Origin of the sequence: Kitasatospora purpeofusca, assembly GCF_034043715.1 — a bacterium.
GTDB lineage: Bacteria > Actinomycetota > Actinomycetes > Streptomycetales > Streptomycetaceae > Kitasatospora > Kitasatospora purpeofusca_A.
This window is the reverse complement of sequence record NZ_JAXCLC010000063.1, coordinates 1-54,631: the sequence shown is the minus strand read 5'-3', so window position 1 is coordinate 54,631 and position 54,631 is coordinate 1. Positions and strand designations below refer to the sequence as shown.

Genomic DNA, 54,631 nt, shown 5'->3' with positions numbered 1-54,631 from the left:
GCGACCTCTGGGTTATGAGCCCAGCGAGCTACCGAGCTGCTCCACCCCGCGTCGGTGAACACGACCTTACGCACTCGGCCGGTGGAAAGCGAATCGGTTGTTCCCGCACGTCTGGGTTCCACGGCTGCGTCAGCACTGTCGGTCGATCTCCAGCAACTGGTCAGCAACCTTCCGGGCCGCGTTGGCAACGCCTGCGGTCGATCATGATCAGCCCCTGGATCTTCTCGAGCATCCGGTCTCGTGGGCGGGGCGGTACCAGTGGTGATGGACGAGGGGCTCGACGGAAAGCATTGCTGCGCCCGCCACTGCGCCGACCAGGAGGGAGGCCCAGCCGCCACCGTTGAGGAGCGCGCCGAGGCATGCGGCGGCGATGGCCAAGGGGCGTAGGAGGGTGAGCGGGCCGAGTCCGATGACCATGGCGAGGGTGCTGGCGCGGAACGGCAGGAGAAAGTAGGCGGCGAGCGAGAGGAGGACCGCGGTGGCGTAGAGGGTGAGCGGGAGCAGGTAGCCCAAGCCGCCGGCGGTCAGCGCGGCGTAGGCGCGCTGCGGGTCGGCGGCGGTGAGCAGCTGGAGGACGGCGGTCACTGCGGGGCCGAGCAACAGGACGGTCCCGACGGCCAGTCCGCGCAGGGCGGCGCGCGTGTTGGCCCGATGCTTGCGGATGCGGGCGTCGTAGCCGGCATAGGCGCGGAAACCGCTGAATGCCGCGTCGACTGCGCCGAGTACCGCCAGTGGCAGGGCGGGCGTCATGGGGCGGCCGGTGCGAGCTGCTCGGGGCCCAGGAGCCGGCGGGAGGAGCGGCCAAGGGCCTGGCGCAGGGGTGCTTCCAGGTGCGGGCGCAGGCCGAGGACCGGGCGCAGGGTGGTGCAGAAGGGGTTGGCGACGCGTCGGGGCTCGTAGAGCAGTGGCCGCATGCCCGAGGCTGCGGCGGTCCGCAGCAGGGTCTCGTCGCTGTGGGCCCGCCGGGCGGAGGCGACGCCGTCGTGTCGGCCCAGCGGGTGGCGCATCCGGGCGCGGTGGAACATCCACGCGCCGATGGGGGCGAGGCCGGTCGCGGCGATGTCGTAGTGACAGAACGCCAGGGCAGGGGAGGCTCCCTGGGCTGCGAAGAAGTCCGTCAGCGCCGGCTCGGGGAAGTGGTGCAGCACACCAGTGGACACGTACACGGTGGCGGCCTCCGGCAGCGCGAAGGCGTCGCCGTGGACGAAGCGGCAGCGCAGTTCCTCGTCCCGGGCCAAACGCCCTGCCTCGCCGACCAGCGCCGCGTCGAGGTCGACCCCCAGCAGCTCGACGTCCGGAGCAAGGGCGCCGGTGGCCGCCAGCCAACGGACCAGGTAGCCCAGCCCGCAACCGATGTCGACCAGGCGATACGGCCCCGGCACACCTGAGGCCCGGATCGCGGTGAACAGCGGGCGGAGCAGGTGGACGAGGCGCTCGCCGATGCGCAGTTCCTCGCTCAGGCGCTGCAGCTCGGTGTGCACGCTGATCAGCAGCCGGTCCACGGCGACCCCGTCCAGTACTCCGTCCTGGTCGGCGGGCAGCTCCGCCACGATCCTGGCGGCCCGCCGGTCGCCGTGCGCGTGCAGCCGTTCGACGACCTCGGCACGCCGAACCGGCAGCCGTCGTCCGGTGGCCGGGTCGACTGCGGTGATCAGGTCAGAGATCTCAAGCGGAGGCACACGGAGCACTCTACGGCGCTGCTACGGGGCTCTCTTTCCCACCGAGCCCGGCCGCCGTGCCAAGCAGCGGCCTCCTCTCAACGCCCCTCCACGGACACGTTTCGAGTGGTGCACGCCGCTCTGTACCCTGCGGAGCAGTTTCCGGAGTACGCCGACAGTCCCACCGCAGATCAGCCACGGTCCCGTCCTGTTTCAGGTTCCGGGAATGACGAAGGCCCGGAGGACGGATCCTCCGGGCCTTCGTTGCTACTGAGTAGCGGGGACAGGATTTGAACCTGCGACCTCTGGGTTATGAGCCCAGCGAGCTACCGAGCTGCTCCACCCCGCGTCGGTAAACACGACCTTACGCACTCGGCCGGTGGAAAGCGAATCGGTTGTTCCCGCACGGTCCGCCCCGGCGGCGCTCGTCCCTCTGCGTGCGGGCAGGACCGGCGGGCCGAGTGGGGCGGGCGGGTCCGCGCCGGCCGCCCCACTCGGTACGAATCCGGTGTGGAATTCGGCGCGCAACTCCCGGGGAGAATCTCCCGATTGTCCGATCCGGCCGCTGTGATCACGTGATGATCACCTGTCCGCCGATGCCCCGACGCCCGCCGTACCGCACGGTCCAGTCCAATTTCCCTCCGTACACAGCCGGTGTGCCCAGCCGGCCGGCCCCCGCGTACGGAAGGCAGTCCAGTCCATGGCCCGCACAGACCAGCAGCCCTCGCCCGACCGGCGGTTGACCGAGGCCGCCGCCCGGCTCGGCCTCGGCCGTCGCCGTTTCCTGACGGTCGCCTCGGCGGCCGCCGCGCTCGCGTTCACCACCGAACTGCCGAGCGCCCACGCCGCCGACGCCGAACTCGCGCCCCGCACCCTGACCGAGAACCCGTTCACCCTCGGCGTCGCCTCCGGTGACGCGCTCGGCGACGCGGTGGTGCTCTGGACCCGCCTCGCGCCCCGCCCGCTGGAGCCCGGCAGCGGCCTGCCGCCGGCCGGACTGGTCAGGGTGGACTGGGAGGTCGCCCGGGACGAGCGCTTCCGCAAGGTCGCCCGGCGCGGCACCGCCAGGGCCCACGCCGAGTTCGACTGGTCGGTGCACGTGGACGTCGACGGCCTCGACCAGGACCGGGTGTACTGGTACCGCTTCCGGGCGGGCGCCTGGACCAGCCCGGTCGGCCGGACCCGCACCGCCCCGGCCCGCAACCGCCACATCGACCGGGTCCGCTTCGGCCTGGTCTCCTGCCAGGCCTACGAGGACGGCTACTTCACCGCGTACAAGCACCTCGCGGAGGAGGACCTCGACGCCGTCTTCCATGTCGGCGACTACATCTACGAGTACGGGATCGACGCCGCCGGCGGCGACCGCAAGTACACCGACCGCACCCTGCCGTCGCTGTTCGCCCACGAGACCACCACCCTGGCGGACTACCGCCTGCGCTACTCCCTCTACAAGAACGACCCCGACCTCCAGGCCGCGCACGCCGCCTTCCCCTGGTACGTCACCTGGGACGACCACGAGGTGGAGAACAACTACGCGGCCGGCATCCCCGAGAAGGGCCAGTCCCCGGAGGCCTTCGTCGCCCGCCGTGCCGCCGCCACCCGGGCGTACTGGGAGAACATGCCGCTGCGGATGCCGCAGCCGAACGCCACCGAACTCAAGCTGTACCGCCGCCACCACTACGGCCGGCTGGCGCAGTTCGACATCCTCGACACCCGCCAGTACCGCTCCGACCAGGCCAACGGCGACGGCTGGCAGTTCCCCACCGCGGAGTCGGCGGACCCGCGCCGCACCCTGATGGGCGCCACCCAGGAGCGCTGGCTGCTGGACGGCTTCCGCAGCTCCCGCGCGGTGTGGAACGTGGTGCCGCAGCAGGTGGTGCTCTCCCGACGCAAGAACACCACCGCCGAGGTCTCCAAGCTGTCCATGGACGCCTGGGACGGCTACCCGGCCGCCCGCGAACGGCTGTTGGCCGGAGTGGAGGACATCGGCGTCGAGAACCTCGTCGTCCTCACCGGGGACGTGCACGTCGCCTACGCGATGGACGTCAAGCGCGACTTCGACGACCCGGACTCGCGGACCGTCGGCGTGGAGATCGTCGGCACCTCGATCGCCAGCGACGGGGACGGCGCGGAGCACCCGGGCAACTGGGCCACCCTGACCGCCGCCAACCCGCACCTGAAGTTCTACGACGGGCGGCGCGGCTACACCGCGATCACGCTCGACGAGGAACACGCCCGCGCCGACTACCGGGTGGTCTCGCACATCACCCGCCCCGGCGGCACGGTGTCCACCGCCGCCTCCTTCGTCAGCGAGGCGTACAACCCGGGTCTCCAGCGCGCCTGACGCCTTCCGGTCCCGTCCCGTCCTGCTCCGCTCCGCCCCGAGCCACCGGCCCGGTCGTACCGTTCCCCGATGCGGTACGCCCGGGCCGGTCCCGTTCCGCCGTCCTTCTTCGACCATCCCGCCCCGTGCGGCCGCTCCCGCCCCGTGCGGCCGCTCCCGCCCCGAGTGGCCGCTCCCGCGCCGAACCGCCACATCTCCGGAGGGTTCGTGGGCGATGCGGAGGTGTCGTGAACCTGTGGTGATCGGCCGTTGATCGGTCGTAGAGCCGGGCCGTGGACCATCGGCGCCAGGGGATAGCCGGTCCGACGGTCACCACCGTCCGGCGCCGCCCTCGGGCCCCGCCTCGCGGGGGGCGCGGGCCCCTGGTCCCCGGTACTTGGCCAACCCACGGAAGGCGGACGGAGCATGGACGGCGGTCACACCCTGCAGTCGACGGCGGGCTTCGGCGAGCTGCTCAGGATCCGGCGCGAGCGCATCGGCCTCACCCAGCAGGTGCTCGCCGACCACGCGACACTGAGCGTCCGGGCGATCCGCGACATGGAGAGCGGGCGGGTCCAGCGCCCCCGGCAGGAGACGGTCCGGCTGCTCGCCGACGCGCTGCGGCTGGAGGGCCGCAGCCGCTCGGTGTTCGAGGCGGCCGCGCGCCGCCAGGCGCTCGCCGAGGAGCCGCGCGAGGAGCCGACCGCGCCGCCGGTCGCGCGGGGTGCGATCGTCGGCCGCGAGCCGGAGATCGACGTGCTCACCGAGGCCCTCGCCGTGCACGGCGACCGGCTGGTGACGGTGGCCGGCCTCGGCGGGGTCGGCAAGACCCGACTGGTGCTGGAGGTGGCCCGCCGGCTGCACCTGACCGCCCGCTGGTCGGTGCGCTGGATCGACTGGGCCCGCCAGCCCGGGATGGGCCCCGAGCGCCGGGCCGACCTGGTCGGGGCGATCGGCGCCCGCCCGACCCTGCTGGTCCTGGACGGCGCCGACGCCGGGGTGGAGGCCGCCCTGCTGGACGAGCTGTTCCAGCGCTGCCCCGGTCTCAGTGTGCTGATCACCGCCCGGGTCGCGCAGCCGCTGCCCGGCGGGCAGGTGGTCCCGCTCGCCCCGCTGCCCACCCCCGGACCTGAACTCGACCACGACCCGGCCGCGCTGGCCGAGGTGGGCGCCGTCCGGCTGCTGCTGTCGCACCTGCGGCGGCTGCGCCCCGGGTACCGGCTGGAACCGGAGGAGGCGCCCGCGGTGGCCGCGCTCTGCCGGCAGTTGGACGGCCTGCCCGGCGCCCTGGAGCTGGCCGCCGGCTGGTCGACGGTGCTCTCGCCGCGCCAGCTGGTGGCGCGGATGGCGGACGGGCCGTTCCACCTGGGGCCGCCGCCGGCCGGCTTCGGCGGGCGCGGGGGCGTGGGCGAGGCGTTGGACGCGGCGGTGGACCGGTTGACGCTGGGCCAGCGCGACCTGCTGGAGCGGCTGGCGGCCGAGCCGGGGGACTGGTCCGGGGAGGACGCCGTCGAGCTGAGCGGACGGCCGCCGCAGGAGTCGCTGGCCGCCGTGCACGAACTGCTGGCCAGCGGGCTGATCCGCAGCGTGCCGGCCCGGGACGGCGTCCGCTTTACCGTGCTGAACCTCTGCCGCCGGCTGTTCGGCGGCGCCGGGGCGTACCCGGTGCTGGCCGCGGCGGGCTGAACCGCCGGGCGGCCGGGCACCGCCGAGTGGCGAGGCGCCGCCCGGTCCCGATACTGCCCGTCACTTGCCGGACGAGCTGCCGGTCCGCCCGCCGGATCCTGCCTAGCGTTCTGCTCAGGCCGGGCGAGCCGGTCGCCGGCGCCGCCCGGCCGGGACTCCCACCACCCACCGACTACAGAGGGTTTGCGCCGTGAACCAGTTGGAGCCGCAGCGCGGAGAGGCCGAACCGGCCGGTCTGGACGTCGTCGTGACGACCATGGCCTCGGACTCGCACACCTGGAACCTGGTCTTCCTGCAGCTGCTGCTGGAGGAGCTCGGCCACCGGGTCACCAACCTCGGTGCCTGTGTGCCGGACGAGCTGCTGGTCTCCGAGTGCCGCCGGACCGGGCCCGACCTGATCGTGCTGAGCAGCGTCAACGGTCACGGCTACCACGATGGCCTGCGGGTGATCCCGGCGCTCCGCGCCTGCCCCGAACTGGCCGCCACCCCGGTGGTGATCGGCGGCAAGCTCGGCATCGCCGGCTCCGGCGACCCGGACCGGCAGCGGTCGCTGCTCGCGGCCGGGTACGACGGGGTGTTCGAGGAGGGGCGCTCGGTCGCCGACTTCCGCTCCTTCCTGGGCGCACTGCCCGCCCCCGCCGGGCGGGTACTGCGCGCCGACCGTGCGCTGCCCACCGCCCCCAGGACCCTGCCCGCCGCCGCCGCCCCCAGAACCCTGCCCGCCGCCACCGCCTCCGGGGTGCTGCGATGAGCGGCCTCGCCACCGCGCCGCGCGGGGACGCCCCCGCCACCCCCGGCTTCGGCGCCTTCGTCGCCCGCGCCCGGGCCGCCGGGACCCTGGTGGTCCAGCCCCGGATGGGCATGGCCGACCCGCTGCGGATGCGCGACGGCCTGCTCGCCACCCGGGGCGCCGCCGCCACCACGGTCGGCACCATCACCCTGGACAGCTACACCCGCACCGGGGACCTCGCCGCCGCCCGGAGCGCGCTCACCGAGGGCGTCGGCCTCAACGGCTACCCGATCGCCAGCCACCCGGCGGACGTCACCCGGGCGGTGCTGCGCGGGATCGCGGACGCCCGCTTCCCGGTGCAGGTCCGGCACGGTTCGGCGATGCCCGAGCACATCATCAGGGCGCTGCTCGCGGTCGGCCTGGACGCGACCGAGGGCGGCCCGGTCTCCTACTGCCTGCCGTACAGCCGCACCCCGCTGAGCGAGGCGGTGGCCTGCTGGCGGCGCAGCTGCGAACTCCTCGCCGCTCTGAGGGAGTTCGGCGCCGAGCCGCATCTGGAGACCTTCGGCGGCTGTCTGATGGGGCAGCTCTGCCCGCCCAGTCTGCTGATCGCGGTCAGCGTGCTGGAGGCGCTGTTCTTCCGCCAGCACGGGCTGCGCAGCATCTCGCTCAGCTACGCCCAGCAGCCGGACCGGGGGCAGGACGAGGAGGCGCTCACGGTGCTCGGCCGGCTCGCGGACGAGCTGCTGCCCGACGTCGACCGGCACCTCGTCCTCTACGCCTACATGGGCGTGTTCCCGCGCACCCCCGGCGGGGCCCGGCTGCTGCTGGAGGACGCGGCCCGGCTGGCGGTGCGCACCGGCGCGGCCCGGCTGATCGTGAAGACGACGGCCGAGGCGCACCGGATCCCGACCGTCGGCGAGAACGTGACGGCGCTGGAGACGGCCGCCGCTGCCGCCGCCGCGGAGCGCCTGCGCCCGCCGCTCACCGCCGTCCCGGACACCGGCATCGAGGCCGAGGCACGGGCGCTGATCGGCGCGGTGCTGGAGCTGGACACCGACATCGGCCGGGCCCTGGTCCGCGCCTTCGCGGCCGGCTACCTGGACGTGCCCTACTGCCTGCACCCCGACAACGCGGGCCGGGCCCGCAGCTCGCTCGGGCCGGACGGGCGGCTGCACTGGTCGAACGTCGGCTCGATGCCGATCGCCGGCCTGTCCGGCGGCCCGCGACCGCCGATTCTCGGCTCCGCCGACCTGCTCGGCGCGCTCTCCCACGTCCAGTGGAGCTACGACAGTCGCGCCGCCGAGACCCCGGACCTCGACCGATCACCCGCCGCACCACGAGAGTTGGGACACACCACGCCATGACCACCGACGGGCCCACCCCCGCGACCGGCGCCACGACGCTCCCCGAGCCCGGCCGCCACCTGACCTCCCCGACCACCCGGGCCGCCCTGCGGATCCAGCACCAGCTGCTGTTCGCCGCCCGCGAGTTCCTGCGCGGCCGGGGCTTCACCGAGCTGCTCCCGCCGGTCATCGGCCCGGTCACCGACCCGGGCTCGCGCGGCTCCAAGCAGGTCGACATCGACTTCTACGGCCACCGCTACAAGCTGATGACCAGCGCGATCCTCTACAAGCAGGCTTCGCTGCTGGCCTTCGACAAGATCTTCTGCATCGCGCCGAACGTCCGGCTGGAGCCGCTGGAGACCGCTGGGACCAACCGCCACCTGGTGGAGTTCCACCAGCTGGACGTGGAGGTGGCGGGTGCCACCCGGGACGACGTGGTGCGGCTGCTGGAGGAGCTGGTGGCGCACGTCGTCGGCAGCGCGGTCCGCGAGCTGCCCAAGGAGTTCGCCGAACTCGGCCGCGACACCGACGCGTTCGCCGAGCTGCTGAAGGGCTCCTTCGGCCGGATGCGGCACGCCGAGGCGGTGGCGGAGCTCCAGGGCCTCGGCCACCCGCAGAGCCCGGACGCCGAACTCGACTGGGCCGGTGAGGCGCTGCTCTCCGCCCGGCGCGACCGGCCGTTCTTCGTCACCGACTACCCCAAGGGCTCGCGCGGCTTCTACGACCGGGAGAACCCGGAGGACCCGGGCCTGCTGCGGAACTTCGACCTGATCGCGGCCGAGGGCTTCGGCGAGCTGTGCAGCGGCAGCCAGCGCACCAACGACTACGCCGAGATCATCACCCGGATGCGCGAGACCGGCGAGAACCCGCAGAAGTACCGCTGGTACCTGGACCTGGTCCGCGAGGGTGTGCCCGCCAGTGCCGGCTTCGGCATCGGGGTGGAGCGGCTGACCCGCTACGTCGCCGGGCTGGACGCGGTCTGGCAGGCCAGCGCCTTCCCGAAGCTGGCGGGAGTGGTGTCGCCGTGAGCGGACGCAGCGGTCGGAGTGGCCGGACGGGGGCGGGCGCATGAGCGACCTCTCGGCACCCGGCTTCCCGGAGGAGCAGGTCCGGCACCGGGCCAGGGCCGGGACGGCCGCCGCCTTCCCGCCGCCCGGCAGCTACGGGCAGGTGCTGCTCGGCGCCGAGCGGCCGCCGGCCGGACAACTGGGCCCGGACACTGGGGACGCGCTCGACGCCCTGCGGATCGTGCCGCCGGTGTTCGTGCCGCAGCGCCTCGCCCGGCTGATCGACCTGGGCCGCGAACCGGACTACCGGGACGTCGAACTCAACACCACGATAGGCGGGTTCAGCTCCGCCCTGCCGGTGTACGTGTCCGCGACCGGCTCCACCCGGGCGGCCGGTGGCGACATCGGCCTGGCGCTGAGCCGGCAGGCGGGCGCGCTCGGTCTGCCGATGGTGATCGGCGAGAACGTCGTCCCGGTGAACGGCTACGGCCGGCTCGGCGAGGCCGCCGACCGGGCCCTGCTCGGCCGGCTGCGCGCCTACGCCGCGGAACTCCCGGACGGGCTGGGCGGGGTGGCCGTCCAGCAGTCCACCGAGGATGCCGACGCCGAGGTGTGGAACCTCGTCCACAGCGACCCGGCGGCCCTGCCGCTGCTCGAATCCGGGCGCCTGGCCTTCGAGTTGAAGGTCGGCCAGGGCGCCAAGCCGGGGCTCGGCGGGATGACGGTGCTGGACGCCGCGGACGCCGAACGGCTCGGCGACCGCTACGGCATCGACCCGGTCTTCGGCGACGACGGCCGGGTGCTGCGCGCCAGTACGCCCGGCACCTTCACGGCCGAGATCCTGCGCCAGCAGGTCCGGCTGATGCGCAACAACTTCCCCCGGGCCCGGATCTGGGTGAAGCTGCACCCCGGCCGGGACGTCGCCGAGGCCGCCCGGGTGGCCGCCGAGGCGGGGGCGGACGCCGTCACCGTGGACGGCGCGGAGGGCGGCACCGGCTGGGCGCCGGGCGTCTTCCCGGCCCAGGTCGGCCTGCCGCTGGCGGAGTGCCTGCGCCGGCTGGCCGCCGCCGGGCCGCCGCCCTGCCTGCTGGTCTCGGGGCGGATGTGGGAGGGCGGCCGGGCGGTCAAGAGCCTGGCGCTGGGTGCCCGCGCGGTCGGCCTGGGCCGGGCGGCCCTGCTCGCCGTCGCCGAGGACCCGGAGGACGGGCTGATCCGCTTCGCCGACTGCCTGGCCCTGGAGCTGCGGCTGCTGATCAGCGCGCTCGGGAAGTACACGCCGGGCGCGCTGGAGCGCGCGGACGTGTGGTCCCCGGAATTCCCGTAGGAATTCCCGCCCCCCTTTCCTCCGCTTCGCCCCCACCTCGAACTCGCCTCGCCCTCGCCTCACCGACAATCGCAGACCGTATTCCCGCGAGCCCGTCGCGGCGCCTCCGTGCGCCCCGACGGGCCGTCTGCGTCTGCGGCAACTCCGGCCCAGCAAGCGGCAGTTCAAACTGCCGATGGTCTTCCGGGGATTCTGCCGATCGGCCCCGGAAGGCGCGCCTATCGTCGAGACCACTGCCCGCAGCGTCGTTAAATTCATCGGGGTTGGATGATGGAATCTCGCGGTTTCCCCTTCATATCCGTCGCGCGCCGGTTCCCGGACCGACCGGCCGTCCGGCTCGGCGGGCGGACCGTCCGCTACCGGGAGCTGGACGAGCTGAGCGGTGCCCTCGCCGCCCGGATCGCCCCCGGCCGCACGGTCGCCGTCACCGGCCGCGACCGGCTCGACCACCTGGTCGGCCTGCTCGCCGCGCTCCGCGCCGGTGCCACCTACCTGCCGCTGGACCGGGAGGCCCCGGAGGAGCGCAACCGCTGGATCCGCGAGGACGCCGGCGCCACCCTCGCCCTCACCGACGGCGAGCTGACCGACGAGCTGACCGGAGAACCGGTAGGAAAGCTGACCGGAGAGCTGATCGGCGAGCCGGCCGGCCCACGCACGGCTGACCTGCCCGACGAGCCGCCCGCCACCGCCGGCTACCTCGTCTACACCTCCGGCACCACCGGCCGCCCCAAGGGCGTGCACGTCCCGCTCGCCGCCCTCACCGGCCACCTGGCCGCCGCCGTCGAGCGCTTCGGCCTCACCCACGAGGACGTGGTGCTGCACCTCGCCCGCCCCACCGTCGACGTCGCCGTGGAACAGGTGCTCACCGCTCTCTCCGTAGGCGCCTGCCTGGTCGTCCCGGAGCGGCAACTGCTCGCCCCCGACGCCCTGCTGGACCTGCTGGACACCGAGGGCGTCACCGTCGCCAACCTGCCCGCCGGCTACTTCCAGGAGGTCGTACCGGCCGTGCGCGACCGGGGCCGCGAGCGGGCGCCCCGCACCCTGCGGCTGATGGTCTCCGGCAGCGACCGGCTCCACCCCGACGCCGCCGCCACCTGGTGGGACGCCACCGGGGTGCCGCTGCTCAACGCCTACGGCCCGACCGAGACGGTCGTCACCGCCACCACCCACCGGCTGGCCGGTCCCACCGAGCAGGGCGCCGGGTCCGTCCCGATCGGCACCCCGCTCGGTGACCGCCGCGCCTATCTGCTGGACGACCGGCTGCGGCCCGTCACCGCTCCCGGTGCGGCAGGCGAGCTCTACCTCGGCGGCCCGCTGCTCGCCTCCGGCTACCACGGCCGACCCGGCCAGACGGCCGGCCGCTTCGTCGCCGACCCCTTCGCGCCCGAGCCGGGCGCCCGGATGTACCGCACCGGCGACGTCGTCCGGCGCGCGGCCCCGGACGCCCCGCTGGAGTTCGTCGGCCGCGCCGACCACCAGGTGAAGATCCGCGGCTTCCGGGTCGAGCCCGGCGAGATCGAACAGGTCCTGGCCGCCCACCCGGACGTGGTCGGCGCCGTGGTGGTCGCCCACGAGGGCCGGCTCGCCGCCTACGTCACCGGCGCGGCGCCGGACCAGGGCGCGCTCCGCGCCCACCTGGCCCAGCGGCTGCCCGAGCACATGGTCCCGGCCACCGTCACCGTGCTGGACGCCTTCCCGCTGACCGCCGGCGGCAAGGTCGACCGCGCCGCCCTGCCCGAGCCGCAGGCCGAGCAGCCCGCCGCCGCCCCCGCCGGGCGCCCGCTGCGCACCCCCGCCGAACAACTGATCGCCGCCGTCTGGGCGGACGTCCTGGGGGTGCCCGAGGTCGGCGCCGAGGACAACTTCTTCCACCTGGGCGGTGATTCGCTCACCGCCGTACGGGTGGTCGGCCGGGTCTTCGACGCCTTCGGCATGATCTCCCCGTACGCCATCTTCGACGCCCCGACGCTGGCCGGGTTCGCCGCCGCCGTCACCGCCTCCGCCGCCGCCTCCGCGGGCGGCGAGCGCCCGCCGCTGACCCGGGCCGGCGCCACCTCGGCGCCGCTGTCCAAGTACCAGCGCGGGCTGTGGTTCCTCGACCGGATGAACCCCGACGCGCCGACCTACAACGTGCCCTGGGTGTTCCGCTTCGCCGGCCCGGTCGACCCGGAGCGGCTGCACCGGGCGCTGGCGGGCGTGGTGGCCCGGCACGAGGCGCTGCGCACCACCTTCGAGCTGACCGAGGACGGCCCCCGGCAGGTGGTCCGCCCCGCCGCCGAGGTGCCGTTCACCGTCACCGACACCGAGGCCGGACGGGTGGACGCGCTGGTCGCCGAGGCCGCGCTCGTCCCCTTCGACCTGGAGACCGGCCCGCTGCTGCGCGCCCACCTCTACCGCACCGGCGACACCGCCACCCTGCTGCTGCTCTGCCACCACATCGTCTGGGACGAGGGGTCGCTGCCCGTGCTGGAGGGCGAACTCGCCGCCCTGTACGAGGAGTCGGCCACCGGCCGTCCGGCCGCCCTGCCCGAGCCGGCGGTCCAGTACGCCGACCACAGTGCCTGGCAGTACCGGGACCAGGAGACCGCCGAGCGCCAACTCGCCCACTGGCGCGAGCACCTGGCCGGCGCCCCGACGGAGCCGGTGCTGCCGACCGACCACCCCCGGCCCGAGGTCCAGGAGTTCCGCGGCGACTTCCACCGCTTCGCCATGCCGCGCCCGGTCGCCGAGGCCGTCCGCGCGCTGGCCCGCAGCGAGGACGCCACCCCGTTCATGGTGCTGGTGGCCGCCCTCGCGCTGACCCTGCACCGCCGGACCGGACAGCGCGACCTCGTCCTCGGCTCCCCGGTCAGCGTCCGGGGCCGGTCCGAACTCGACGCCCTGATCGGCTACTTCGTCAACCTGCTGCCGCTGCGGGTACGGCTCGACGAGGGCGTGGACTTCCGCGGGCTGGTCCGGCACGTCCGCGAGGTGGCGATCGCCGGCTACCGCCACCAGGAGGCGCCGTTCGACGACATCGCGGCGAGCGTCCTGGAGGAGCGCCCGGACGACCGGGCCGAGAACCGCAACCCGCTCTGCCAGGTGCTGCTGGAGCTGCACCCGCTGGACTCCCGCCCGCTGACCGTCGGCGGCATCGAGGTGACCCGGGAGCTGTACTCCAACCCGGTCTCCCGGTTCGACCTGTCGATCTCCGTCGACGACCGGGGCACCGACTTCACCGGCCGGTTCGAGTACGACTCCGACCTGTTCGACGCCGCCACCATGGCGGAGCTGTGCGACGCCTGGCTGGGCACCCTCGCCACCGCCGTGGGGACGCCCGTGCACGCCCTGGTCGAGGCCCGGGCCGCCGACGCCCCGCAGGCCCTCGCCCTGGTCTCCGGCGAGCAGCGGCTCTCCTACGGCGAGCTGAACACCCGGGCCAACCGGCTCGCCCACCACCTGGCCGAGTCCGGCACCGGCCGCGGCGACACCGTCGCCGTCCTGGTCGAGCGCGGCCCGGACCTGGTGGTGGCGCTGCTGGCCGCGCTCAAGACCGGCGCCGCCTACACCCTGCTCGACCCGGACTTCCCGGCCGAGCGGCTGGCCGGGGCGGTCGCCGACAGCGCCGCCGCGCTGCTGGTCACCCACCGGCACGCGAGCCCGCCGTTCCCGGTCGGGCGCCACCTCGACCTGGACGCGCAGGCCGCCGCGATCGCCGCCCGCCCCGATCACGACCCGGGCGTGCCGGTCGGCGGCGAGGACCTCGCCTGCGTGATGTTCACCTCCGGCTCCACCGGCCGCCCCAAGGGCGTCGCCGTGCCGCACCGCGCGCTCACCGCCACCTACCTCGGCCAGGACTACGCCCGCTTCGGCCCCGACGAGGTGTGGCTGCAGTGCTCCCCGGTGTCCTGGGACGCCTTCGCCCTGGAGCTGTACGGCGCCCTGGCCTTCGGCGGGGTGTGCGTGCTCCAGCCCGGCCAGCGGCCCGACCCGCAGGCGATCGCCGAGCTCACCCGCCGCCACGGCGTCACCCAGCTCCAGCTGTCCGCCAGCCTGTTCAACTTCCTGCTGGAGGAGTTCCCGGCGACGTACGACGACCTCAAGGTGGCCTTCACGGCCGGTGAGCGGGCCTCGGTCACCCATGTCGGCAAGGCGCTCGACCAGTATCCGGGGCTGGTGGTCGCCAACGGCTACGGCCCGGTGGAGAGCCTCGGCCTGACCACCTGCCACCGCGCCACCGCCGAGGACGCCGCCGGCGCCGCGATCCCGATCGGCCGCCCGCTGCACGGCAAGGCGGTGCACATCCTGGACGAGCGGCTCGAACCCGTCCCCGACGGCACCACCGGCGAGCTGTACGCGGCCGGCGGCGGCCTCGCCCACGGCTACCTCGGCCGCCCGGCCCTGACCGCCGAACGCTTCGTCGCCGCCCCCTTCGGCGCCCCCGGCGAACGCCTCTACCGCACCGGCGACCTCGGCCACCGGCGGCCGGACGGGCTGCTGGAGATCACCGGCCGGATCGACGACCAGGTGAAGATCCGCGGCTTCCGGGTCGAGCCCGGGGAGATCGAGGATGCGCTGACCCGCCACCCCGCCGTCCGGGAGGCCGCCGTCACCGTGCACGAGCCCACCCCGGGCGACCACCGGCTCGCCGCCTACGTCACCCTCGACCCCGAGGCCGGCCCGACCGGACCAACCGGGCAGACCGGACGGACCGGACCGACCGGCCCGACCGGCCCGGAGGCACTGCTCGACCACCTGGCGGCGCTGCTGCCCGAGCACATGGTGCCCGCGACCGTCGACGTGCTGGACGCGCTGCCGCTCAACCCCAACGGCAAGGTCGACCGCAAGGCGCTGCCCGCGCCCGCCGAGCGCCGCGCCGAAGCCCCGGCCGACCCGCTCACCCCCGGCCAGCGGCTGGTGGCCGACGCCGTGCGGGCCGTCCTGGAACTGCCGGGCGACCTCGGCCCGGACGACAACTTCTTCCGGATCGGCGGCAATTCGCTGGCCGCCGTGCGGGTCGCCATGCGGCTCTCGCAGGAGACCGGCACCAAGGTCCCGCCGCACGTGGTGTTCCGCGGCCGCACCGTGGGCGCCATCGCCGAACGGCTGGCCTCGTGATGACGGGCCGCCCCGACACCGCTCGCACCGAAGGGAACGAGGCCGTGCACCCGTCCGACACCCCGGCCGCCGACACCGCCGCCACTGCCGACGCCGTGAGGACCGCGCCCGCCTCCGGCCTCCAGCGCGGCCTCTGGTTCCTCGACCGCCTCGACCCCGGCGCCGTCACCTACACCACCCCCTGGACGTACGAGGTCACCGGCCCGCTCGACCTCGACCTGCTGGCCCGGGCCCTGGACGCCGTCACCGCCCGGCACGAGGTGCTGCGCACCACCTTCGCCCTGCACCCCGACGGCCCCCGCCAGCACGTCCACCCCGGGCTCGCCGTCCCGCTCGCCGTCACCGACCTGCGCACCCTGCCGCAGGGAGAACGCAACGCCCGCGCCGAGGAGTTGATCGCCGAACGGGCCGCCGAGCCGTTCGACCTCGCGGCCGGCCCGCTGCTGCGCGCCGAGGCGCTCCGGCTCGCCGACGAGCGCACCACCCTGCTGTTCGTCGTCCACCACATCATCTGGGACGGCTGGTCGGCCGATCTCTTCGAGCGTGAACTCACCGAGCACTACCGGGCGTTGATCGAGGGCCGGACCGCAGAGGCGCCCGCCCTCGGTACCCAGTACGCGGACTGGGCGGAGGAGGAGCGGCACACCTCCTACGAGGAGCACCTGGCGTACTGGAAGGACCGCCTGGACGGCGCCCCGACCCTGCTCGACCTGCCCGGCGACCGCCCCCGGCCGGCCGAGCGCGGGGAGCGCGGCGGCACCGAGCACTTCGGCCTCGCCCCCGGCAGCGCCGCCCGGGTCCGGGCGCTGGCCGAACAGGAGGGCGTCACCCCCTTCACCGTCCAGCTCGCCGTCTTCGCCCTGCTGCTGAACCGCTGGACCGGCGCCGACGACCTGCTCGTCGGCACCCCCGTCACCATCCGCAACCGCCCCGAACTCGCCGACCTGCTCGGCTACTTCGTCAACCTGCTGCCCCTGCGGATCCGGCTCGCCCCCGACGCGGGCTTCCGCGGGCTGCTGGCCGACATCCAGGACGGCGCCTTCGACGCCTTCGGCTACCTCGACCTGCCCTTCGACCAGTTGGTGGACCACCTCGGCACCGCCCGCACCCCGCAGCACCCGCCGCTGGTCCAGGTGGTGTTCGGCGCCCACAGCGAGGACAACACCCCGCTCGCCCTCGGCCCGGCCGCCGCCCGCCGCACCGTCCGCGCCAACGGCACCAGCAAGTTCGACCTCACCTGGTCGGTCTTCGAACCCGTCGGCGACGGTGGCGGGGAGATGCGCGGCGAGGCCGAGTACAACGGCGACCTGTTCGACCCCGGCACCGTCCGCCGGCTGGCCGCCGACTACGCGGCCCTGCTGGACGCCGCCCTCGCCGACCCGGACGCCACCGTGCTGCGGCTCACCGCCGCCCCCGCCGCCGCCCCCGCCGCAGGGGCCCGGCCCCGCCCCGCCCGCCTCGACGACGGCCACTGCCTGCACCACCTCTTCGAACGGGCCGCCGACGCGCACGGCGACCGCCCGGCCGTCGACAACGGGCGGGAACGCCTTGACTACGCCGAACTCGACCGCCGCGCCAACCGGCTGGCGCACACCTTGACCGAACGCGGCGTCCGCCCCGGCGACCGGGTCGGCCTGCTGCTGGAACGCACCGCCGCCGTGCCGGTCGCGATCCTCGCCGTCCTCAAGACCGGCGCCGCCTACGTGCCGGTCGACCTCACCGCCCCCGCCGACCGGGCCGCCCTGGTCTTCGCCGACACCGCCGTGCGGGCCGTCCTCACCGACCGCCCCGACCGGGCCCCCGACGGCCCCTGGCAGACCCTCGACCTCACCCCCGGCAGCGCCGGCGCCGCCGAGGTCGCCGCCCGCCCCGACACCCGCCCGCCCGCCGTCGGCCGCCCCGGCGACCTCGCCTACCTGATCTTCACCTCGGGCTCCACCGGCCGCCCCAAGGGCGTCGCCGTCGCCCACGAGCACGTCAGCCGGCTGCTGGACTCCGGCCGCGAGCACTTCGGCTTCGGCCCGGACACCACCTGGACGCTCTTCCACAGCTACGCCTTCGACTGGACCGTCTGGGAACTCTGGGGCGCGCTGCTGCACGGCGCCCGGCTGCTCGTCGTCCCCTACCTGACCAGCCGCTCGCCCGAGGAGTTCACCGAACTCCTCGACACCGAGCGGGTCACCCACCTCTGCCTCACCCCGTCCGCGCTGCGCCAGCTCGAACCGGCCCTGCGCCGCCGCCCCCGCGCCCTCCCCGCCCTGCGCTGGATCATGCTCGGCGGCGAGGCACTCGACCCGGGCGTGGTCCAGCGCTGGCACGACCTCGACCCGCTGCCGCCCGCCCGGCTGTGCAACCTGTACGGCATCACCGAGACCACCGTGCACGTCACGATCCACGACGTGGCCGAGGGCGGCGCCGGCTTCGAACGCAGCCTGATCGGCGAGCCGATGCCGCACCTGACCGCCGCCGTCCTGGACGACTGGCTGCGGCCCTGCCCGCCCGGGGTGCCCGGCGAGCTGTACATCGGCGGCGGCAGCCTCGCCCACGGCTACTGGGGGCGCCCCGGCCTCACCGCCGGCCGCTTCGTCGCCGACCCGGCCGGACCGCCCGGCGCCCGCCTCTACCGCACCGGCGACGTCGCCCGGCGGCTGCCGGACGGCGGCCTCGAATACGTCGGCCGCGCCGACTTCCAGGTCAAACTGCGCGGCTTCCGGATCGAACTCGGCGAGATCGAGAACGCCCTCGCCGCCCATCCCGAGGTCGACGCCTGCGTGGTGACCGTCCACGAGGACCGGCTCGCCGCCTACGTCACCGGCCGCGCCCCGGCGGACGTCCACGAGTTCCTCGGCCGCTCGCTGCCCGCCTACATGGTCCCGGCGAGCGTCACCGTGCTGGACGCGCTGCCGCTGACCGTCAACGGCAAGGTCGACCGGGCCGCGCTGCCCGCCCCCGGCCGCGCCGCGCCCACCCGGGCCGGCCGGCACGTCGAGGCCCGCAGCCCGGAGGAGGAGCTGTTCGCCGCCGTCTGGACGGAGGTGCTCGGGGTGTCCGGGATCGGCGTCCACGACGACTTCTTCCACCTCGGCGGCGACTCGATCCGGGCCGTCCAACTGGCCGGCGCCCTGCACGACCGGGGCTGGCAGGTCACGCTGCGGGACGTCTTCAACGCGCCCACCGTCGCCGCCCTGCTCCCGCTCGCCCGGCCCGTCGAGGCCGACCCCGGCGCCGACCCGCCGTTCGCGCTGATCGACGAGGAGGACCGCGCGGAGCTGCCGCCCGGGATCGTCGACGCCTACCCCATGGTGTCCATGCAGCTGTCGATGGTCTTCCACATGGAGGTCGCCGGCGGCACCGACAGCTACCACAACGTCAACTCCTACCGGATCAGCGGCGACCTCGACGAGACCGCGTTCCGCCGCTCGGTCAACGAGGCGATGGCCCGCCACGCCGTGCTGCGCACCGGCCTCGACCTGTCCGGCTACGGCGAACCGCTCCAACTGGTGCACGGCACCCTGCCCGCCCCGGTCGAGTTCGCCGACCTGCGCGACCGGCCCGGGACGGAACAGGACCCGGAGGTCCGCGCCGTCTTCGAGGACCACCGCGACCGGCCGTTCGACCTCGCCGAACCCCCGCTGTTCCGGATCACCGTGCAGCGGCTCGCCGACCGGGCCTTCCAGCTCACCGTCTCCGAGCACCACGCGATCCTGGACGGCTGGAGCTTCACCTCTCTGCTCACCGAGATCCTCGAACGGCACACCGCGCTCACCGCCGACCCGGCCACCGCCCCCGCCCCGCCGCCGCGCACCGCCTTCCGCGACTTCGTGGCCGTCGAACGCGCGGCCACCACCGACCGGGACTCGCTCGCGTACTGGCACCGGCGGCTCGACGGCGCCACCGGCCAGCTCTGGCCGGGCAGTGAGGACGTCCACGAGCTGCCGCGCACCGTGGAACGGGTGCTCCCCGACGCGCCGGGGCAGCTGCGCGCCGTCGCCGACGCGCTCTGCGTCCCGGTCAAGTCCGTCGCGCTCGCCGCCCACCTGTACGCCCTCGCCCGGATCACCGGACGGCGGCGGGTCACCACCGGGCTGGCGATGAACGGCCGGCTCGAACGGCTCGGCGGCACCGAGGTCTACGGGCTCTTCCTCAACACCGTGCCGCTGGTCGCCGAACCGGGCGAGGACCTCGCGGCACTGGTGCGGCACGTGCACCGGGAGGAGCTGGACATGATGCCGCACCGCCGGGTGCCGTTCGCCCGGCTGGCCCGGATGATGGCCGACACCGCGCTCGACAGCCAGTTCGGCTACCTGCGCTTCCACGCCCTGGGCCGGCTCAGCGCGGCCCGGATCGAGGACGGCCGGATCGGCAGCGAACCCACCTACCGGCACGAGCCCAACAGCTTCACCTTCGGCGCCTCGCTGATCCAGGACCCGGCCTCGCAGCGGGTGCTGCTCGCGGTGGACCACCAGCGGGCGCTGGTGGACGACGCCACGGCGGAGGAGTTCATCGACACCTACACCGGCGCCCTGGCCCGGCTCGCCCGGGAGGTCTGACCGGGTTCGTCGACGAGGGGTGGCGCCGGTGCCCGACCGCGGGCAGCTGTCCGGTGCCCGGCCCCACCCCTCCCTGCCCCCTCGCCGCGTGCCCCTCTGACTTCGCACCACCGCTGGACCCGCTGAACCTGCACCGCCGCCCCTGTCCGACCTCATCGAGATCGAGGAGTACCCCGCCGTGACCACCTTCGCCGATCCGGCCGCCACCACCCCCGCCGCTCCCGGGGCCGCCGCTCCCGGGGCCCAAGCCCCCGCCGCTCCCGCCGACCTGCTGGCCCGGCTGCGCGCCGCCGTCGCCGCCCACCCGGCGCGGACCGCCGTGCACGCCGCCGACGGCAGCCTCGACTTCGCCGCCCTGGACCGCCGCACCGCCGCCCTCGCCGCCGCCCTCCGGGCCCGCGGCGTGCGCCGCGGCGACAAGGTCGGCGTCCACCTCGCCCGCACCCTGGACCTGCCGGTCGCGCTGCTCGCCGTCTGGCGGGCCGGCGCCGCGTACGTCCCGCTCGACCCGGCCTACCCGGCCGAGCGGATCACCTTCATGGCCGCCGACGCCCGGCTCGCCGCCGTGGTCAGCGCCGAGGCGGCCCCGCCCGTCCCGGCCGGTGTCCCGGTGCTCCGCCCCGACGCCGCCGCTCCTGTCGAGGAGACCGACGCCGCCGCCTTCGCCCCGGACCCGCTGGACTCCGCCTACGTCATCTACACCTCCGGTTCCACCGGCCGCCCCAAGGGCGTCGAGGTGCCGCACGGCGCCGTCGCCGACCTCGCGGCCGGCCTGGAGCAGGCCGGCGCCTACCGGCCCGGGCCGTCCGTCGTCGCCTGGAACGCCAGCGTCTCCTTCGACGCCTCCGTCCAGCAGTGGATCCGGATCTGCCGGGGCGACACCCTGGTGGTCGTCGACGACGCCCGGCGCGCCGACCCGGCCCGGCTGGCCGCGCTGCTCGCCGAGCACGCCGTCACCGACTTCGACCTGACGCCGTCGCACTGGCAACTGCTGCGCGAGCAGCTGACCGGCGCCGCCGTGCCGCGCCTGTTCATGGGCGGCGAGCCCGTCCCCGGCGGCACCTGGCGCGAACTCGCGGACGGCGGCATCGACGCCTTCAACCTGTACGGGCCGACCGAGTGCACGGTCGACGCGATCACCGCCCGGATCACCGGCCCCGGCCCGCACCTGGGCGAGCCGCTGCCCGGCGTGCGCGTCCACCTGCTGGACGAGCGGCTGCGGCCGGTCACCGGGACCGGCACGGTCGGCGAGCTGTACCTCGCCGGGCCCGGCCTCGCGCACGGCTACGCCGGACAGCCGGGGCTGACCGCCGGCCGCTTCGTCGCCGACCCGTTCGCGACCGCGCCCGGCGCCCGGATGTACCGCACCGGCGACCAGGCCCGCCGCTCCGCCGAGGGCCTGCTCGAGTACGTCGGCCGGGTCGACCGCCAGGTCAAGCTGCGCGGCTTCCGGATCGAACTCGGCGAGGTCGAGCACGCGCTGGCGGCGCTGGACGGCGTCACGGCCGCCGCGGTGACCGTGCACGAGCCCGCCCCCGGCGACACCCGCCTGGCCGCGTACGTGACCGGGACGGCCGCCGCGCCCGCCGCGTTGCTGGCCGAACTGCGCCGCACCCTGCCCGCGCACCTGGTGCCGGCCACCGTGACCGTACTGGCGGCGATGCCGCTCACCCCGAACGGCAAGGTCGACCACCGGGCGCTGCCGGTCCCGGCCGCCGAGGCGGCGCCGGAGGCGACCGGCGGGGGAGTGGCGGAGCAGGTCGCCGAGGTGTGGCGGACCGTGCTCGGCGTCCCCGAGGTGCTGCCCGCCGACGACTTCCTCTCGCTCGGCGGCCACTCGCTCGCCGCGCTGCGGGTCGTGCACCTGCTGCGCCGCAAGCTGAACGTCGAACTCCAGCTCCGGCACCTGCTGGACGCCGCCGACCTGGCCGCGTTCACCGAGGCCGTGCTGCGCGCCGCCGAGGCCGGCCCTGCCGCCGCCCGCCCGGCCCTCACCGCCCGCCGCCCGGCCGTCCGATGAACCCGACGACCCCCGGCGCTGCCCCGCGCCCGCCGCTGACCGCGCGCCCGCGCCCGGCCGCCGCCTCGCTGCCCACCACCCCGCTGCGCGCCACCCCGCCCGTCCGCCGCGCCCCTGCCACCGCCCCGGCCGTCACTCCCGCCCGCGCCGCCACCGCCACCCGCCCGCGGATCGAGGGCGACTGGTTCCTCCTCCCCGCGCCCCGACCCGACGCCCCCGTCCGGCTGTTCTGCTTCCCGCACGCCGGCGGCGACGCCACCGCCTTCACCCCGCTGGCCCGGGCCCTCGCCCCCGCCGCCGAGGTCTGGGCGCTGCGCCCGCCGGCCCGCGGCGGTCGCAGCCGCGACCCGATGCCCGCCGACTTCGCCGCGCTGGCGGCCGAGGTCGCCGCGGCGATCGCCCCGCACCTCGCCCCCGGCCGCCGGGCCGCGTTCTACGGCCAGAGCTTCGGCGCCCTGCTCGCCTACGAGGTGGCCCGGGCGCTGCCCGCCGACCGCCGCGCCGGGCTCGTGGTGGTGGCCGGGGCGCCCAGCCCGGCCGAGTGGAGCGAGCGGGAGTCCAAGGACCTCGACGCGGCCCGACTCCTGCGCCTCACCGGCCTGGAGGAGCTGGTCAGCGCCGATCCCGAGCTGGTGGAACTCGCCCTCGCCGGTATCCGCACCGACCTCGCGGTCAGCGCCACCTACCGCCACCGCCCGCACCCGCCGCTCGCCTCCGCCCTGTGCGCGCTGGCCGGGGCCGACGACCCGATGCTCGCCACCACCGACCTCTCCGGCTGGGCCGCCCACACCCGGGGCGCCTTCGAGCAACTGGTCCTGCCCGGCGGGCACCTGCTCGCCACCGTCGACCGGCCCGGCCCGGTCGACCTCCTGACCTCCCTGCTCTCCGGCCGCGCGGCGGCCGACCCCACGTCCAGCACCGCCAGTGCCACCGCCACCGCCACCGAGGAGCAGCCGTCATGGTGACCACCACCTCCGTCGATCTCACCGACCCCGCCCTGTGGGCGCACCCCGATACCCCCGCCCTGGTCGCCGAGCTGCGCCGCGAGGCGCCCGTCCACCGCACCGAGAGCCTGGACGACGGCCCGATCTGGTCGGTGATGACCTACAAGGAGTCGGCCGACGTCCTGCGCAACGCGGCCGTGTTCAGCTCCGAGTCCGGTTCGCTGCTGGGCGCCGGGGTCGGCAACGTCCCGGTCGGCTCGGGCCGGATGATGGCCCTCACCGACCCGCCCAAGCACCGCGAACTGCGGGCGCCCGCCAACCCGTTCTTCTCCAAGGGCGGCGTGCGCGGAGCCTCCCGCTCGATCGCCGAGCGGGCCGGCGAGCTCTTCGACCGGGCCGTGGAGCAGGGCGAGGCCGACCTCGTCGACGTGGTCTCCGCACTGCCGCTGGCCGTCATGTGCGACCTGCTGGACGTCCCGGAGAAGGACCGCGACATGATGGTCCGGGTCTGCGACGTGGCCTTCCTGGGCGCCACCCCGGAGGAACGGCGGGCCGGGCACCAGCAGTTGATCCCCTACCTGATGCACCAGGTGATGCTGCGGCGGACCGACCCCAGGGACGACCTCATCTCGATGATGGCCACCTACAAGGTCAACGGGCGGCTGATGCCGGTCGAGGACGTCGTGCTCAACCTGGACAACATCGTCGTCGGCGGCGTCCAGACGGTCCGCCACACCGCCGCGATGGGCCTGCACACCCTGGTCCACCGGCCGGACCTCTGGCAGGCGCTGCAGCGCGGCGAGGTGGACATGGACTCCGCCGTGGACGAGCTGCTGCGCTGGACCTCGGTCGGGCTGCACACGCTGCGCACCGCGACCCGGGACATCGAGCTGGCGGGGCGGCAGATCCGCCGCGGCGACCGGGTCGCGGTCTGGGTGTGGTCGGCGGACCGGGACCCGGAGGCGTTCGAGGCGCCGGAGGAGATCCGGCTCGACCGCTCGCCCAACAAGCACCTGGCGCTGGGCCTGGGCGCCCACTACTGCATCGGCGCGCCGCTGGCGAAGGCCGAGCTGAGCGCGCTGTTCTCGGCGGCGCTGGAGCGGGCGGCGACGATCGAACCGGCCGGTCCGGTCGAGTACAACCGCTCGATCATCAACTTCGGCCTGGACCGCTTCCCGGTCCGGCTGACCCCGCGCTGACCTGCGCCGGGAGCGCCCCGAACGCCCCTCACCGACCACCCCCGTTCCATCCCCGCGCCACCCCCGTTCCACCCCCGTACCCACCCCGTGCGCCCGAGGCCCGCGCAGGAGGACGGCAGTCCAGGAACTGCCGCTCACCTGCCGGGCCTTGTGCCGCTTCCGGCCCCGGCCCGCACCTACCTTCGAATCACACCGCACCGCGCCACCACCTCACCGAGGAGAGCACCGTGAGCAACCCGTTCGAGGACGACAACGCCGGCTACCTGGTCCTGGTCAACGACGAGAACCAGCACTCGCTGTGGCCGGTCTGGATCGACGTGCCGGCCGGCTGGACCACCGTCCACGGCGAGGCGCCCCGCCAGGAGTGCCTGGAGTGGATCGAGACCAACTGGACCGACATCCGCCCGGCCTCGCTGGTCGCCGGCCTCGACCGCCGGTGAGCGCCGCCATGGTGACCTGGGAGCTGAACCCCGGCCGACCGGCCCTCCTCCGAGTCCCGGCCGTCGCCGACCTCGCCGAGGGCTGCGCCTGGCTGCGCGAGCACGAGGCCGAGCTGACCGCCGCGCTGCACGAGCACGGCACGGTCTTCCTGCGCGGACTGCCGGTCGCGGCCACCGAGGACGTCGCCGCCGTCCGGGACGTGCTGATCCCCGAGCCCACCCCGTACCGGGAGAAGGCCACCCCGCGCAGCGACTTCGGCAACGGCGTGTTCTCGTCCACCGACCTGGCGGCCGCCCTGCCGATCCGGATGCACAACGAGAACAGCTACACCCTGACCTTCCCCGGCCGGCTGCTGTTCGCCTGCCTGGTCGCCCCGGAGGAGGGCGGCGCCACCCCGACCGCGGACGTCCGCAAGGTCCTCGCCGGGCTGCCGCCGCACCTGGCCGAGCGCGGCCGGAGCTCCGGCTGGACGCTCGGCCGCAGCTACTCGGAGTACGTCTCGCTGCCGTGGCGGACCGCCTTCGGCACCGAGGAGCCCGCCGAGGTGGAGCGGTACTGCCGGGAGAACGGCATCACCTGGGAGTGGCTGGAGGACGGCACGCTCCGCACCGACCAGCTGCGGCCGGCCACCATCCGCCACCCGCACACCGGCGAGGAGGTCTGGTTCAACCACCTGGCCTTCTGGAACGAGTGGTCGCTGGACCCGGACATCCGGGAGGCCATGGTCGAGGAGTTCGGCCCGGACGGCCTGCCGTTCAACACCGGCTTCGGTGACGGCGAGCCGGTCACCCGCGAGGACGTCGAGGCGCTGAACGCCGCCTACGAGGCCGCCACCGTGCGGGAGACCTGGCAGGTCGGCGACGTGATGCTGGTCGACAACGTGCTCTGCGCGCACGGCCGCGACCCGTACCGCGGCGACCGGAAGATCGCCGTCGCGATGGGCCGCCCGGTCGACGTCCTCGACTGCGAGCCGTCCGTCCTCCCGACCACCGCCGTCGCTGCGTGACGGCGCCCCCCACCACATGCCCGTGACGTGAGCAGAGGAAGCACCGTGATCCCGGTTTCGTACGCACAACAGCGTCTCTGGCTGATCGACCAGATCGAAGGGCCGACCGCGCTCTACAACCTGCCGTTCGCGGTCCGCCTGCGCGGTGCGCTCGACCTCGACGCGCTGCGCGCCGCGACGGCGGACGTGGTGGCCCGGCACGAGGCCCTGCGCACGGTGTTCCCGGTGGACGGCCAGGGCGTGCCGGTGCAGCACATCCTGCCGTCGGCGGAGGCGGGAACCGCCTTCACGACGGTCGAGTGCGCGCCGGCCGACTACGCGGCCCTCCGGGACCGGGCCGCCGCCCACACCTTCGACCTGAGTGCCGAAACGCCCATCCGGGTCACGGTCTTCTCGCTCACCCCGACCGGGGGGGAAACGGAAACCCCCGAGCACGTGCTGCTCGTCGTGCTCCACCACATCGCCGGTGACGGCTGGTCGCTCGGCCCGCTGCTGCGCGACCTCGCCGCCGCCTACACCGCCCGCCTCGCCGGCGCCGAACCGGACTGGGAGCCGCTGCCGGTCCAGTACGCCGACTACGCCCTGTGGCAGCGCGAGCTGCTCGGCGAGGAGTTCGACCCGCACAGCCTGATGAGTCGTCAACTCGACCACTGGCGAGGCGTCCTGGCCGGCCTGCCGGAGGAGCTGGAGCTGCCGGCGGACCGCCCCCGGCCGTCCGTGCCCACCGGCGCCGCCGACGCCGTCCCGTTCACCCTCGGCCCCGAACTGCACACCGCGCTGGCCGAGTTGGCCCGCCGCCACCGGGCCACCCTGTTCGCCGTCCTCCAGGCCGGTCTGGCCGCGCTGTTCACCCGGCTCGGCGCCGGCACCGACATCCCGCTCGGGACCGGTGTGGCCGGCCGCTCCGACGAGGCCCTGAACGACCTGGTCGGCTTCTTCGTCAACACCCTGGTGCTGCGCACCGACACGTCGGGCGACCCGTCCTTCGCCGAACTCCTGGGCCGGGTCCGGGAAACCCAGCTGGACGCCTTCGCCCAGCAGGACGTGCCGTTCGAGCGGCTGGTCGAGGAGGTCAACCCGGCCCGCGCGCTCGGCCGCCACCCGCTGTTCCAGACCCTGCTGGTGCTCCAGAACCACGAGGAGGGCGAACTCGGCCTGCCCGGGCTGGAGTCGGCGCCCGAACCGCTGGGTCTGCGGGTCGCCAAGTTCGACCTCAACATCGGCGTCACCGAGCGGCACACCGAGGACGGCACCCCGGCCGGGCTCGAGGGCTCGGTCGAGTACGCGGCCGACCTGTACGACCGGGCCACCGTCGACGGGCTGTTCGCACGCTTCGGCCGGCTGCTGGCCGCCGCGGCCGCCGACCCCGGGGCGCCGATCGGCACCCTGGACATCCTCGCCCCCGAGGAGCGTGCCCGCCTCGCCGAGGACTGGAACGCCACCGCCGCACCGGTGCGCACCGGTTCGCTGCCCGAGCTGTTCGCGGCACAGGCCGCCCGCACCCCGGACGCGGTCGCCCTCGCCCACGACGGCGGCGAGGTCGGCTACGCCGAACTCGACGCCCGGGCCAACCGGCTCGCCCACCACCTGATCGCCGCCGGCGTCGGCCCGGAGTCCCCGGTCGCGCTGCTGATGGAGCGCTCGGTGGACCTGGTCGTCGCCACCCTCGCCGTGCTCAAGGCCGGCGGCTGCTACGTGCCGATGCACGCGAGCCTGCCGCCCGAGCGGATGACCGCGCTGCTCGCCGACACCGCCGCGCCCGTGCTCGTCACCGACCGCGCCGAACCCGGCTTCGCCCACGACGCCGTCGTGGTCCGCCCCGGCGACGAGGCGGGGGCGCCCGACCACGACCCCGGCGTGCCCGTCCACCCGGACCGGCTCGCCTATGTGATGTTCACCTCCGGCTCCACCGGCACCCCCAAGGGCGTCGCCGTCCGCCACCGCGACGTGGTCGACCTCGCCGACGACCGGCGCTGGCGCGACGGCCGGCACGAGCGGATCCTGCTGCACTCCCCGCACGCCTTCGACGCCGCCACCTACGAGCTGTGGACGCCGCTGCTGCACGGCGGCACCGTCGTCGTCGCCCCGCCCGGCACCATGGACGCGGCCGCCCTGCACGCCGTCGCCACCCGGCACGGCGTCACCGCGGTCTTCCTCACCAAGGCGCTGTTCGACCTCATCGCCGAGCAGGCCCCGGAGACCTTCCGCGCCCTGCGGACGGTCTGCACCGGCGGCGAGGCGGCCTCCGGCACCCTGCTGCGCCGGGTCCTGGAGCACTGCCCCGAGCTGTTGCTCGCCCACGTCTACGGGCCCACCGAGGCGACCACCTTCGCCACCCACCACCACCTCCGCCCGGCCGACCTGGACGGCGCCCGGGCCCCGATCGGCGGCCCGCTGGACAACATGCGCGCCCACGTCCTGGACGCCCGCCTCCAGCCGGTGCCGCCCGGCGTGCCCGGCGAGCTGTACATCGCCGGGGCCGGCCTGGCCCGCGGCTACTGGCGCCGGGCCGCGCTGACCGCCGAGCGCTTCGTCGCCGACCCGCACGACCCGTACGACCCGCACGACCCGGATGCCCAGGCCGGGAGGCCGGGAGGCCGGATGTACCGCACCGGCGACCTGGTGCGCCGCCGGGCCGACGGCGCGATCGAGTTCCTCGGCCGGATCGACGGCCAGGTCAAGCTGCGCGGCTTCCGGATCGAACTCGGCGAGATCGAGGCCGTGCTCTCCCGCCACCCCGCCGTCCGCCAGGTCATCGTGGTCGCCCGCGAGGACCGCCCCGGCGACACCCGGCTGACCGGCTACTGCGCCGTGACGGCCGAGGCCCTCGACGGGCGGCCCGCGCTCGCCGCCGAGCTGAAGGAGTTCGCCGCCGCCGGCCTGCCCGGCTACATGGTGCCCTCCGCCGTGGTGGTGCTGCCCGCGCTGCCGCTGAACGCCAACGGCAAGGTCGACCGGCGCGCCCTGCCCGCCCCCGAACTCGGCGCCGACCCGGCCGGCCGCGCCCCGCGCGACGAGCGCGAGCGGGCCCTGTGCGCGCTGTTCGGCGAGATCCTCGGCATCGGGGACATCACCGTCGACGACGACTTCTTCGCCCTCGGCGGCCACTCGCTGCTCGCCACCCGCCTGGTCGGCCGGGTCCGCGCCGACCTCGGCGCCGAACTCGCCATCGGCGACCTCTTCCGGGCCCCGACCGTCGCCGCCCTCGCCGCCCGGCTCGCCGACGGCCCGGCCCGCCCGGCCCTGCTCCCCGAGGAGCGCCCCGAACACCTGCCGGTGTCCTTCGCCCAGCGCCGCCTGTGGTTCCTCGGCAAGGCCGAGGGCCCCGCCGCCACCTACAACGTCACCCTCGCCCTGCGGCTGTCCGGCCCGCTCGACACCGCCGCCCTGGAACGCGCCCTCGGCGACGTGGTCGCCCGGCACGAGTCGCTGCGCACCGTCTTCACCGAACTCGACGGCGTGCCGCACCAGCGGGTCCTCGACGGCCCGCCCGGACCGCTGCTCACCGTCACCGACCGTCCGGCGCAGGACCTCGTCGGCCACCTCTTCGACCTGGCCGAGGACATCCCGCTGCACGCCTACCTGTGCCCCGAGGGGCCCGGGGAGCACGTGCTCACCCTGGTGCTGCACCACATCGCCGGCGACGGCTGGTCGCTGCGCCCGCTGTTCCGCGACCTCGCCGCGGCCTACACCGCCCACCGCGACGGCACCGCCCCCGAGCCGCGTCCACTGCCCGTCCAGTACGCCGACTACACCCTCTGGCAGTACCGGCTGCTCGGCGACGACACCGACCCGCGCTCCCTGCTGGGCCGTCAGCTCGACCACTGGCGCCAGGCCCTGGCCGGCCTGCCGGACGAGCTGCCGCTGCCGCTGGACCGCCCCCGCCCGCCGGTGCCCACCCACCGCGGCGACGTCGTCGAGCTGGACCTCGACGCCGCCCTGCACGCCCGGCTCGCCGAGCTGGCCGGCCGGCACGGCGTCACCCTGTTCATGGTGCTCCAGGCCGCCTGGGCCACCCTGCTGCACCGCTTCGGCGCCGGGGACGACATCCCGATCGGCACCCCGCTGGCGGGCCGGCTCGACCCCGCCCTGGACGACCTGGTCGGCTTCTTCGCCAACACCCTGGTGCTGCGCACCGACCTGAGCGGCTCGCCCCGTTTCACCGAGCTGCTGGCCCGGGTCCGGGAGGCCGACCTGGCCGCCTACGCCCACCAGGACGTGCCGTTCGAGCGGCTGGTCGAGGAACTCAACCCGGCCCGCACGCTGGCCCGGCACCCGCTGTTCCAGGTGATGATCGCCTTCGACAACACCACCGGCGGCGGCCCCGAGTTCCCCGGCACCCGCGCCTCCTACGAGCCGCTGGGCCTGCCCACCACCCCCTTCGACCTGACCCTCAACCTGTCCGAGCGCCACCACCCGGACGGCTCCCCGGCCGGCCTCTCCGGCGGCCTGGAGTTCGCCGTCGACCTGTTCGACCGGAGCACCGCCGAGCGGCTCGCCGCCGCACTGGCCGCTCTGCTCGACCAGGTCGCCGAGCAGCCCGGCCGCCCCGTCGCCGAGCTGGACGTGCTCGGCGTCGAGGGCCGCGCGGACCTCGCCCGCTGGCACGACACCGCCCGCCCCGGCGGCGAGCAGCTCGTCCCGGCCGCGTTCGCCGCCCAGGCGGCCGCCACCCCGGACGCCACCGCCCTGGTCTTCGGCGAGCAGCGGCTGAGCTACGCCGAGCTGAACGCCCGCGCCAACCGGCTCGCCCACGGCCTGGCCGGCGCCGGGATCGGCCCCGAGCAGCTGGTCGCACTCGCGGTGCCCCGCTCCGCCGAGTCGATCGTCGCCCTGCTCGCCGTGCTCAAGGCCGGCGCCGCCTACCTGCCGCTGGACGCCGACTACCCGCGCGACCGGCTGGTGGGCATGCTCGCCGACGCCCGCCCGGCCGCCGTGCTCAGCACCGACGCCTGGCCGCTGCCCGAGGTGCTGGCCGGCCACACCGTCCTGCCCGCCGACGCCGCGCCCTGGGCGGAACAGCCCGCCGGGGAACCGGAGGTCGAACTCGGCCCCGAGCACGCCGCCTACGTCATCCACACCTCCGGCTCCACCGGCCGCCCCAAGGGCGTCGTGGTCCGCCACGGCGGCCTCGCCAACCTGCTGGCCTTCCACCGCGCCGGGACCCTCGCCCCCGCCCGACAGGCCCACCCCGGACGGCGGTTCGCCTTCGCCGCGACCGCCTCGCTGTCCTTCGACACCTCGCTCGAAGCGGTGCTCTGGATGGTCGCCGGCCAGGAGCTGCACCTGCTCGACGACGACCTGCGCCGCGACGCGGCCGGCATCGTCGGCTACCTGGCCCGCACCGGCGCCGACACCCTCGACGTCACCCCCGCGCTGGCCGAACGGCTGGTCGAGGAGGGGCTGCTCACCGTCGCCCCGCCCGCCGTGCTGATGATCGGCGGCGAAGCCTGCGGCCAGCAGCTCTGGACCACCCTGAGCGCCGCGCCGGACACCGTCGTGTTCAACCTCTACGGGCCGACCGAGTGCACCGTCGACGCCCTGCACCACCGCCTGGACGGCGCCGTCGCCCGCCCGGTGATCGGCCGCCCGCTGTCCAACCTGCGCGCCCACCTGCTGGACGCCCGGCTGCGCCCGGTGCCGGTCGGTGTGCCCGGCGAGCTGTACCTGAGCGGTCCCGGCCTGGCCCGCGGCTACCTCGGCCGCCCGGCGCTGAGCGCCGAACGCTTCGTCGCCGACCCGTACGACACCGGCGCCCGGATGTACCGCACCGGGGACCTCGCCCGGCGCCGCGCCGACGGCACCGTGGAGTTCCTCGGCCGCACCGACCACCAGGTCAAGGTGCGCGGCTTCCGGATCGAACCCGGCGAGATCGAGGCCGTCCTGACCGCCCACCCCGGGGTGGTGCAGGCCGCCGTCCTGCCGCACCGGGACGGCACCGCCGGCACCCGGCTGGTCGCCCACCTGGCCGTCGCGGCCGGCGCCGACCCCGCCGCGCTCGACCTCGCCTCGGTGCGCGCCCACGTCGCCGCCGCCCTGCCCGACTACATGGTCCCGGCGGCCTTCACCGCCCTGGCCGCGCTGCCGCTCAACGTCAACGGCAAGCTCGACCGGGCCGCCCTGCCCGCCCCCGACTTCACCGCCGCCGCCGGAGCCGGCCGGGCCGCCCGCACCCCGCGCGAGGAGATCCTCTGCGGCCTCCTCGGCGAGGTCCTCGGCGTGCCGGAGGTGTCGATCGACGACGACTTCTTCGCCCTCGGCGGCCACTCGCTGCTCGCCACCAAGCTGCTCAGCCGGGTCCGCGCCACCCTCGGCGCCGAACTCGGCATCCGGGACGTCTTCGAGGCCCCGACCGTGGCCGGCCTGGTCGAGCGCCTCGACGGCGCGGACACCCGCCCGGCGCTGACCGCCGGGGCCCGCCCCGAGCGGCTGCCGCTCTCCCCGGCGCAGCGCCGGCTCTGGCTGATCGACCGGATGGAGGGCCCGTCCGCGCTCTACAACATGCCGTTCGCGCTGCGCCTCACCGGCCTGCTCGACCGGGACGCGCTCACCGCCGCCCTGGCCGACCTGGTCGCCCGGCACGAGAGCCTGCGCACCGTGGTCGCCGAGCACGAGGGCGAGCCCTACCAGCGGATCCTGGCCCCGGCCGAGGCCGCCGTGCCGGTCGAACTCCTGGACTGCGCCCCGGAGTCCGTCGGGGCCGAGGTCGACCGCGCGGGCCGCCGCCCGTTCGACCTGGCGGCCGAGCCGCCGGTGCGGGTCACCCTGCTCCGGGTGTCGGAGTACGAGCACGTCCTCGTCGTCGCGCTGCACCACATCGCCGGTGACGGCTGGTCGATGGGGCCGCTGCTGCGCGACCTCACCGAGGCCTACAGCCTGCGCCTCGGCGGCGAGCAGCCGGTGCTCGAACCGCTCGCCGTCCAGTACGCGGACTACGCGCTCTGGCAGCGCGAGCTGCTCGGCGACGAGGCCGACCCGGAGAGCCTGGTCTCCCGCCAACTCGCTTACTGGCGCGAGGCGCTGGCCGAACTGCCGGAGGAGATCGCGCTGCCGGCGGACCGCCCCCGGCGGGCCGGCAGCTCCCACCGCGGCGACCGGGTCGCGCTGCCGATCGACGCCGGGCTCCACGCCGGACTGGTCGCGCTGTCCCGCGAGCACCGGGTGACGATGTTCATGACCCTCCAGGCCGGTCTGGCCGCGCTGCTCACCCGGCTCGGCGCGGGCACGGACGTGCCGATCGGCTCGGTGGTCGCGGGCCGCACGGACGAGGCGCTGGACGAGCTGGTCGGGTTCTTCGTCAACACCCTGGTGCTGCGCACCGACACCTCGGGGGACCCGGCGTTCGCCGAACTCCTCGCCCGGGTCCGGGAGACCGGCCTCGGCGCCTACGCCCACCAGGACGTGCCGTTCGAGCGGCTGGTCGAGGAGCTCAACCCGGCCCGCTCGCTGGCCCGGCACCCGCTGTTCCAGGTCGCGATGGTGCTCCAGTCCGCCGGGGAGGGGGAGTTGGAGCTGCCCGGCCTGGAGGTCGAGGCGCTGCCCTCGGACACCGGGGTCGCCAAGTTCGACCTCAATGTCACCCTGGAGGAGTTCTTCGGCCCGGACGGCGCGCCCGCCGGACTGGACTGCGCGATCGACTACGCCACCGACCTGTTCGACCGGGAGACGGTGGAGGCGATCGCGGCCCGCTTCGGTCGGCTGCTGGCCGCCGTCGTGGCGGACCCGGCGGCGCCGATCGGCCGGGTGGAGCTGCTGGACGGCGCCGAGCGCGCCGCCCTGCTCGCCCCCGCCGCCGCCCTGCCCGCCGACCTCCCGCTCGTCCCCGCCGCGTTCGCCGCCCAGGTGGCCGCGACCCCGGCCGCCACCGCCCTGGTCTTCGGCGGACTCCGGCTCAGCTACGCCGAGTTGGACGCCCGGGCGAACCGGCTCGCGCACGGCCTGCTGGCCTCCGGCATCGGCCCGGAGTCCGTTGTCGCACTCGCCCTGCCCCGCTCGGCGGAGACGGTCGTCGCCCAGCTCGCCGTACTCAAGGCGGGCGCGGCCTTCCTGCCGCTGGACGCCGAGTACCCGCTGGAGCGCACCGCCCACATGCTGGCCGACGCCCGCCCGGCGGCCGTGCTCAGCACCGACGCCTGGCCGCTGCCCCAGGCACTGGCGGGCCTGACCGTCCTGCCCGCCGACGCCGGCGCCTGGTCGGAGCAGCCCGCCGGGGCCCCGCCGCTGCGGATCGGGGCGGCCCACGCCGCCTACGTCATCTACACCTCCGGCTCCACCGGCCGGCCCAAGGGCGTGGTGGTGAGCCACGGTTCGATCGCCGGCCTGCTGGCCGCCCACCGGGCCGAGACCTTCGGCGAGCCCGAGCGCGTCCACGGCCGGCTGCGCGCCGCGCTGACCGCCTCGCTCTGCTTCGACGCCTCCTGGAACAGCCTGCTCTGGATGGTCGCCGGCCACGAGCTCCACCTCGTCGGCGACGACCTGCGCCGTGACCCGACCGCCCTGGTCCGGCACATCCGAACCACCGGCATCGACGCCCTCAACCTCACCCCGACCTATGCCGAGCAACTCCTCGCCGAAGGTCTGCTGGACAGCGCCGCCCGCGAGGGCACGGCGCCCCGGGTGGTCCTGCTGGGCGGCGAGGCGATCGGCCAGGCCCTGTGGACCCGGCTGCGCGAGGCGCCGCACACCACCGGTCACAACCTCTACGGTCCCACCGAGGCCACCGTCGACACCCTGCTCCAGTCCTACGCGGACTCCGAGCGCCCCTCCCTGGGGCACACCGTGCCCGGCACCCACGCCCACGTCCTGGACGAGCACCTGGGCCCCGTCCCCGTGGGTGTGCCCGGGGAGCTTTACCTGGGCGGTCACAGCCTGGCCCGCGGCTACCTCGGCCGTGCCGCGCTCACCGCGGAACGGTTCGTCGCGGACCCCTTCCGGGCCGGTGAGCGGATGTACCGCACCGGCGACCTGGTCCGGCGCACCCGTGACGGCGGCATCGACTACCTCGGCCGCACCGACCACCAGGTCAAGGTGCGCGGCTTCCGGATCGAGCTCGGCGAGATCGAGCAGGTCCTGGTCCGCCACGCCGCTGTCCGGCAGGCCGTGGTCACCCTGCACGAGGGCGCCGACGGTGACCGGCGCCTGGTCGCCCACTGCGCCACCCCCACCGGGGCGAGCCCCGAACTCGCCCTGGAACTGCGCCGGTTCGCGGCCGAGACGCTTCCGGGCCACATGGTGCCGGCCGCCGTCGTCCCGCTCGCCGCGCTGCCGCTGACCGGCAGCGGGAAGGTCGACCGGCGGGCCCTGCCCGCCCCCGACTTCGCCCTGTTCGCCGGCGGCCGCGCGGCCCGCACCGCGCGTGAGGAACTGCTCTGCGGCCTCTTCGGTGACGTCCTCGGCCTCGACCGGGTCTCCGTCGACGACGACTTCTTCGCCCTCGGCGGCCACTCCCTGCTCGCCATGAAGCTGGCCGGCCGGGTGCGCTCGGTGCTCGGCGCCGAACTCGGCATCCGGGACGTGTTCGAGGCCCCGACCGTGGCCGGCCTGGTCCAGCGTCTGGACGGCGGCGCCGACGCCCGCCCGGCGCTGACCGCCGGGGCGCGCCCCGAGCGGCTGCCGCTCTCCTTCGCCCAGCGGCGGCTGTGGCTGATCGACCGGATGGAGGGCCCGAGCGCCCTCTACAACCTGCCGCTCGCCCTGCGCCTCGGCGGCCCCTTGGACCCGGTCACGCTCGCCGCCGCTCTGGGCGACCTGGTCGCCCGGCACGAGAGCCTGCGCACCGTGGTCGCCGAGCACGAGGGCGAGCCGTACCAGCGGATCGTCCCGGCCGACCGGGCCCGGGTCCCGCTCGACCACCGCACCGCGGCACCGTCCGACCCGGCGGCGGCCGTCGCCGCCTGCGCGGAGGTCCCCTTCGACCTCGCCGCGGACCTGCCGATCCGCGCCCACCTCATGCCTGCCGGGCCCGGGACGGACGAGCACCTGCTGGTCCTCGTCCTGCACCACATCGCCGGCGACGGCTGGTCGATGGACCCGCTGCTGCGCGACCTCGCCGCCGCCTACGCCGCCCGCCGCGACGGCACCGCGCCCGACTGGCGCCGGCTGCCCGTCCAGTACGCCGACTACACGCTCTGGCAGCGCGGACTGCTCGGCGACGAGGCCGACCCGGAAAGCCCGGCCGCCCGTCAACTCGCCTACTGGCGCGAGGCACTGGCCGGACTGCCGGAGGAGATCGCGCTGCCGGTCGACCGCCCCCGGCGGACCGGCACCGGCCACCGCGGCGACCGCGTCGTCCTCCCGCTCGGCGCCAACCTGCACCGCGCGCTCACCGCGGTCGCCCGCGAGCACCGGGTCACGATGTTCATGACCCTGCAGGCGGGGCTCGCCGCGCTGCTCACCCGGCTCGGCGCGGGCACGGACGTGCCGATCGGCTCGGTGGTGGCCGGGCGTTCGGACGAGGCGCTGGACGACCTGGTCGGCTTCTTCGTCAACACCCTGGTGCTGCGCACCGACACGGCCGGCGACCCGACCTTCACCGATCTGCTGTCGCGGGTCCGGGAGGCCCAGCTCGACGCGCACGCCCACCAGGACGTGCCGTTCGAGCGGCTGGTCGAGGAGCTCAACCCGGCCCGCTCACTGGCCCGCCACCCACTGTTCCAGGTGATGCTGCTGCTCCAGGGCGGCACCCCGGGCGCCGCCGGGAGCGGGGACGCGCCGCTCGACCTGGCCGGACTGCCCGCCGCCGTCGAACCGGTCGGAGGCTACGCCGCCAAGTTCGACCTGTCCGTCGGCATGGGCGAGTCCTTCGACGCCGACGGCGCGCCCGCCGGCCTGGAGTGCGCGATCGACTACGCCACCGACCTGTTCGACCGGGAGTCGGTCGAGGCGATCGCCGTCCGCTTCGGCCGCCTGCTGGCCGAGGTCGCGGCGCGACCCGGCCGGCCGATCGGCAGCGCCGACCTGCTGGACGACCCCGAGCGCTCCGCGCTCCTGGCGCCCCCGGCTCCGCTGTCCGCCGAGGTGCCGCTGCTGCCCGCCGCCTTCGCGGCGCAGGCGGCGCGCACCCCGGGGGCGACCGCTCTCGTCCACGGTGCCGTCCGGCTCGACTACGCGGAGCTGGACGCCCGCGCCGAGCGGCTGGCCGCCCGGCTGCGCGCGGCGGGCGCGGGCCCGGACACGGTGGTCGCGCTGGCCCTGCCCCGCTCGGTCGGGACGGTGGTGGCCCTGCTCGCCGTCCTCAAGGCCGGTGCGGCCTCGCTCCCGCTGGACCCGGAGTACCCCGCGGACCGGACGGCGGCGATGCTCGCCGACGCCGCCCCCGCCCTCGTCCTGACCGACGACGGCTGGCCGCTGCCGGAGCTGCTCGCCGGCCTGCCGACCCTCCCGGTGCACTCCGCGGTTCCAGCCGCCCCGGTCGCCCCGGCCGCGGCGCCCCCGGCCGCCCCCGACCGGGCCCACGCCGCCTACGTGATCTACACCTCCGGCTCGACCGGCCGCCCGAAGGGCGTGGTGGTGAGCCACGGGTCGATCGCCGCGCTGCTGGCCCACCACCGGGCCGACACCTTCGGCGAGGCCGGGGACGCCCCCGGCCGGCTGAGGGCGGCCCTGACCGCCTCGCTCTGCTTCGACGCCTCCTGGGACAGCCTGCTCTGGATGATCGCGGGTCACGAACTCCACCTCGTCGGGGACGACCTGCGCCGCGACGCCGCCGCCCTGGTCCGCTACATCCGCACCGCTCGCGTCGACGTCCTCAACCTCACCCCCGGGTACGCCGAGCAACTCGTCGCGGAGGGCCTGCTGGACGGCGACACCGCCCCGCGCCGGATCCTCCTCGGCGGAGAGGCGGTCGGCCAGGCCCTGTGGACCCGGCTGCGCGAGGCCCCCCGCACCACGGCGCACAACCTGTACGGCCCCACCGAGTCCACCGTCGACGCCCTCACCCACCCCTTCTCCGCGTCCGACCGGCCGGGCCTCGGCCGCCCCGTCCTCGGCACCGCCGCCTACGTGCTCGACGAGCGGCTGACGCCCGTGCCGGCCGGTGTCCCCGGGGAGCTGTACCTGTCCGGCGCGGGCCTCGCCCGCGGCTATCTCGGCCGTGCCGCGCTCACCGCGGAACGGTTCGTCGCGGACCCCTTCCGGGCCGGTGAGCGGATGTACCGCACCGGCGACCTGGTCCGGCGCACCCGCGACGGCGGCGTCGACTACCTCGGCCGCACCGACCACCAGGTCAAGATCCGCGGCTTCCGGATCGAGCTCGGCGAGATCGAGCACGTGCTCACCCGCCACCCCGCGGTCCTCGCCGCCACCGTGACGGCCCGTGCGGACGGCCCCGGCGGCCCCCGCCTGGTCGCCTACGTGGTGGCCGCCGCCGGCGCCGCTCCGCCCGACCCGACGGCGCTGCGCGCCTTCGTGGCCGAGTCGCTGCCCGGCTACATGGTCCCGGCCGCGGTCGTCCCGGTCGACGCCTTCCCGCTGACCGGCAGCGGCAAGGTCGACCGCCGGGCCCTGCCCGCCCCCGACCTCACCGCCTCGGCCCTCGGCCGCGCGCCCCGGACCCCGGGCGAGGAGGTGCTCTGCCGACTCTTCGCCGAGGTCCTCGGCGTCACCGGTGTCACCGTCGACGACGGCTTCTTCGACCTGGGAGGTCATTCGCTGCTCGCGATGAGGCTTCTCGGCCGCATCCGTGCCGTCCTCGGCGCCGACCTCGGGATGCGGGACGTCTTCGAGGCTCCCACCGCGGCCGGTCTCGCCCGCCGCCTGGACACCGCCGAGGAGCCCGCCGGCCGGGAGCGGTCGGACGCCCTGGACGTCCTGCTCCCGCTGCGCGCGGGCGGCGGCAGGGCCCCGCTGTTCTGCGTCCACCCCGCCGCCGGCATCAGCTGGGTCTACTCGGGCCTGCTGCGCCACCTCGACCCCGACCGCCCGGTCTACGGCCTCCAGGCCCGCGGCCTGCGCGGCGGCTCCCCGGCGGCCGTCTCCGAGATCGCCGCGGACTACGTGCGGGAGATCCGCGCCGTCCGGCCGCAGGGCCCCTACCACCTGCTCGGCTGGTCGTTCGGCGCGGTGGTCGCCCAGGAGATGGCCGTCCAGCTCCAGGCGGCGGGCCAGGAGGTCGCCCTGCTGGCGCTCCTGGACGGCCTACCGGCCGGACACGCGGCCTCGCACCGGTCCGCCCCGCCGTCCGACGACCCGGTCGAGACCCTCGCCGAGCTGCTCGCCTCGCTCGGCTACGACCCGGCCGACGGACGCGGCCAGGCCGACCTGACCGCCCTGCTCGGCGACGCCGCCGGCCTGCTGCCGGACGTCTTCGAGCACCACCGCAAGCTGATGGCCGAGCATGTGCCCGGCCACTACCGGGGGGCGGCCGTCTTCGTCGGCGCCACCGCCGACAAGCCCGCCGACTGGCCCTACGAGGCCGCCTGGGCCCCGTACTTCTCCGGCGGGATCGCCGCCCACCGGATCGACTGCGCGCACGGCGCCCTGACCCGACCCGAGCCCCTCGCACGGATCGCCGCCGTGCTGGCCGAGACGCTGGAGAGTGACCCGCGATGACCACGAGTACCGTCCCGGTCGAACCGCCCGCAGTGGACGACGGGCCCCGCCGCGGCCGCTGGGGCCTCTGGGCCCAGGGTGACTTCCGCAGGCTCTGGATCGGTGAGACGACCAGCGGCCTGGGCACCGCCGTCGGCAATGTCGCCCTCGCCCTGGTGGCGGTGGTCACCCTGAACGCCTCGCCGTTCATGGTCGGCGTGCTGACCGCCTCCGCGTGGGTCCCGTGGCTGTTCCTCGGCCTGCTGGCCGGCGCCTGGGTGGACCGCTGGCCCCGGTTGAAGGTGATGCTGGTCTGCGACCTGCTGCTGCTGGTGCTGTTCGGCAGCGTGCCGGTGGCCGGCTGGTTCGACGCGCTGACGATGGCCCAGCTGATCGTGGTCGCCCTGCTGGCCGGCGCGGTGAAGGTGTTCTTCTCCACCGCGTACGGCGCCGTGCTGCCCACCCTGGTCGCCAAGGCCGACCTGCTGGAGGCCAACGTCAAGCTGCGCTCCGGGGACTCCGCGGCGGAGATCGCCGGCCCCGGCCTGGCCGGCCTGCTCTCCCAGGTCTTCGGCGCGGCCAGCGGGCTGCTGGCCGACGCGGTCACCTACCTGGTGTCGGCGGTCTGCCTGGGCGGCATCAAGGTGCAGGAGACGCCGCCGCCGAGGTCCGCGCGGCGCGGGCTCCGCCGCGAGATCGGCGAGGGCGTGCGCTTCCTGGCCGGGGATCCGTTCCTGCGCAACCTCGCCCTGTTCGGCGCGGTCGGCAACCTCGGCCTCAACGGCATCCAGGCCGTGCAGACGGTCTTCCTGGTCCGCGACGTCGGGGTCTCGTCCGGCGGCATCGGCGCCGTGTTCGCGGTGGTGTCGGTCGGCGGCCTGGCCGGGGCCGCCCTGGCCGGGCGGATCGCCCGCCGCTTCGGCACCGCCCGCGGGCTGCTGCTCTGCGAGCTGGTCGCCGCGCCGTTCATCCTGCTGCTGCCGCTGGCCGGCTCCCGGCTGCCGCTCGCGGCGAGCGCGGTCGCCTGGTCGGTCGCGGTCTGCGGGGTGATCGCCGGCAACGTCCTGGCCGGCAGCTTCTACCAGTCCTACTGCCCGCCCGCGATGATCGGCCGGATCCGGGCCAGCGCCTCGACCGTCAACTTCAGCGCCATCCCGGTCGGCGCCCTGCTCGGCGGCTGGCTGGGCGAGGTGCTCGGCGCCCGCACCACCATCTGGATCATGGCGGGGGTGCTGCTCTCGGCCGGTGCCGTGCTGCTGGCCGGCCCGCTGCGGGCCCGCCGGGACTTCCCCGAGCGTCCGGCCGCCGCCTGACCGCCCGCCTGACCGCCCGCCCGGCACCCCGCCCGGCACCCTCGTCCGTACCGCCCGCCCGGCACCCCGTCCGTACCGCCCGCCCTCGCCTCCGGAGCCCCGCCATGACCCGCACCGCCCGCCCGCGCCGCTACCTGATGTGCCGTCCGACCCACTTCGACGTCAGCTACGCCATCAACCCCTGGATGGACCCGGCCAAGCCGGTCGACACCGCCCTCGCCGTCGCCCAGTGGGAGCGGCTGTACGAGCTGTACCTCGAACTCGGCCACCAGGTCGACCTGATCGACCCGATCCCGGGCCTGCCGGACATGGTGTACGCGGCGAACGGCGCCACCGTGGTGGACGGGCGGGTGCTCGGCGCCCGGTTCCGCAACACCGAGCGCGCCGCCGAGGGCCCGGCGTACCTGGACTGGTTCCGGGCCCAGGGGTTCGCCACCCACGACCCGGCGCACGTCAACGAGGGCGAGGGGGACCTGCTGCTGACCGACCGCTACCTGCTGGCCGGCCGGGGCTTCCGCAGCGTCTCCGCCGGGCACGCCGAGGCGCAGGAGTTCCTCGGCCGCCCGGTGGTCGGGCTGGACCTGGTCGACCCGCGCTTCTACCACCTGGACACCGCGCTCAGCGTGCTCGACGGCGACCGGATCATGTACTACCCGGGGGCGTTCTCGGCCGGCAGCCGGGCGGTGCTGGCCCGGCTGTTCCCGGACGCGGTGCTGGTGGCGGAGGAGGACGCGGCGGCGTTCGGCCTCAACGCGGCCAGCGACGGGCTGAACGTGGTGCTGCCGGAGCCGGCCACCGGGGTGGCGGCCCGGCTGCGGGAGCAGGGCTTCCGTCCGATCGGGGTGGACCTCTCCGAGCTGCTCAAGGGCGGCGGCAGCGTGAAGTGCTGCACCCTGGAGATCCGCGAGGCGGCCTGACCGGCGGCCTGACGGCGGCCGGGGGACTCCCCGGTCGGCTCCCCGGTCAACTCACCGATCAACGACGGTGATCGACGCACGGTGCTCGTGCGTCGATCTGCCGTTGAACGCCCCTTGCCATGCTGATCACGTCAGCCCGGGGAAGCCCCCGGGAGTGCCGGGGAGAACCCGGACAACTCCTTCCCGCCAGGGAAGACGACCCAGGGAGCAGTCATGGCGAAGAACTCGACGATCGGCACCGCCCGGATCCGTCTGGCCGTCGCGGGCCTCGGCCTCGGCACCCTGCTCGCCCTCGGCGTGGCCGGCACCGCGATGGCGGACGGCGCCGACGGCCCCGCCCAGGGCGGCACCACCGCGCCGACCGCCACCCCGACCCCGACCGCCACGCCGACCAACGGCAACGGCCACGGGGACTGGAACAGCACCGGCTCCTGAGCCCCGGCCCGACCGCCAGGATCCGCCGAACCAGGGTGATCCGCCGAAGCACCGTGAGCTGCTGAAGAACCGCGAGCAGAACCGTTTCTGCCGCCCCGTCACACCGCCCCGATCAGGGATCCACCAGCGCGAACGCCGGCTCCGCGAGCAGCCCCGCCACCTCGGCGGCCTCCGGCAGCCCCAGCCGCCGGAAGATCGCGTGGGCCTCCCGCAGCCGCGCCCCCGCCTCGGCCCCGCGCCCGAGGTCCGCCAGCGCGCAGCCGAGCACCACCAGCGCCTGCGCCTGGTCCCGCTCCGCCCCCAGCTCCTCGCAGAGCCGCAGCGCCTGCTCCGCGTGGTCGAGCGCCTCGTCCGCCCGGCCCAGCTCGCGCAGACTGTCCGCCAGCCGGTAGCGCGCGTGCGCGGCGCGGTCCCGCAGACCGGCGGCCACCGAGACCGTCAGGCACTCGCCGAACCAGGTCACCGCCTCCTCGTGCCGCCCCAGCGCGTGGTGCGCCAGCCCAAGCACGTACAGCGTGTACGCCCGGCCCGGGTCGTCCTGCCGGGTCCGCAACTCGGCCAGCGCCTCGTGGCAGATCGTCACCGCCTCGTCGGCCCGTCCGCTGCGCACCCGTGCCAGCGCCGCGTTCACCGTGGTCATCAGCGCGCCGGAGCGGTGCCCGAGCCGGTTGGCCAGCAGCAGCGCCTCGTCGTAGTGGTCCACGGCCTCGTCGTAGCGGCTCAGGAACTGGCAGATCAGCCCGAGGTCGTTCAGCGCCTGCCGCAGGATCACCGAGTCCCCGGCCGCCCGCGCGGCCTCCACCGCCCGCCGGGACGCCTCCTCGGCCGCGTCCAGCCGGGTGGCGGCCAGCGCGACGTTGCCGCGCAGGAAGTGCGCCCGCCCCTCCGCCCGGACGTCGCCGTGCCGGGCCGCGGCCTCGGCCAGCGCGTCGGCGGTCGCCGCGAGCTGACGGCTCGGCGGGGTGAGCACGAACGGGGTGAGCGCGATCAGCAGATCGGTCGCGGCGCGCAGTGCCGCGCCGAGCCCGGCCGCCGGGTCGGCGGCGACCTGGGCCGCCAGCGCGACCGCGCCCGCCCGCTCGGCCGTCGCCCACTCGCGGGCTGCCTCCCGGCCGGACAGCGGGACGCCGGGGGAGTGGGCCGGGCCGAGCGCGCCCGCGGCCGGATCGCCCGGCACGGCGTGCTGGAACGCGCTGCACGCGGTGGCCAGCAGATGGTCGAGCAGCCGGTCCCGGGCGGCGACGGCCTCCCCGCCGCCGTGGTCGGCCCCGTCGTCCCCACCATTGCCACTACCGCTACTGCTGCCCGCCCCGCCCGCGCCGTCCGGACCGGGGCCCAGGGCCGGTCGTCGCCGGGCGAACGCGCGGAGCAGGTCGTGGTACCGGTACCGGCCGGGGAACGGCGATTCCACCATCGCCACGTCCACCAGCGCCTCCAGCAGGTCCTCGGCGTCGTACTCGTCGAGGTCCAGCAGCGCGGCGGCGGCCGACAGGCCGATGTCGGGCCCGTCCACCGAGGCGACCAGCCGGAACGCCCGGGCCTGGTCGGCGGTCAGCTGGCGGTAGCTCAGTTCGAAGGCCGCCGCCACCGCGAGGTCCCCGATCCGCAGCTCGTCGAACCGCCGCCGCTCCACCTGGAGGCGGCGGCTGAGCGTCTCCACCGTCCAGCCCGGCCGGGCGGCCAGCCGGGCCGCCACGATCCGCACCGCCAGCGGCAGGTGCCCGCAGGCCACCACCAGCTCGCGGGCCGCCGCCGGTTCGGCCGCCAGCCGCTCCGCGCCGATGGTGCGGCCGAGCAGGTCGAGCGCCTCCTCCGGCTGGAACACGTCCAGATCGACCTGGACCGTCGCCGGCAGCCCGGCCGGGCGGGTGCGGCCGGTGGTCAGCACCGCGCAGCCGACCGCCCCGGGCAGCAGCGGCCGGATCTGCGCCGCGTCCTTGGCGTTGTCCAGGACGAGCAGCAGCCGCCGGCCGTCCACCACCGAGCGGAACAGCGCGGAGCGCGCGTCCAGCCCGTCCGGCACCGCGTCCGCCGGGACGCCGAGCGCCACCAGGAAGCCGCTCAGCACCGCCTCCGGATCGGCCGGGACCCGGTCCGAGCCGCGCAGGTCCACGTACAGCTGGCCGTCCGGGTAGCCGTCCCTGACCCGGTGCGCCACGTGCAGCGCCAGCGCGGTCTTGCCGACCCCGCCCATGCCGACCACGGTCGCGACCACCAGCGCCCGCGGCTGCCCGGTGGCCCCGCCCTCCGCGTCCGGCGCGGCGGCGGCCAGGGCCGCGTGCAGCACCCGGACCGGGGCCGTGCGCCCGGTGAAGTCGGCGGCGTCCGGCGGCAGCTGCGCGGGCCGCGGCGGGGCGCCCGCCGGCCGGGCACCGCGCCCGGCCACCGTCGCCCCGTCGCCCGGGTCCTCGGCCACGCCGGTGCGGCCCGCCGCCCCGTCGGCGTCCGCCCGTTCGGCGCGGGGGCTGCCCGGCCCGGCGCCGGACGCCCCGCCCGGAGCGGAGGACGGCCCGCCTGCGGCGGGGCCCGGCGGCTGCGGCGCGGCCAGCGTCGCGTCGCCCTCCAGGATCCGCCGGTGCAACTGCGCCAGCTCGGCCCCGGGACCGACCCCCAGTTCGGTCAGGAACAGCTGCCGGACGCCGCGGAACACCGCCAGCGCGTCCGCCTGCCGCCCGGCCTGGTACAGCGCCCGCATCAGCAGCCCGTAGGCGCGCTCGTGCAGCGGGTGCTCGGTGGTGAGCGAGGTCAGCTCGGGAATGCACCGCGAGTAGCGGCCGAGTGCCAGGTCCAGGCCGATCCGCTCCTCCAGCAGGGTCAGCCGCAGCTCCTCCATACGCTGCCGGTGCCGCTCCGCGAACGGCCCGGGGATCCCCGCCAGCGGCTCGCCCTGCCAGAGCTCCAGCGCCTGGTTGAGCAGGTCGCGGGCGCGCAGGGGGTCGGCCCCGGCGGTCCGCTCCGCCTCGGCGGCCAGCGCCTCCGCCTGCTCCGCGTCCACCGCGAGTTTGGGCAGGACGAGCCGGTACCCGTCCCCCATCGACATCAGGACGCTGCCCGCGGCCTTCTCGCCGGGGTGCTCCTCGTCGGCCGCCACGGCGTCCAGGACCTTCCGCCACCGCCACGCGTACGTCCGCACGGTGGTCATCGCCGCCCCCGGCGGCTCCTCGCCCCACAGTGCCGCGATCAGGTCCGTGGCGCTGGCCGAGTGGCCGGGCCTCAGTAGCAGTACGGCCAGCATGGCCTGCTGCTGTGGGCTGCCCACCTTGAGCGCCGTCGCGCCGCGGTGAGCCCGCATCAGACCCAGTACGGAAAAACGGAGATCGCTCATACTGCCCCCTGCTGCCCCAAGGACAGTGCCCGCCCCGTTCGTGCACATGTCAGATGTTGTGTGAGTTGTGAACCACAAGGTCGAGCCCGGTGTCGAGACCCCGTTGAGCCTGCGGTGACCGGGCGTTGAACCCCACCGGCAAGAATCACCCTGCCGGGGCCCTCCGGAGACGGTCCGGTCCGCGCCCCCCTTCACCTCCCGCGACCGGGTACCCCCTGTGCCCGGTCGTGATCGCCCCCGCCCTCGGCCGTCGGCGGCGTGGGGCGCCATGACCATACCTTCGGAGGCGGACGTCCGTGAACACCGCTCTGCTGTACCACCTGCTCGACGTCGACCCGGCCGACGGGCCGGCCGAACTGCTCCACCGCGCCCGCGGCAGCCGTCACCTGCCCCACCTCGTGCTCTCCGCCCTGGCCCGCGAGGACGTCCGGATGGGCGAGCCCGCCCGCGCCGAACTGCGCCGCGCCCGCGCCCGCGCCGACCGCTACGCCGGCCTCGCCCTCGACCTGGCCCGGTCCACCGGCGTCCGCGCCATCCACGGCCTCCCGCTGGCCGGCTACTACCCCGCCGACCTGCTGCGGCCCCAGGCCGCGCTCGACCTGGTCGCCCCCGGCGAGGCCGCGCTCTGGCAGGCCGTCGTCCGCCTGGTCACCGACCACCCGGTGGAGACCATCGACGTCACCCTGCTCGGCGACCGCCCGCACCACACCGCCGTCACCCTCCGCTGGCCCGCCGAGGACCCGCTGCTCGACCCCTGGTTCCGGGTCCGCCTGGCCACCGCCGCCCTGCCCGGCGACTGCGCCACCGTGCCGGTCCGGCCCTACCTGGTCGCCGACGACCACGTCGAATGCCTCATCGCGCTCGCCGAGGCCCAACTGCGGCACGGGCGGCACCCCGACGCCGGGAAACCGCCCGCCGGCCCCGACCCGCTCACCCTGCTCGACCTCTCCTGTCTCACCGACCAGCCCTTCGAACCCGCCGAGACCGCCGCCGTCCTGGCCGCCTACCGCCTCGCCCCCGAGGCCGCCGCCCTGCTCGACCTCGCCGCCCCGCTGCTGCCGCTCGGCACCCTGGCCGCCGTCCGCACCGCCCTCACCCCCGAACTCGCCCCCGAGCGCCGCCGCCGCGCCGAGGCCGCCGCCACCCCCCGACTGCCCGTCCGGCACGGCAGCCTGCTGCGCCGCACCGTCATCCGCCACAGCTGGGACGAGGCCCGGCTGCTGGGCGCCGGCGACTCCCACGACGGCGGCGCGCTGCTGCTCACCCCCGTCGCCGACTACCTGCTCGGCGCCCCCGACGCGGCCCCCACCCTCGCCGACCGCAGCACCGCGCTGGACGCCCTGCACCACTGGGACACCCGCTGCTGACGGTGTGTAGTGTCATCGGCTCCGTCCGGTCCGCCGTTCGCCCCCGACCTGCACGGACCTTCCGCCGTTCCACCCGCGCGGCCGCGTCGCGCCCCCTACTGTCGACCCACTGGCACGCGGGGGACGACTTCCGAGGGGGCACACCGTGCACATCTACTGCGACCGCTGCGGGTTCGAGCGGGACTACACCGGAGCGCGCAACCAGGACGGCATGCCCTGCGCCGTCTGCGGCCTCGGCCGTATGCGCAACGGGCGGCCGGCCCGGGGCTTCACGATCGGCGCCGACTTCCGGCCGGTTCCGCGCGACATGGTGGTACCGGACTACCGGGCGGTCCGCTCCGGCAACCTGTCCACCGTGAGCGACTTCAACTACTTCGCGGGCATCCAGGGCAGCGCCTACCAGGGCTTCGTCCAGCAGCACACCAGCTACGTCGGCGCGTTCACCAACCTCCTGGTGCCGGAATCGGAGCAGTTCGCCTGGCTCACCCCGTACACCGGCAACAAGCACAACCGGACCCACTTCACCCAACTCGCGCTCGCCCGGGTCGCGCAGGCCAAGTTCGTCGACAACAAGGGCCGACTGCCCCGGCTGATCGAGCCGTTCGTCGGCTCGGGACAGATCTTCCTCAACTCCGCCTGCTGGGGGAAGGCCTTCACCGGCGGCGTCCAGCTGTTCGCCTCGGTCCTCGCCGGGGACCTCAACCACTACGTCGTCGGCGGCTACTGGACGATGCGCCGGCTCGGCGCGCGCTTCGTCGACGAGTACCTGCGGATGGCGACCGTCTGGGACCGGCAACTGACCTCCAGCTTCGCCCGGTTGCTGCAGGAACTCCAGCAGGGCAAGGCCGCGCTGGCCCGCGCCGGGGACGACCCGGCGACGGCGATGGCGACCTGCTTCAAGTACATCTGGTTGGTCAACCGCTGCGTGCACGGCACCAAGCTGAGCCCCACCGGCGCCGTCGTCGCCACCTGCAAGGACCGCACGGCTGGCGAACTCGTCGCGCTGCGCAGCCAGGAGGAGGCCCGGCTCGGCGCGGTCCGGGACAAGGTGCTGGGCACCGCGTTCGACTTCGAGTGCCGCGACTTCCGCCGCACCTGCGAGCTGGCCGAGCCGGGCGACATCGTCTTCATGGACTGCCCGTTCCCGGACTTCAGCAACGGACTGGTGCCCGCCGACGCGGTGTCGCCGGAGACGGCCGACTCCAGGACCGCGAACACCTACGGCACGGGGGACGACGGCGCGGAGTTCCAGAAAACCATCGTCGACGTCGCCCGGGAACTCTCCCGGGACGGCGTCACCGTCCTGCTCTGCAACTTCGCCAACCCCGGCCTGGTGCACGCCTACCAGCGGCTGGTGGCCAACGGGGTGGCGGCCGGGGACCTCAAGTACCACACCTTCACCTACCGGTCGCCCGCGACCACCGGCGAGGCGTACCAGCTCACCGTCGTACCCGGCGCCGGGAACCGCGCCGTGACGGCCGCGCCGCGGCAGATCCTCGCCGACTGGCACCAGCACGGCGGCGACGACGTGCTCGGCGGCGAGTTCTTCGCGCGGCGGGAGGTGCTCGACGAGACCGAGATGGACTTCCAGCTCCAGTACGACGCGCAGGAGAGCCGCCGCGAGGAGCGGGACGGCGACTTCGACCCCCAGTAGGGCCCGACTCGTCTGGACAGGTGTCCAGGTATGCTGGACACCTGTCCATGAGCGAAGGAGGCCGACCGTGCGTACGGCCGCGAACGTCCTGGTGGCCCTGGTGGCCGCCCTGCACCTGTACATCCTGGTCCTGGAGATGTTCCTGTGGCAGCGGCGGCCCGGCCGGGAGCTGTCCGGTTTCGACGCCGGACTCGCCCGGACGACGGCCCCGCTGGCCGCCAACCAGGGGCTCTACAACGGCTTCCTCGCCGCCGGACTGGTCTGGGGCCTGATCGCCGGCGGCTCGACCGCGACCGGCTTCCAGGCCCAGGTCTTCTTCCTGTCCTGCGTGGTCGTCGCGGGCGTGTTCGGCGCCGCCACCGCCAACCGGCGGATCCTGTTCGCCCAGGCCCTGCCCGGCGCGCTGGCCCTAGGCGCCGTCCTGGCCGCCCGATGAGCCCGGACCGCGCGCCGGCCCGTGACACCGAGGACCCCCGGGCCGCCCGCACCAGGGCCCGACTGCGGCAGGCCCTGCTGGAGGAGTGCGCCGAGCAGCCGCTGAGCGCGACCGGCGTCGCCGCCGTGGTCCGCCGCGCCGGGGTCGGCCGGGCCACCTTCTACCTGCACTACGCCGACCTCGAGGCCCTCGCCGTCGACGCCTGCGCCGACGTGGTGCGCGAGGCCGTCGACGCCCTGCACGCCTGGCGCGGCCTCCCCGACCCGGCCACCCCGCCGCCCGCCCTGGCCGCCTTCCTCGCCGCCCTGCTCCCGCACGCCGACCTCTACCGCTCCCTGCTCGCCCCGGGCGGCAGCGGCCCCCTCGGCCAGGTACTCCACCGCGAACTCCGCGAACGCAGCCGCACCGAACGCACCCTCGCCGGCGCCCCGCAGCCCGAACTGGTCGCCTCCATGGTGGCCGGCGCCTTCACCGCCCTCCTCGCCGACTGGCTCCACGGCGCCGTCGAAGCCACCCCCGACGACCTCGCCGCCCGCGTCTGGCGCCTCCTGATCTCCCTCCACCGCACCCCGGGCCTGTGACCCGGAAACCCGCACGCCCGGGGCACCGGGGCCCGTCGGTCTTGAGCCTGTGCCGTGCCGTCGCGACGCCGTCCTACGGGTGGTACAGCCCACGGGCGCGGGCGGAGTCGACGGGCCCGTCCTGGCGCAGGTGCAGGAAGTAATCCAGCTGCCAGGCCTGCGAGCTGCCGGCCTGGCGGTTGGCGGTCGTCACCCAGGGCGGGTAGACGCGGAAGGCCCGTTTCCCACCGGCGCCGTTCGTCGACACGACACCGTGCCGGCGGAGCGCGTCCACGGGAAAGACGAACTGGCCGAAGTGGTGACGGTCACGGGTGCTGACGACGACGAGGTCGATGGCGTCCGTGCTGTCGAAGGGCTGGATCGGCCCGCCCGGCGACCTCTTCCACACGGTCACGAACTGTCCGACCTTGGTGGGCGTCGTCCTGGCCGCGCGGAACCGGACGGCGAGGCCGTCGAGGGTGAACGCGTGGGCGGCGTAGGCGGCACTCTCGGCCTCGGGAACCGGCTGCGAGCAGACGAACCCGCAGGGGTCGTAGACGAGCGCCTTCGCCGCGAGGAGGTCGCTGTCGACCGGGACGCCGTCCGACCACGGTTCGAGAGGGTGGGGCCCGATCACGAGGCCGCCTCGGCGTCCGAGGCCGGGGCCGTGACCGGGACCGGACAGGGCTGAGGGACGGTCGGGGCCCGGTGGGACGGGTTCCAGAGGCGGTCGGCCTCGCCGCGGGCGAGGTGGGCCTCGTAGATCCGCACCTTGTCCCGCATCACCTCCAGCGTTCCCTGGAGTTCCCGGACCTGTGCCTCCACATGGTCCTGGTGCCGGCGCAGCAGGGCGAGCCGTTCGCGTTCATTACCCGGGCCCTGGCGGGCCAGCTCGATGTACTGGCGGATCTCCGCCAGGGACATCCCGGAGGAACGCAGCCTGGTGCAGATCGCCAGCCACTCCAGGTCCTCCTCGTGGTAGACCCGGCGGCCGTTGGACAGCCGGCGTACCGGGTTGGCGAACAGGCCCTCCCGCTCGTAGAAGCGCAGCGCGTGCACGCTGAGCCCGCTGCGCTGCGCCACCTCACCGATGCTCAGGTCCATCAGCGTTCCCCCTCGTACTGTTGTTGATCTAGACCCGACTCTAGGACCTAGCGTCGGGCCGTCAGCGCATCGGGGCACACAGGGCCACAGGCGCATCGGCCCAAGCCCATCGGCCCACAGGCCCACAGGCCCACAGGCCCACAGGCCCACCGGAACGGGGAGAAGAATGAGTATCTGGTTTGTCACCGGGGCATCGCGGGGGCTCGGCGCGGCGATCGTCCGCGAGGCGCTGGACCGGGGGCACGGCGTGATCGCCACCGCGAGGGACTCGTCGGCCGTGCTCGATGCGTACCCGGACACGCCGGACGGCCTGCTCGCGGTGGACGCGGACGTGACCGAACCGGGGCAGCTGGCCATCGCGGTGGAGGCCGGCCTGGCCCGGTTCGGCCGGATCGACGTCGTCGTCAACAACGCCGGTTACGGCCTCGTCGGCGCCGTCGAGGAGACCTCGGACCGGGCCGCCCGGGACCTGTTCGACGTGAACGTGTTCGGCGTGCTCAACACCCTGCGGGCGACGCTGCCGACCCTGCGCGACCAGCGGTCCGGGCACGTCCTGAACATCGGCTCCGTCGGCGGGTTCGCCACCGCACCGGCGACGGGCCTGTACGGCGCGTCGAAGTTCGCCCTCGAAGGCATCTCCGAGGCACTGCACGGCGAACTGGCCCCGCTCGGGATCCGGGTGACGATCGTCGAGCCGGGCGGCTTCCGCACGGACTTCCTGGGCGGCTCCAGCCTGCGGACCGAGCCGGCCTCGATCGCCGACTACGCCGAGGGCGCGGGACCGGTGCGCGAGGCGCTGGTCCGCTACGACGGCCACCAGCCGGGCGACCCGGCCAAGGCCGCCAGGGCCGTGGTCGACCTCGCCGGGGCCGCCGAGCCGCCGCTGCGCCTCCAGTTGGGCGCGGACGCGGTCGAGCGCGTCGAGGCGAAGCTGGAGCTGGTGCGGCGCGAACTCGACCGGTGGCGGGACGTCGCGCTCTCCACCTCCGCCTGACGGCCGCCGTCCGAGCCCCGCGCGCCCCCGCACCGGGCCCGGCACGTGACAGCGGACCGCGCGCAGTCCTCCCGCGCGATCCGCTCCCACCTGTTGGCCGTCCCACCGGCGCTCGCCCCCGGAACCTACCGGGGGTCAGCGGCAGAGGGCCGTGTCGACCGCGTCGGTCAGCCGCTTGCCGGTGGGCGCGTCCGGGACGGTGGTGACGGTGATGTTCACGGCCCGGCCGTCCTCCGTGACGCCGCCCCGGGTCCGGTAGCCCGGGGAGGTGCCGCCGTGGCCCCAGACGAGACCGCCGCAGGTCAGCGGCCTGCTCTGGAGCCCCAGGCCGTAGCGGACCCCGTCGCCCAGGAGTTCCGCGGGAACGGTGGTGCGCATCTGGGCGAGCTGGGCGGCGGGCAGCAGCCAGCCGCCCAGCAGCGCGCCGTAGAAGCTGTTGAGGTCGGTGTTGGTGGACACGACCGCCCCCGCGGCCCAGGCCATCGAGGCGTCCATCGCGGTGTAGTCGACCAGCGGCGCGTCCGGGGCGGTGCGCAGGTAGCCGTGCGGATGGGGCTCGTGGACGGCGGTGTCCCCGGCGGCCGGGACATAGGTGTGGCGCAGGCCGATCCGGTCGATGACGCGCTTGGTGACCTCCTCGCCGTACGGGCGGCCGGTGACCTTCTGGATCAGCAGGCCGGCCACCAGGTAGTTGGTGTTGCTGTACTCCCAGCCGGTCCCGGCGGCGAAGCGCGCCTTCTGGGCCAGGGCCCCGTCGAGGAGTTCGCGCGGCTCGGAGTAGCGGTACTGGATGGCGGTGAAGTCGGCCAGCGCGGGGGCGTCCATGTAGTCGGGCAGGCCGCTGGTGTGCTGGAGCAACTGGCGGACCGTGATGTGCCGGCCGTCGAAGCCGTCGCCGCGCAGGAGACCCGGCAGGTAGGTGTCGACGGCCGTGTCGAGGCCGATCCTGCCCTCGGCGACCAGTTGCAGGACGACGACGGCGACGAAGGCCTTGGTGTTGCTGCCGGCCCGGATCTGTCCGTCGACCGGGACCCGGGCCCCGGTGGCCAGGTCGCCGACGCCGGCGGTGTAGGTACGGCTGCGGCCGTCGCGGCCCTTGACCGTGGCGAGGGCGGCGGGCATCCCGTCCTCCTGCACCAGCGCGTCGAGGCGCTGCTGCACGCCGTCCGGGCGCGGTGCGGCGGAGGCCGGGGCCGGGGTGAAGGCGGACAGGGCGAGGCCGGCGGCGGCCGTGGCCGTCATGGCGTACCGCACGAGGCGGATGGGGTGTGCCCTGCGCTGCGGGGCGTGTTGGTTCATCGGGGCTCCACTGCTGGAAAGCGGAAGGGAAGAGGGGAAGCGGTGGCTGCCCGGGGATCAGCGGCAGAGCGCCTCGTCCACCGCCCGGTCCACGCGCTTCGCGGTGTCACCGTCCGGGATGGTGGTCACGGCGAGGCTCACGGCGCGACCGTCGTCGGTGGTGCCGCCGGCGGTCTCGTAGCCCGGGATCGTCCCGCCGTGCCCCCAGGCGACGCCGCCGCAGGAGAGCGGGCGGCTCACCAGGCCGAGTCCGTAGCCGGCTCCGGCGCCGATCCCCTCGGCGGGGACGGTGGTGCGCATCTGGGCGAGCTGGGCCGCGGGCAGCAGCCGGCCGCCGAGCAGCGCGCCGTAGAACCGGGTGACGTCCGTGTTGGTCGAGACCATCGCACCGGCCGCCCAGCCCCAGGACGGGTCCAGCTCCGTGTAGTCGCGCAGCGACCCGTCCTCGGCGCGCTGGTAGCCCTTGGGGTGGGCCTCGTGGATCGTCATGTCCCCGGGGGCGGGGAAGTAGGTGTGACGCAGGCCGATCCGGTCGATGACGCGCTTGGTGATCTCCTCGCCGAGCGGGCGTCCGGTGACCTTCTGGACGATCATGCCCGCCAGCAGGTAGCCGGTGTTGTTGTACTCCCACTGGTCGCCGGGCGCGAAGTGGGCCTTCTGGGCCAGCGCGGCGTCGAGGAGTTCACGCGGCTCGTAGTAGCGCTTCGGGTCGTTGAGGACAGTGTCGCGGTCCACATACTCGGGCAGGCCGCTGGTGTGCTGGAGCAGCTGGCGGACCGTGATGTTCCGGCCGTCGATGCCCTCGCCGCGCACCAGGCCGGGCAGGTAGTCGTCCACCTTCGCTTCCAGGCCGACCTTGCCCTCGGCGACCAGCTGCAGGACCACGACGGCGGTGAAGACCTTGGTGTTGCTGCCGATCCGCACCTGTCCGTCGACCGGCACCCTGGCCTTGGTGGCCGCGTTGCCGACGCCGGCCGTGTAGGTGCGGGTGCGGCCGTCGCGGCCCTTGACGGTGGCGAGGGCGGCGGGCATCCCGTCCGCCTTCACCAGCGCGTCGAGGCGCTGCTGCACGACGTCCGCCCGCGGGGCGGCGGAGGCCGTGCCCGGCGCCAGGACGCCGGCCACCACGGCGGCGGCGGCCACCGCGGTCACGGCCGCGGCCATCCCGCGCCGACCAGCGCGGAGGCGGGTCGGAAGGTGCTGCTGCGGTGCGTGCTGCGGTGCGTGCTCGTTCACGGGAAAGCCCCTCTGGGTAGGCGCCGGAGCTCTTCTCGGCGCCCTCCAAGAGGACCATCCGACGGCCCGTCAATCCGTCGGCGCAGGGGACGAGACCGCACCGGGAACGTGCTCCGGGTCGGCGCCGAGCACGGGACCGTACTCCCGGGGCCGTCCGGCGGGACACCCCGGTTTTGCTCGCCCGGCGTCGCCCGCCCGGCCCGACCCGGAACGCGCACCGCTAGGCGGTCGCCCCGTGGATCCGGGTCAGCAGGGCCATCAGCTGCTTCCGCTCGTCCGCGGTGAGCGGCGCCAGCAGTTCGGCGTTGGCGGCTTCGGCCAGGGCGCCGCAGCGGGTGAGGACGGCGGCGCCCGCCGGGGTGACGGTGACGGCGTTCTTGCGGCGGTCGGAGGGGTGGGGGCTGCGCAGGACGAGGCCCTCGTCCTGGAGGTGGTTGAGGATGCCGACCATGTCCTTGGGGTCGACGGACAGCCGGCGGCCCAGGTCGGCCTGGGTGACGGGCCCGTACTCGGCCGTCGCGGCCAGGACCGCGTGCTGCATGAGTTTCAGCCCCTGCGCGGCGATCGCGTCGGCGACCATCCCCCGGCCGCGCGCCGCGACCCGGCCGACGAGCCACGTCGGCAGGGACTGGATGTGCTGGAGCGGCGAGGCGGGGTCCGGGTCCGAGACTGGGTCCGGGGCTGGGGTCAGGTCCGAGGTCATGGGCTCAGCCTATCCACCAAACCGTTGGACAACCCAATGACATTCGCTCTATCGTTGGGGAATCCAATGAGTTCGGACGGGGAGGTCCTGTGCTGCGCATTCGCCATGAGGTCGACGGCGGACCCGAGGTGCTGTTCGCCGAGGAGGCCGACCGGCCCGAGCCGGGGGCCGGGGAGGTCCTGGTCCGGGTCGAGGCGGTCGGGGTGACCCTGCCCATGGTGCGCAAGCTGCGGGGGAGCGGCGAGCCGGTCCCGCTCGGCGGCGAGGTCGCCGGGGAGGTCGTCGCACTGGGCGCGGGAGTCGCCGGCTTCGGCGTCGGGGACCGCGTCACCGGGCTGTGCTTCACCGGTGCCTACGCCGAGTTCGCGGTCCTGAGCGGCGCCATGGCGTCCCGCATCCCGGACGGGGGGGGCGCCGGGGGTGGGGGCGC

At 75.3% G+C, this 54,631-nt stretch carries 31 protein-coding genes and 1 tRNA gene; 23 read left to right on the top strand and 9 right to left on the bottom strand.

What is annotated here, in order from left to right:
• Positions 1 to 207 precede the first annotated feature (207 nt).
• From SM793_RS27595 to SM793_RS27585, 3 genes are all read right to left on the bottom strand, one after another.
• Complete coding sequence (locus tag SM793_RS27595; protein ID WP_320440999.1) at positions 208 to 750, bottom strand: hypothetical protein; 543 nt, start codon at positions 748 to 750, stop codon at positions 208 to 210.
• Entirely contained in the window at positions 747 to 1,679 is a 933-nt protein-coding gene (locus SM793_RS27590; protein ID WP_320440998.1) for a class I SAM-dependent methyltransferase, read from the bottom strand. The genes SM793_RS27595 and SM793_RS27590 overlap by 4 nt, the downstream gene beginning before the upstream one ends.
• Positions 1,680 to 1,933: 254 nt before the next feature.
• Positions 1,934 to 2,007: transfer RNA gene (locus SM793_RS27585), tRNA-Met, on the bottom strand.
• Between the two features lie 351 nt (positions 2,008 to 2,358).
• Between SM793_RS27585 and SM793_RS27580 the strand changes: the two genes are divergently transcribed.
• The 17 genes from SM793_RS27580 (at position 2,359) to SM793_RS27500 (ending at position 41,523) form a co-directional block, all read left to right on the top strand.
• Positions 2,359 to 4,002 carry an alkaline phosphatase D family protein gene (locus SM793_RS27580; RefSeq protein WP_320440997.1) on the top strand — a complete coding sequence of 548 codons (1,644 nt, stop codon included), beginning with the start codon at positions 2,359 to 2,361 and terminating at the stop codon, positions 4,000 to 4,002.
• Between the two features lie 405 nt (positions 4,003 to 4,407).
• Positions 4,408 to 5,667, top strand: coding sequence for a helix-turn-helix domain-containing protein (locus tag SM793_RS27575; protein ID WP_320440996.1), 1,260 nt, complete (start codon positions 4,408 to 4,410; stop codon positions 5,665 to 5,667).
• A gap of 190 nt (positions 5,668 to 5,857) precedes the next feature.
• Complete coding sequence (locus SM793_RS27570) at positions 5,858 to 6,418, top strand: cobalamin B12-binding domain-containing protein (RefSeq protein WP_320440995.1); 561 nt, start codon at positions 5,858 to 5,860, stop codon at positions 6,416 to 6,418.
• Entirely contained in the window at positions 6,415 to 7,764 is a 1,350-nt protein-coding gene (locus SM793_RS27565; RefSeq protein ID WP_320440994.1) for a methylaspartate mutase, read from the top strand. The genes SM793_RS27570 and SM793_RS27565 overlap by 4 nt, the downstream gene beginning before the upstream one ends.
• Positions 7,761 to 8,771 carry an asparagine synthetase A gene (locus SM793_RS27560; protein ID WP_320440993.1) on the top strand — a complete coding sequence of 337 codons (1,011 nt, stop codon included), beginning with the start codon at positions 7,761 to 7,763 and terminating at the stop codon, positions 8,769 to 8,771. Before SM793_RS27565 ends, SM793_RS27560 begins: the two co-directional genes overlap by 4 nt.
• Before the next feature lie 40 nt (positions 8,772 to 8,811).
• Complete coding sequence (locus tag SM793_RS27555; protein WP_320440992.1) at positions 8,812 to 10,074, top strand: glutamate synthase-related protein; 1,263 nt, start codon at positions 8,812 to 8,814, stop codon at positions 10,072 to 10,074.
• A gap of 270 nt (positions 10,075 to 10,344) precedes the next feature.
• Positions 10,345 to 15,171 carry an amino acid adenylation domain-containing protein gene (locus tag SM793_RS27550; protein ID WP_413816044.1) on the top strand — a complete coding sequence of 1,609 codons (4,827 nt, stop codon included), beginning with the start codon at positions 10,345 to 10,347 and terminating at the stop codon, positions 15,169 to 15,171.
• Between the two features lie 44 nt (positions 15,172 to 15,215).
• Positions 15,216 to 19,721 (top strand): non-ribosomal peptide synthetase, encoded by a 4,506-nt coding sequence (locus SM793_RS27545; RefSeq protein ID WP_320440990.1) that lies wholly within the window; start codon positions 15,216 to 15,218, stop codon positions 19,719 to 19,721.
• 178 nt (positions 19,722 to 19,899) lie between these two features.
• A complete protein-coding gene (locus SM793_RS27540; RefSeq protein WP_320440989.1) occupies positions 19,900 to 21,741 on the top strand; it encodes a non-ribosomal peptide synthetase in 1,842 nt (613 codons plus the stop codon).
• Entirely contained in the window at positions 21,738 to 22,706 is a 969-nt protein-coding gene (locus SM793_RS27535) for a thioesterase II family protein (RefSeq protein ID WP_320440988.1), read from the top strand. Before SM793_RS27540 ends, SM793_RS27535 begins: the two co-directional genes overlap by 4 nt.
• Positions 22,700 to 23,884 (top strand): cytochrome P450, encoded by a 1,185-nt coding sequence (locus SM793_RS27530; protein ID WP_320440987.1) that lies wholly within the window; start codon positions 22,700 to 22,702, stop codon positions 23,882 to 23,884. The genes SM793_RS27535 and SM793_RS27530 overlap by 7 nt, the downstream gene beginning before the upstream one ends.
• A 227-nt stretch (positions 23,885 to 24,111) precedes the next feature.
• On the top strand, positions 24,112 to 24,324 hold the full coding sequence (locus SM793_RS27525) for an MbtH family protein (protein WP_045943801.1): 213 nt from the start codon (positions 24,112 to 24,114) through the stop codon (positions 24,322 to 24,324).
• Between the two features lie 8 nt (positions 24,325 to 24,332).
• On the top strand, positions 24,333 to 25,331 hold the full coding sequence (locus tag SM793_RS27520) for a TauD/TfdA family dioxygenase (RefSeq protein WP_320440986.1): 999 nt from the start codon (positions 24,333 to 24,335) through the stop codon (positions 25,329 to 25,331).
• A 45-nt stretch (positions 25,332 to 25,376) separates the two neighbouring features.
• Positions 25,377 to 38,879, top strand: a complete 13,503-nt coding sequence (locus SM793_RS27515; protein ID WP_320440985.1) for a non-ribosomal peptide synthetase — start codon at positions 25,377 to 25,379, stop codon at positions 38,877 to 38,879.
• Entirely contained in the window at positions 38,876 to 40,171 is a 1,296-nt protein-coding gene (locus SM793_RS27510) for an MFS transporter (protein ID WP_320440984.1), read from the top strand. Before SM793_RS27515 ends, SM793_RS27510 begins: the two co-directional genes overlap by 4 nt.
• Before the next feature lie 104 nt (positions 40,172 to 40,275).
• Positions 40,276 to 41,088, top strand: a complete 813-nt coding sequence (gene ddaH, locus SM793_RS27505) for a dimethylargininase (protein WP_320440983.1) — start codon at positions 40,276 to 40,278, stop codon at positions 41,086 to 41,088.
• Positions 41,089 to 41,301: 213 nt separating this feature from the next.
• Positions 41,302 to 41,523 (top strand): hypothetical protein, encoded by a 222-nt coding sequence (locus SM793_RS27500; RefSeq protein ID WP_320440982.1) that lies wholly within the window; start codon positions 41,302 to 41,304, stop codon positions 41,521 to 41,523.
• A gap of 112 nt (positions 41,524 to 41,635) precedes the next feature.
• On the opposite strand, the gene SM793_RS27495 is transcribed toward SM793_RS27500, so the two are convergent.
• Positions 41,636 to 44,815, bottom strand: coding sequence for an AfsR/SARP family transcriptional regulator (locus SM793_RS27495; RefSeq protein ID WP_320440981.1), 3,180 nt, complete (start codon positions 44,813 to 44,815; stop codon positions 41,636 to 41,638).
• 329 nt (positions 44,816 to 45,144) lie between these two features.
• Here SM793_RS27495 and SM793_RS27490 point away from each other — a divergent pair, with 329 nt between their 5' ends.
• From SM793_RS27490 to SM793_RS27475, 4 genes are all read left to right on the top strand, one after another.
• On the top strand, positions 45,145 to 46,215 hold the full coding sequence (locus tag SM793_RS27490) for a hypothetical protein (RefSeq protein ID WP_320440980.1): 1,071 nt from the start codon (positions 45,145 to 45,147) through the stop codon (positions 46,213 to 46,215).
• A 145-nt stretch (positions 46,216 to 46,360) separates the two neighbouring features.
• Entirely contained in the window at positions 46,361 to 47,869 is a 1,509-nt protein-coding gene (locus SM793_RS27485) for a hypothetical protein (RefSeq protein WP_320440979.1), read from the top strand.
• 67 nt (positions 47,870 to 47,936) lie between these two features.
• Positions 47,937 to 48,305, top strand: a complete 369-nt coding sequence (locus SM793_RS27480; RefSeq protein ID WP_320440978.1) for a DUF1304 domain-containing protein — start codon at positions 47,937 to 47,939, stop codon at positions 48,303 to 48,305.
• Positions 48,302 to 48,886, top strand: coding sequence for a TetR/AcrR family transcriptional regulator (locus SM793_RS27475; RefSeq protein ID WP_320440977.1), 585 nt, complete (start codon positions 48,302 to 48,304; stop codon positions 48,884 to 48,886). The genes SM793_RS27480 and SM793_RS27475 overlap by 4 nt, the downstream gene beginning before the upstream one ends.
• 73 nt (positions 48,887 to 48,959) lie before the next feature.
• Here the strand turns inward: SM793_RS27475 and SM793_RS27470 are convergent, their stop codons facing one another.
• Both SM793_RS27470 and SM793_RS27465 read right to left on the bottom strand, forming a co-directional pair.
• Complete coding sequence (locus SM793_RS27470; protein ID WP_320440976.1) at positions 48,960 to 49,502, bottom strand: MepB family protein; 543 nt, start codon at positions 49,500 to 49,502, stop codon at positions 48,960 to 48,962.
• Positions 49,499 to 49,969: a MerR family transcriptional regulator gene (locus SM793_RS27465; RefSeq protein WP_320440975.1), complete on the bottom strand. Its 471-nt coding sequence runs from the start codon at positions 49,967 to 49,969 to the stop codon at positions 49,499 to 49,501. The genes SM793_RS27470 and SM793_RS27465 overlap by 4 nt, the downstream gene beginning before the upstream one ends.
• A 166-nt stretch (positions 49,970 to 50,135) precedes the next feature.
• Here SM793_RS27465 and SM793_RS27460 point away from each other — a divergent pair, with 166 nt between their 5' ends.
• A complete protein-coding gene (locus tag SM793_RS27460) occupies positions 50,136 to 50,963 on the top strand; it encodes an oxidoreductase (protein ID WP_320440974.1) in 828 nt (275 codons plus the stop codon).
• 135 nt (positions 50,964 to 51,098) lie between these two features.
• Here the strand turns inward: SM793_RS27460 and SM793_RS27455 are convergent, their stop codons facing one another.
• The 3 genes from SM793_RS27455 to SM793_RS27445 all read right to left on the bottom strand — a co-directional run bounded on the left by SM793_RS27455 (position 51,099) and on the right by SM793_RS27445 (position 54,201).
• Entirely contained in the window at positions 51,099 to 52,262 is a 1,164-nt protein-coding gene (locus SM793_RS27455) for a serine hydrolase domain-containing protein (RefSeq protein ID WP_320440973.1), read from the bottom strand.
• Positions 52,263 to 52,319: 57 nt separating this feature from the next.
• Positions 52,320 to 53,426, bottom strand: a complete 1,107-nt coding sequence (locus tag SM793_RS27450) for a serine hydrolase domain-containing protein (RefSeq protein ID WP_320441000.1) — start codon at positions 53,424 to 53,426, stop codon at positions 52,320 to 52,322.
• 292 nt (positions 53,427 to 53,718) lie between these two features.
• The gene (locus tag SM793_RS27445) at positions 53,719 to 54,201 is read right to left on the bottom strand and encodes a MarR family winged helix-turn-helix transcriptional regulator (RefSeq protein ID WP_320440972.1); all 483 of its coding nucleotides are present in this window, start codon (positions 54,199 to 54,201) and stop codon (positions 53,719 to 53,721) included.
• 89 nt (positions 54,202 to 54,290) lie between these two features.
• Between SM793_RS27445 and SM793_RS27440 the strand changes: the two genes are divergently transcribed.
• Positions 54,291 to 54,631 (top strand): alcohol dehydrogenase catalytic domain-containing protein (locus SM793_RS27440; protein ID WP_320440971.1); only part of this gene is annotated, 341 nt, incomplete at its 3' end.

Bases quoted from the DNA above. Each gene is read 5' to 3' on its own strand.
- SM793_RS27595 (WP_320440999.1), bottom strand. From the start codon at position 750: ATGACGCCCGCCCTGCCACTGGCGGTACTCGGCGCAGTCGACGCGGCA.
- SM793_RS27580 (WP_320440997.1), top strand. From the start codon at position 2,359: ATGGCCCGCACAGACCAGCAGCCCTCGCCCGACCGGCGGTTGACCGAG.
- SM793_RS27575 (WP_320440996.1), top strand. From the start codon at position 4,408: ATGGACGGCGGTCACACCCTGCAGTCGACGGCGGGCTTCGGCGAGCTG.
- SM793_RS27565 (WP_320440994.1), top strand. From the start codon at position 6,415: ATGAGCGGCCTCGCCACCGCGCCGCGCGGGGACGCCCCCGCCACCCCC.
- SM793_RS27560 (WP_320440993.1), top strand. From the start codon at position 7,761: ATGACCACCGACGGGCCCACCCCCGCGACCGGCGCCACGACGCTCCCC.
- SM793_RS27555 (WP_320440992.1), top strand. From the start codon at position 8,812: ATGAGCGACCTCTCGGCACCCGGCTTCCCGGAGGAGCAGGTCCGGCAC.
- SM793_RS27550 (WP_413816044.1), top strand. From the start codon at position 10,345: ATGGAATCTCGCGGTTTCCCCTTCATATCCGTCGCGCGCCGGTTCCCG.
- SM793_RS27535 (WP_320440988.1), top strand. From the start codon at position 21,738: ATGAACCCGACGACCCCCGGCGCTGCCCCGCGCCCGCCGCTGACCGCG.
- SM793_RS27530 (WP_320440987.1), top strand. From the start codon at position 22,700: ATGGTGACCACCACCTCCGTCGATCTCACCGACCCCGCCCTGTGGGCG.
- SM793_RS27520 (WP_320440986.1), top strand. From the start codon at position 24,333: ATGGTGACCTGGGAGCTGAACCCCGGCCGACCGGCCCTCCTCCGAGTC.
- SM793_RS27510 (WP_320440984.1), top strand. From the start codon at position 38,876: ATGACCACGAGTACCGTCCCGGTCGAACCGCCCGCAGTGGACGACGGG.
- ddaH (WP_320440983.1), top strand. From the start codon at position 40,276: ATGACCCGCACCGCCCGCCCGCGCCGCTACCTGATGTGCCGTCCGACC.
- SM793_RS27500 (WP_320440982.1), top strand. From the start codon at position 41,302: ATGGCGAAGAACTCGACGATCGGCACCGCCCGGATCCGTCTGGCCGTC.
- SM793_RS27495 (WP_320440981.1), bottom strand. From the start codon at position 44,815: ATGCGGGCTCACCGCGGCGCGACGGCGCTCAAGGTGGGCAGCCCACAG.
- SM793_RS27475 (WP_320440977.1), top strand. From the start codon at position 48,302: ATGAGCCCGGACCGCGCGCCGGCCCGTGACACCGAGGACCCCCGGGCC.
- SM793_RS27465 (WP_320440975.1), bottom strand. From the start codon at position 49,969: ATGGACCTGAGCATCGGTGAGGTGGCGCAGCGCAGCGGGCTCAGCGTG.
- SM793_RS27460 (WP_320440974.1), top strand. From the start codon at position 50,136: ATGAGTATCTGGTTTGTCACCGGGGCATCGCGGGGGCTCGGCGCGGCG.
- SM793_RS27455 (WP_320440973.1), bottom strand. From the start codon at position 52,262: ATGAACCAACACGCCCCGCAGCGCAGGGCACACCCCATCCGCCTCGTG.
- SM793_RS27450 (WP_320441000.1), bottom strand. From the start codon at position 53,426: ATGGCCGCGGCCGTGACCGCGGTGGCCGCCGCCGCCGTGGTGGCCGGC.
- SM793_RS27445 (WP_320440972.1), bottom strand. From the start codon at position 54,201: ATGACCTCGGACCTGACCCCAGCCCCGGACCCAGTCTCGGACCCGGAC.